The organism is Streptosporangium sp. NPDC020072 (genome assembly GCF_040631445.1).
Lineage (GTDB): Bacteria > Actinomycetota > Actinomycetes > Streptosporangiales > Streptosporangiaceae > Streptosporangium.
On sequence record NZ_JBEYAB010000028.1, the window covers coordinates 1 to 44,690 of the forward strand.

Annotated in this window: 45 protein-coding genes, 2 tRNA genes and 1 pseudogene; 24 read left to right on the top strand and 24 right to left on the bottom strand. The window is 68.7% G+C overall.

The annotated features are described in order from the left end of the window. The 4 genes from ABZ470_RS40835 to ABZ470_RS40850 form a co-directional block, all read right to left on the bottom strand. Positions 1–2,086: ABC transporter ATP-binding protein (locus ABZ470_RS40835; protein WP_362918517.1), on the bottom strand; the 2,086-nt coding region annotated here is incomplete at its 3' end. Next, positions 2,083–3,816, bottom strand: coding sequence for an ABC transporter ATP-binding protein (locus ABZ470_RS40840; RefSeq protein ID WP_352014213.1), 1,734 nt, complete (start codon positions 3,814–3,816; stop codon positions 2,083–2,085). The genes ABZ470_RS40840 and ABZ470_RS40835, both read right to left, overlap by 4 nt. After that, a complete protein-coding gene (locus ABZ470_RS40845) occupies positions 3,810–4,490 on the bottom strand; it encodes a helix-turn-helix domain-containing protein (RefSeq protein ID WP_352014212.1) in 681 nt (226 codons plus the stop codon). The genes ABZ470_RS40840 and ABZ470_RS40845 overlap by 7 nt, the downstream gene beginning before the upstream one ends. 70 nt (positions 4,491–4,560) lie before the next feature. Further along, on the bottom strand, positions 4,561–5,544 hold the full coding sequence (locus ABZ470_RS40850; RefSeq protein ID WP_362918520.1) for an NAD-dependent epimerase/dehydratase family protein: 984 nt from the start codon (positions 5,542–5,544) through the stop codon (positions 4,561–4,563). A 293-nt stretch (positions 5,545–5,837) separates the two neighbouring features. Here ABZ470_RS40850 and ABZ470_RS40855 point away from each other — a divergent pair, with 293 nt between their 5' ends. Both ABZ470_RS40855 and ABZ470_RS40860 read left to right on the top strand, forming a co-directional pair. Then, on the top strand, positions 5,838–6,770 hold the full coding sequence (locus ABZ470_RS40855) for a sensor histidine kinase (protein ID WP_362918522.1): 933 nt from the start codon (positions 5,838–5,840) through the stop codon (positions 6,768–6,770). A gap of 257 nt (positions 6,771–7,027) precedes the next feature. After that, complete coding sequence (locus tag ABZ470_RS40860) at positions 7,028–8,113, top strand: hypothetical protein (protein ID WP_362918524.1); 1,086 nt, start codon at positions 7,028–7,030, stop codon at positions 8,111–8,113. A 44-nt stretch (positions 8,114–8,157) separates the two neighbouring features. Here the strand turns inward: ABZ470_RS40860 and ABZ470_RS40865 are convergent, their stop codons facing one another. After that, positions 8,158–8,577, bottom strand: coding sequence for a MarR family winged helix-turn-helix transcriptional regulator (locus ABZ470_RS40865; protein ID WP_362918526.1), 420 nt, complete (start codon positions 8,575–8,577; stop codon positions 8,158–8,160). 114 nt (positions 8,578–8,691) lie between these two features. On the opposite strand from ABZ470_RS40865, the gene ABZ470_RS40870 reads away from it, so the two are divergent. Together ABZ470_RS40870 and ABZ470_RS40875 are read left to right on the top strand one after the other, a co-directional pair. Further along, positions 8,692–10,296 (top strand): MFS transporter, encoded by a 1,605-nt coding sequence (locus ABZ470_RS40870; RefSeq protein ID WP_362918528.1) that lies wholly within the window; start codon positions 8,692–8,694, stop codon positions 10,294–10,296. Between the two features lie 394 nt (positions 10,297–10,690). Continuing rightward, positions 10,691–10,995, top strand: a pseudogene (locus ABZ470_RS40875) (MerR family DNA-binding transcriptional regulator). 19 nt (positions 10,996–11,014) lie between these two features. Here the strand turns inward: ABZ470_RS40875 and ABZ470_RS40880 are convergent. The 4 genes from ABZ470_RS40880 to ABZ470_RS40895 all read right to left on the bottom strand — a co-directional run bounded on the left by ABZ470_RS40880 (position 11,015) and on the right by ABZ470_RS40895 (position 13,930). Then, entirely contained in the window at positions 11,015–11,590 is a 576-nt protein-coding gene (locus ABZ470_RS40880; RefSeq protein WP_362779422.1) for a cupin, read from the bottom strand. 77 nt (positions 11,591–11,667) lie between these two features. Continuing rightward, positions 11,668–12,750 carry a TIGR04500 family putative peptide maturation system protein gene (locus ABZ470_RS40885; RefSeq protein WP_362918530.1) on the bottom strand — a complete coding sequence of 361 codons (1,083 nt, stop codon included), beginning with the start codon at positions 12,748–12,750 and terminating at the stop codon, positions 11,668–11,670. Next, positions 12,750–13,733 (bottom strand): MvdC/MvdD family ATP grasp protein, encoded by a 984-nt coding sequence (locus tag ABZ470_RS40890; RefSeq protein WP_362918532.1) that lies wholly within the window; start codon positions 13,731–13,733, stop codon positions 12,750–12,752. Before ABZ470_RS40890 ends, ABZ470_RS40885 begins: the two co-directional genes overlap by 1 nt. Positions 13,734–13,783: 50 nt before the next feature. Beyond that, positions 13,784–13,930, bottom strand: coding sequence for a hypothetical protein (locus tag ABZ470_RS40895; protein WP_184718277.1), 147 nt, complete (start codon positions 13,928–13,930; stop codon positions 13,784–13,786). 260 nt (positions 13,931–14,190) lie between these two features. On the opposite strand from ABZ470_RS40895, the gene ABZ470_RS40900 reads away from it, so the two are divergent. Continuing rightward, entirely contained in the window at positions 14,191–15,123 is a 933-nt protein-coding gene (locus ABZ470_RS40900) for a hypothetical protein (RefSeq protein ID WP_362918534.1), read from the top strand. A gap of 161 nt (positions 15,124–15,284) precedes the next feature. On the opposite strand, the gene soxR is transcribed toward ABZ470_RS40900, so the two are convergent. Next, positions 15,285–15,728 (bottom strand): redox-sensitive transcriptional activator SoxR, encoded by a 444-nt coding sequence (gene soxR / locus ABZ470_RS40905; protein WP_362918536.1) that lies wholly within the window; start codon positions 15,726–15,728, stop codon positions 15,285–15,287. Between the two features lie 105 nt (positions 15,729–15,833). Between soxR and ABZ470_RS40910 the strand changes: the two genes are divergently transcribed. The 3 genes from ABZ470_RS40910 to ABZ470_RS40920 are packed head-to-tail and all read left to right on the top strand — an operon-like array spanning position 15,834 to position 17,508. Then, positions 15,834–16,433 carry an NAD(P)H-dependent oxidoreductase gene (locus ABZ470_RS40910; protein WP_362779431.1) on the top strand — a complete coding sequence of 200 codons (600 nt, stop codon included), beginning with the start codon at positions 15,834–15,836 and terminating at the stop codon, positions 16,431–16,433. Continuing rightward, on the top strand, positions 16,430–17,080 hold the full coding sequence (locus ABZ470_RS40915; protein ID WP_362918538.1) for an antibiotic biosynthesis monooxygenase: 651 nt from the start codon (positions 16,430–16,432) through the stop codon (positions 17,078–17,080). The genes ABZ470_RS40910 and ABZ470_RS40915 overlap by 4 nt, the downstream gene beginning before the upstream one ends. Beyond that, on the top strand, positions 17,077–17,508 hold the full coding sequence (locus ABZ470_RS40920; protein WP_362918540.1) for a nitroreductase family deazaflavin-dependent oxidoreductase: 432 nt from the start codon (positions 17,077–17,079) through the stop codon (positions 17,506–17,508). Before ABZ470_RS40915 ends, ABZ470_RS40920 begins: the two co-directional genes overlap by 4 nt. Before the next feature lie 48 nt (positions 17,509–17,556). Here the strand turns inward: ABZ470_RS40920 and ABZ470_RS40925 are convergent, their stop codons facing one another. Further along, the gene (locus tag ABZ470_RS40925) at positions 17,557–17,910 is read right to left on the bottom strand and encodes a nucleoside triphosphate pyrophosphohydrolase (protein ID WP_362918542.1); all 354 of its coding nucleotides are present in this window, start codon (positions 17,908–17,910) and stop codon (positions 17,557–17,559) included. A gap of 30 nt (positions 17,911–17,940) precedes the next feature. Between ABZ470_RS40925 and ABZ470_RS40930 the strand changes: the two genes are divergently transcribed. Next, positions 17,941–18,948, top strand: a complete 1,008-nt coding sequence (locus ABZ470_RS40930) for an HNH endonuclease signature motif containing protein (protein WP_362918544.1) — start codon at positions 17,941–17,943, stop codon at positions 18,946–18,948. A 40-nt stretch (positions 18,949–18,988) separates the two neighbouring features. Here ABZ470_RS40930 and ABZ470_RS40935 read toward each other — a convergent pair whose 3' ends face one another. From ABZ470_RS40935 to ABZ470_RS40945, 3 genes are all read right to left on the bottom strand, one after another. Further along, on the bottom strand, positions 18,989–19,396 hold the full coding sequence (locus tag ABZ470_RS40935) for an SgcJ/EcaC family oxidoreductase (RefSeq protein ID WP_362918546.1): 408 nt from the start codon (positions 19,394–19,396) through the stop codon (positions 18,989–18,991). Between the two features lie 135 nt (positions 19,397–19,531). Beyond that, positions 19,532–20,518, bottom strand: a complete 987-nt coding sequence (locus ABZ470_RS40940) for a sigma-70 family RNA polymerase sigma factor (protein WP_362918548.1) — start codon at positions 20,516–20,518, stop codon at positions 19,532–19,534. 89 nt (positions 20,519–20,607) lie between these two features. After that, positions 20,608–22,542, bottom strand: a complete 1,935-nt coding sequence (locus ABZ470_RS40945; RefSeq protein ID WP_362918550.1) for a primary-amine oxidase — start codon at positions 22,540–22,542, stop codon at positions 20,608–20,610. Positions 22,543–23,327: 785 nt separating this feature from the next. Between ABZ470_RS40945 and ABZ470_RS40950 the strand changes: the two genes are divergently transcribed. Further along, entirely contained in the window at positions 23,328–23,717 is a 390-nt protein-coding gene (locus ABZ470_RS40950) for a hypothetical protein (protein WP_352014192.1), read from the top strand. A gap of 301 nt (positions 23,718–24,018) precedes the next feature. Here the strand turns inward: ABZ470_RS40950 and ABZ470_RS40955 are convergent, their stop codons facing one another. Continuing rightward, complete coding sequence (locus tag ABZ470_RS40955) at positions 24,019–24,624, bottom strand: thioredoxin domain-containing protein (protein ID WP_362918552.1); 606 nt, start codon at positions 24,622–24,624, stop codon at positions 24,019–24,021. Positions 24,625–25,471: 847 nt separating this feature from the next. Continuing rightward, a tRNA-Arg gene (locus ABZ470_RS40960) sits at positions 25,472–25,544 on the bottom strand. A 1,114-nt stretch (positions 25,545–26,658) separates the two neighbouring features. On the opposite strand from ABZ470_RS40960, the gene ABZ470_RS40965 reads away from it, so the two are divergent. Next, positions 26,659–27,792, top strand: a complete 1,134-nt coding sequence (locus ABZ470_RS40965; RefSeq protein ID WP_362918554.1) for a D-alanyl-D-alanine carboxypeptidase family protein — start codon at positions 26,659–26,661, stop codon at positions 27,790–27,792. Positions 27,793–27,865: 73 nt separating this feature from the next. Here the strand turns inward: ABZ470_RS40965 and mscL are convergent, their stop codons facing one another. The 3 genes from mscL to ABZ470_RS40980 form a co-directional block, all read right to left on the bottom strand. Continuing rightward, the gene (mscL, locus tag ABZ470_RS40970) at positions 27,866–28,270 is read right to left on the bottom strand and encodes a large conductance mechanosensitive channel protein MscL (protein WP_352014189.1); all 405 of its coding nucleotides are present in this window, start codon (positions 28,268–28,270) and stop codon (positions 27,866–27,868) included. Positions 28,271–28,331: 61 nt separating this feature from the next. Continuing rightward, entirely contained in the window at positions 28,332–29,027 is a 696-nt protein-coding gene (locus ABZ470_RS40975) for an SAF domain-containing protein (RefSeq protein WP_362918556.1), read from the bottom strand. Positions 29,028–29,411: 384 nt separating this feature from the next. Then, positions 29,412–30,221 carry an S-methyl-5'-thioadenosine phosphorylase gene (locus ABZ470_RS40980; protein ID WP_362779462.1) on the bottom strand — a complete coding sequence of 270 codons (810 nt, stop codon included), beginning with the start codon at positions 30,219–30,221 and terminating at the stop codon, positions 29,412–29,414. Between the two features lie 375 nt (positions 30,222–30,596). Between ABZ470_RS40980 and ABZ470_RS40985 the strand changes: the two genes are divergently transcribed. Then, positions 30,597–32,594, top strand: a complete 1,998-nt coding sequence (locus tag ABZ470_RS40985) for an MDR family MFS transporter (protein WP_362918558.1) — start codon at positions 30,597–30,599, stop codon at positions 32,592–32,594. 11 nt (positions 32,595–32,605) lie between these two features. Here ABZ470_RS40985 and ABZ470_RS40990 read toward each other — a convergent pair whose 3' ends face one another. The 3 genes from ABZ470_RS40990 to ABZ470_RS41000 all read right to left on the bottom strand — a co-directional run bounded on the left by ABZ470_RS40990 (position 32,606) and on the right by ABZ470_RS41000 (position 35,175). Then, positions 32,606–32,917 carry an FmdB family zinc ribbon protein gene (locus ABZ470_RS40990; RefSeq protein WP_362779466.1) on the bottom strand — a complete coding sequence of 104 codons (312 nt, stop codon included), beginning with the start codon at positions 32,915–32,917 and terminating at the stop codon, positions 32,606–32,608. Positions 32,918–33,036: 119 nt separating this feature from the next. Then, complete coding sequence (locus ABZ470_RS40995) at positions 33,037–34,542, bottom strand: potassium/proton antiporter (RefSeq protein ID WP_362918560.1); 1,506 nt, start codon at positions 34,540–34,542, stop codon at positions 33,037–33,039. A 60-nt stretch (positions 34,543–34,602) separates the two neighbouring features. Beyond that, the gene (locus ABZ470_RS41000) at positions 34,603–35,175 is read right to left on the bottom strand and encodes a 5-formyltetrahydrofolate cyclo-ligase (RefSeq protein WP_352014183.1); all 573 of its coding nucleotides are present in this window, start codon (positions 35,173–35,175) and stop codon (positions 34,603–34,605) included. A gap of 23 nt (positions 35,176–35,198) precedes the next feature. Here ABZ470_RS41000 and galU point away from each other — a divergent pair, with 23 nt between their 5' ends. From galU to ABZ470_RS41035, 7 genes are all read left to right on the top strand, one after another. Beyond that, entirely contained in the window at positions 35,199–36,098 is a 900-nt protein-coding gene (galU, locus tag ABZ470_RS41005; protein ID WP_352014182.1) for a UTP--glucose-1-phosphate uridylyltransferase GalU, read from the top strand. Positions 36,099–36,103: 5 nt separating this feature from the next. Further along, positions 36,104–37,288: a gephyrin-like molybdotransferase Glp gene (gene glp / locus ABZ470_RS41010; RefSeq protein WP_362918578.1), complete on the top strand. Its 1,185-nt coding sequence runs from the start codon at positions 36,104–36,106 to the stop codon at positions 37,286–37,288. Next, complete coding sequence (gene moaC / locus ABZ470_RS41015) at positions 37,285–37,755, top strand: cyclic pyranopterin monophosphate synthase MoaC (RefSeq protein ID WP_352014181.1); 471 nt, start codon at positions 37,285–37,287, stop codon at positions 37,753–37,755. The genes glp and moaC overlap by 4 nt, the downstream gene beginning before the upstream one ends. Continuing rightward, entirely contained in the window at positions 37,752–38,225 is a 474-nt protein-coding gene (locus ABZ470_RS41020) for a MogA/MoaB family molybdenum cofactor biosynthesis protein (protein WP_352014180.1), read from the top strand. Before moaC ends, ABZ470_RS41020 begins: the two co-directional genes overlap by 4 nt. Before the next feature lie 68 nt (positions 38,226–38,293). After that, positions 38,294–38,947: a GNAT family protein gene (locus tag ABZ470_RS41025; protein WP_352014343.1), complete on the top strand. Its 654-nt coding sequence runs from the start codon at positions 38,294–38,296 to the stop codon at positions 38,945–38,947. A 124-nt stretch (positions 38,948–39,071) separates the two neighbouring features. Then, the gene (locus ABZ470_RS41030) at positions 39,072–39,833 is read left to right on the top strand and encodes a hypothetical protein (RefSeq protein WP_362918562.1); all 762 of its coding nucleotides are present in this window, start codon (positions 39,072–39,074) and stop codon (positions 39,831–39,833) included. A gap of 70 nt (positions 39,834–39,903) precedes the next feature. Further along, positions 39,904–39,977, top strand: a tRNA-Ala gene (locus ABZ470_RS41035). 247 nt (positions 39,978–40,224) lie between these two features. On the opposite strand, the gene ABZ470_RS41040 is transcribed toward ABZ470_RS41035, so the two are convergent. Then, positions 40,225–40,782 carry a hypothetical protein gene (locus ABZ470_RS41040; RefSeq protein ID WP_362918564.1) on the bottom strand — a complete coding sequence of 186 codons (558 nt, stop codon included), beginning with the start codon at positions 40,780–40,782 and terminating at the stop codon, positions 40,225–40,227. A 114-nt stretch (positions 40,783–40,896) separates the two neighbouring features. On the opposite strand from ABZ470_RS41040, the gene ABZ470_RS41045 reads away from it, so the two are divergent. The 3 genes from ABZ470_RS41045 to ABZ470_RS41055 all read left to right on the top strand — a co-directional run bounded on the left by ABZ470_RS41045 (position 40,897) and on the right by ABZ470_RS41055 (position 43,046). After that, entirely contained in the window at positions 40,897–41,358 is a 462-nt protein-coding gene (locus ABZ470_RS41045; RefSeq protein ID WP_362918566.1) for a DUF6461 domain-containing protein, read from the top strand. A gap of 141 nt (positions 41,359–41,499) precedes the next feature. Next, positions 41,500–42,108, top strand: coding sequence for a TetR family transcriptional regulator (locus ABZ470_RS41050; RefSeq protein ID WP_362918568.1), 609 nt, complete (start codon positions 41,500–41,502; stop codon positions 42,106–42,108). Continuing rightward, positions 42,105–43,046, top strand: a complete 942-nt coding sequence (locus ABZ470_RS41055; protein ID WP_362918570.1) for an NmrA family NAD(P)-binding protein — start codon at positions 42,105–42,107, stop codon at positions 43,044–43,046. The genes ABZ470_RS41050 and ABZ470_RS41055 overlap by 4 nt, the downstream gene beginning before the upstream one ends. A 314-nt stretch (positions 43,047–43,360) precedes the next feature. Here ABZ470_RS41055 and ABZ470_RS41060 read toward each other — a convergent pair whose 3' ends face one another. After that, entirely contained in the window at positions 43,361–43,933 is a 573-nt protein-coding gene (locus tag ABZ470_RS41060) for a hypothetical protein (RefSeq protein ID WP_362918572.1), read from the bottom strand. Positions 43,934–44,043: 110 nt separating this feature from the next. On the opposite strand from ABZ470_RS41060, the gene ABZ470_RS41065 reads away from it, so the two are divergent. After that, a complete protein-coding gene (locus ABZ470_RS41065; protein WP_362918574.1) occupies positions 44,044–44,328 on the top strand; it encodes an SDR family NAD(P)-dependent oxidoreductase in 285 nt (94 codons plus the stop codon). Beyond that, entirely contained in the window at positions 44,325–44,615 is a 291-nt protein-coding gene (locus ABZ470_RS41070) for a hypothetical protein (protein WP_362918576.1), read from the top strand. The genes ABZ470_RS41065 and ABZ470_RS41070 overlap by 4 nt, the downstream gene beginning before the upstream one ends. Positions 44,616–44,690: the final 75 nt, after the last annotated feature.

Genomic DNA, 44,690 nt, shown 5'->3' on the forward strand with positions numbered 1-44,690 from the left:
GACGACGCCAGGAACGTGCACATCGTCCCGGCCTCCCAGCCGCGCGGGGAGACCCTTGAGGACCACCCGGGCAAGCCCGCGGAACTCGACGGCCAGCCGGGGCCTCGCTTTCCGCGGCGGTCAGGGCGCCGGCGAACTGGGCCGAGTAGAGGCGGTGGTAGGCGCCTGCGGTGGTGAGGAGTTCCTCGTGGGTGCCCTGTTCGACGATGCTGCCCGCCTCCATCACCAGGATCAGGTCCGCGTCACGGATGGTGGACAGGCGGTGGGCGATGACGAAGCTGGTGCGGTCGGAGCGCAGCGCGGCCATGGCGTGCTGGACCAGGACCTCGGTGCGGGTGTCCACCGCGCTGGTCGCCTCGTCGAGGATCAGCAGGGACGGATCGGCCAGGAAGGCGCGGGCGATGGTCAGCAGCTGCCGTTCACCGGCGCTGATGTTGCCCCCCTCCTCGTCGATCACGGTGTCGTAGCCGTCGGGCAGGGAGCGGACGAACCGGTCGACGTAGGTGGCCCGCGCGGCGGCCTGGATCTGCTCCTCGGTCGCCCCGGGGTTGCCGTAGGCGATGTTCTCCCTGATGGTCCCGCCGAACAGCCAGGTGTCCTGGAGCACCATGCCGACGTGGGAGCGCAGGTCGTCCCGGCGCATCGCGGTGATGTCCACCCCGTCGAGGGTGATGCGGCCCGCCTCCAGCTCGTAGAAGCGCATGACCAGGTTGACGAGGGTGGTCTTGCCCGCGCCGGTCGGGCCGACGATCGCGACCGTGTGCCCGGGTTCGGCCACCAGCGACAGGTCCTCGATGAGGGGCCGCTCCGCCTCGTAGCGGAAGGACACGTGCTCGAACTCGACGCGGCCACGCCGTACGGTCGGCGGCACCGGGTCGGCCGGGTCGGGGGTCTGCTCCTCGGCGTCGAGCAGCTCGAAGACCCGCTCGGCCGAGGCGACCCCGGACTGCAGCAGGTTGGTCATGGAGGCGACCTGGGTGAGTGGCTGGGTGAACTGCCGGGAGTACTGGATGAAGGCCTGCACGTCGCCCAGGCTCATCGCCCCGGTGGCGACCCGCAGGCCGCCGACGACCGCGATGGCGACGTAGTTGAGGTTCCCGACGAACATCATCGTCGGCATGATGATGCCGGAGATGAACTGGGCGCCGAAGCTGGCCTTGAACAGCTCCTCGTTCCTGGTGCGGAACACCTCCTCGACCTCGGGGCCCCGGCCGAACACCTTCACCAGCTCGTGGCCGGTGAAGGCCTCCTCGATGTGGGCGTTCAGGGTGCCGGTGTGCGTCCACTGCGCGACGAACAGCTTCTGCGAGCGCTTCATGATCTGCCCGGTGAGGATCGTCGAGACCGGGATGGTCACCAGGGCGATCAGCGCGAGCAGCGGCGAGATCACGAACATCATCACCAGCACGCCGACCACGGTCAGCAGCGCGGTCAGCAACTGGCTCAACGTCTGCTGCAGGGTTTGGGAGACGTTGTCGATGTCGTTGGTGACCCGGCTGAGCAGTTCGCCGCGTGGCTGGCCGTCGAAGAAGCGCAGGGGGAGCCGGTTCAGCTTGTCCTCGACGTCGGAGCGCAGCCGGAACACGGTCCGCTGCACCACGTCGTTGAGCAGGTAGCCCTGCAGCCAGCCGAAGACCGACGCCGCGACGTAGAGCGCCAGCGCCCAGGACAGGGCCGTGGCCAGCGCGCCGAAGTCGATGCCCTGACCGGGGACGACGTCCATCCCGGAGAGCAGGGCGGCGAAGTTCTCGTTGCCCGAGGCACGGGCGCTCTGGACGGCCTGTTCCGTGGTCGTCCCGGCGGGCAGGTTCCTGCCGATCACACCGCTGAAGATCAGGTCCGTGGCCTGGCCGAGGATCTTGGGGCCGATGACGCCGAAGACCACGCTGATCACGGCCAGGCCGATCACCGCGACGATCCGCGCGCGTTCCGGGGCCAGGCGCCGTATCAGCCGGCGCATGGAGGGCCCGAAGTTCATCGACTTCTCCACCGGCATCCCCCCGCCGCCGAAGGGGCCGCGGCCGAAGGGACCGCCTCCCGCCGGGGGGCGCGGACGCGCGGTCGTCATGGGCCGGTTGCCGCTCATGCCGCCCTCTCTTCGGTGAGCTGGGATTCGACGATCTCGACGTAGGTCGGGCAGGAGGCGAGCAGTTCGTCGTGGGTGCCCCTGCCGACGACCACGCCGTCGTCGAGGACGACGATCTGGTCGGCGTCGGCGATGGTGGAGACCCGCTGGCCGACGATGACGACGGCGGCGTCGGCGGTGCGCGGGCGCAGGGCGGCGCGCAGCCGGGCGTCGGTCGTCAGGTCGAGAGCGGAGAAGGAGTCGTCGAACAGGTAGATCTCGGGCTTGCTGACCAGCGCCCTGGCGATCGAGAGGCGCTGGCGCTGACCTCCGGAGACGTTCGTGCCGCCCTGGGTGATGGGCGCGTCGAGCCCCTCGGGCATCGCCTCGACGAAGTCACGGGCCTGGGCGACCTCAAGCGCCTCCCACAGCTCCTCCTCGGTCGCCTCGGGGTTGCCGTAGCGCAGGTTGTCGGCGACGGTGCCGGTGAACAGGTACGGCTTCTGCGGCACCAGGCCGATGCGCGCCCAGAGCATCGCGGGGTCGAGGTCGCGCACGTCGACGCCGTCGACCAGTACGGTGCCCGCGGTGGCGTCGAAGAGGCGGGGGACGAGGGAGATCAGCGTCGTCTTGCCCGACCCGGTGCTGCCGATGACGGCGGTCGTCTGCCCGGCGGTGACGCGGAAGGAGACGCCGGACAGGACCGGGGCCGCGGCGCCCGGGTAGCGGAACTCGACGTCACGCAGTTCGAGCTCGGCGCGGGTGCGCACCTGCCGTACGGGGTCGGCGGGCGGGGGCACCGAGGAGTCGGTCCGCAGCACCTCGCCGATGCGCTCGGCGCAGACCGCGGCGCGCGGGATCATGATCGAGATGAAGGTGGCCATCATCATGGAGCCGAGGATCTGGATCAGGTACATGAGGAAGGCGGTGAGCGCGCCGACCTGCATCTCCCCGCTGTCCACGCGGAAGGCGCCGAACCAGAGCACGGCGACGCTGGAGGCGTTGAGGATCAACATGACGACGGGGAAGATGAGCGCGGTCAGCCGTCCGACGCTCAGCGCGGTCGAGGTCAGCGCGTCGTTCGCCTCGGCGAAGCGCCGGGTCTCCTCACGCTCCCTGACGAAGGCGCGCACGACGCGGATGCCGGACAGCTGCTCGCGCAGCACTCGGTTGACCTCGTCGATCCTGGTCTGCATGGCGCGGAACTGGGGGACCATCCGGGAGACGAGCAGGCCGATCGAGACCAGCAGCACCGGGACGCAGACCAGCATCAGCCAGGACAGGCCGACGTCCTGCCGCAGCGCCATGATGACGCCGCCGACGCACATGATCGGCGCGGCGACCAGCATGGTGCAGGTCATCATCACCAGCATCTGGACCTGCTGGACGTCGTTGGTGGTGCGGGTGATCAGCGAGGGGGCGCCGAAGTGGGCGAGCTCCCTGCTGGAGAAGCCGTTCACCCGGTGGAAGACGGCCGCCCTGACGTCCCGGCCGAAGCCCATGGCCGCGCGGGCTCCGAAGTAGACCGCCGCGATCGAGCAGACGATCTGCACCAGGGACACGGCCAGCATCCAGCCGCCCGCGGTGAGGATGTAACCGGTGTCGCCGGTGGCGACGCCCCGGTCGATGATGTCGGCGTTCAGGCTGGGCAGGTACAGCGAGGTGATGGTGCTGACCAGTTGCAGTACGACGACGGCGATGAGGGTCGAGGTGTAGGGCCGCAGGTGGGTGCGCAGCAGGCGGCTCAGCATTGGGGGTCTCCACGTGGGGTCTCGTGGTCCGGGGTCTCCGGAGGGAGGAGATGGTCGTCGTCGTGCCGTCGGCGGATGCCGTCCAGCAGCATGGAGACGATCTCCGCGGGAGGTAGGGGGTCGTCCTCGACGAGCTTGGGGTGGCTGCCGGCGACGGTCAGCAGTTGCAGGCGGCGCGCCGCCTCAGGGGCGGTGCAGCGCAGCAGGTCGCGGTCGGGGACGATCAGGTTGACGATCGCCTGCCTGATGGCGGCGTGCGGGTCGCAGTCCTCCTCGCCGCGCTCGGCTCTGCCCTCACGGGCGATCCGGGTCACCCCTTCGGCGCCGAGCGCGTCCACCAGCCGGAAGACGTGCGTCGTGTGGTGCTGCAGGATCTCGACGGCGGCGACGAGCCGCGCCCGCAGCGGGGCCGTACGGTCGACGGCCGTCAGGTCGCGGATCAGCGGCGTGGAGTCGATGGCGCTGATGATGGCCGCCTTGACCAGCTCGTCCTTGGTGGCGAAGACACGGAAGATCGTGCCTTCCGCCACCCCGGCGGCCTGGGCGATCTGCCGGGTGCTGACGTCGGGACCCTCGGCGAGGATGAGCGCGAGAGTGGAGGCGATGAGCGCGGCACGCCGCTCGTCCGGCGGGAGCGGCGAGGCGCGGGAGGAGGATGGAGAGGTAGAGATCACGCGAATCACCCTATATGAGTGAGTGACTCACTCACTCATATTTATTGGGCGTTGACCGGACGGGAAGGCGTCAGTGGGAGCGCCACTTGGCCAGGAGTTCGGCCTCCCGCTCCCGGGTGATCGTGATCTCGGTGGAGAAGGCGGCCTCGGCGGCGCGGATCTCCCGCACCGAACGGCCGAGCGGACGCGGATCGAGTCCCGCGGCGCGGGCCGCCGCCGGGTCGGCGGTGTTGGCCGCCATCCACTCGTCGCCCTCCGACCACAGCGGCAGGGAGGCGCCGTTCTCCCCCTCGGAGAACAGGAAGTCTGCGCCGACCCAGGTCAGGGTCGTTCCGGGCGGCCCGACCTCGGCCAGGATCGCCTCCAGCATGTCGCCGAAGGAGTACGGCGGCGCCGGGCTGACCGCGTGGAAGACCGTGGGAGCGGTGGGGCCGAGCGGCCGGTCGAGCAGGGTGACGATCCAGGAGGCCAGGTCGCGCGCGTCGATCACCTGGATCGGGTCCGCGGGGTCGCCGGGCGCCAGGATCTCACCGCCTTCGGCGATCCGGTTCACCCAGTAGGTGAAGCGTCCGGTGTGGTCGTGGGGGCCGATCACATAGGTCGGCCGTACGACCAGCGTGTTCCGGCCGAACCTGGCGGTGGCGGTCCGCTCGCACAGCGCCTTCAGCGCGCCGTACGTCTCGTTGGTCACCTCGGTGGGGACCGGGCCGTCGATCTCGGCCAGCGGTGAGTCCTCGGCGAAGCCGGGGGCGGGGGGCGGGGTGTAGACGGAGGTGCTGGAGACGAGCAGGTAGCGCCCGGTGGACAGCGTGTCGGCGAGGAGGTCGACCTGCGTGGGCAGGTAGGCGCTGACGTCGATCGTCGCGTCCCACGTCCTGTCGCGCAGGATCGACAGGTCGGTGTTGCGGTCGGCCGTCAGGTGCTCGGCCTCGGGGAACAGGTCGGCTCCGGTCCTTCCCCGGTGCAGCAGGGAGATCTCGTGCCCGGCCGCGAGGGCCGCCTCGGTGATGTGCCGTCCGACGAACCTGGTTCCACCGATGATCAAAATTCGCATGGCCATAATTTTGTCGTATATGTCGGCTGTGTGGTGGGGAAAATTCCCGAGTGTTCCCGCAGGGATGGTCGATAACATGAAATGTCGGAAAAAGGCAGGTAGGGAGCTTTTGTGATGTCTTTTGGCGGTCGTCGGCTTCGCTGAGAAAGGCGGCAGGGGGTACGTTGGACGGTACCCCTTCCCTACTTCAGGATCATCGCCATGGCAATTCGGCCAGAGCTGGGATCACCGGACAGCTGCCGCCTTCCGGGGCCCGTGCTCGCTCGTCACTCATCGGTTGGCGCGGAGGCGTGATGGACACCGCGACAGCCGAACTCGATCCTTTTGTCCATCCTGCCCTTTTCTATCGCGGTGACCACGAGTATCTCCAGGCGACCCTGCCGTTCATTCGCGGCGGCCTGGCGGCGGGAGAACCCGTGGCGGTCGCCGTCCCCGAACGTAATCTCCGGTTACTGCGGAGCTGGCTCGGCCCGCTGGCCTCGTCGGTGTGCTTCCTCGACATGACCAGGGAGGGCCGGAACCCGGGCCGCATCATCCCCGCCGTCCTGCGCGCCTTCGCCGATCCGCACGAGGGCCGCAGGGTGCGGATCGTCGGGGAGCCGGTCTGGCCGGGTCGCTCGACGACCGAGTATCCCGCCTGTCTCCAGCACGAGGCGCTGGTCAACCTGGCCTTTCCCGGGCGGGCCGTCACGATCATGTGCCCGTACGACGTCGAGGCCCTGGAGCCCACGGTCGTCAGGGACGCCGAGACCACCCACCCCGTCCTGCTCGACGGTTCCGGGCTGCGGGTCAGCGACGCCTACGCGCCGGAACGCGCGATCCGCGACGCCAACAGGGTGTTGCCCGACCCGAGAAGGGCCGAGGTCCTGAGCTTCGGGGGCGGCGAGCTCGCGCGGGCCCGTGAGTTCGCCGTCGGGCACGCCGCCCGGGCCGGGCTCCGCGGTGAGCGCCTCGACGACCTGCGGCTGATCGCGGGTGAGCTGGTGGCCAACAGCCTCGACCACGGCGGCGGCAGGGGAGTGCTGCGCGTGTGGACCGAGGGCGGCCAGGTCGTGCTGGACGTCAGGGACGCCGGGCACATCACCGATCCCCTCGCCGGGCGCGGGCCGGTCGATCCCGGGCGGCGGCGCGCGTGCGGGCTGCTCGTCACCAACCTGCTCAGTGATCTCGTCCGCGTCCACACGGGCGAGGGCGGAACCACCGTCCGGGTGTACTTCACGGTCTGACCATTCGACGAGGGGATTCAGCCGGGTTATATACGAAGTTGACAGGCGGACGCCGCTTTTTTGCCGCTGACGGATTACCAGTTGGAATTAAGGGCGTCATATGCCGTTTTGGGTCTTTTCTCCGGACCGTGACTGGGTTATCAATGGCGCAGAGGCCAAAAGGCCGGCTTCATCCATCCCCGTATCAGCACCGGCTTCCACCGGTGTCGCTCCCATATGCGCCATCACACCCCCCAGAAATAAGGATGGAGAAACGCATGCACCGGTTGAGAAAAACGTTTCTCGGAGTTCTGTGCGGCATCGCAGCGCTCCTCGCCGGACTCATCCCGACCACGAACGCCCAGGCGGCGGTCCCCGACCGCTGGGGATTCGCCTTCGTCGACGTCTTCTCCGGCGTCCCCTCCCTGGCCCACCAGGCGGGAAGCTGGGCGTCGGGGCCGACCGTAACCGTCTCGCCCGGTGCGACGGGCCAGGTGAAGGTGGTCTTCCCGGGCATCGCGAGCTCCGGTGGCGTCGCACACGTGACGGCCGTCTCGCCGAACGCCGAATGGTGCCAGCTGCAGACCTGGCTGCCCTCCGGCGCTGACCAGGTCGCGGTCGTCCAGTGCTACAAGTACGGCGGCACCCCGGTGTTCACCCCCTTCACCATCGTCTACGAGACGAGCACCGGCCTGCTGCCCGCGCCGCAGGCGCTCGGCTACATCCACTACAACGGCGGTGGGATCGCCTCGCAGTTCAACTCGTCGGGCGCGGCCAACACGGTCGCCTCGGGCGGGACCGGCGTCTGGGGCGTCACCCTTCCCGGGCTCGGGTCGCCGGGCCCCGAGGGCGGCTTCCAGGTGACCGCCGTCGACCCGCAGCGGCCCGCCCGCTGCAAGATCGGCTCGTGGGGATCGGCCGTCAGCGCGCAGAACGTGAAGGTGATCTGCCATGACGCGACGAGCCGGCCGATCAACACCGGCTGGACGCTGACCTACCAGCGTCAGCGGGCGATCACCGGGGCCGCGGTTCCGCCCAGGTTCTTCGGCTACGTCCTCGACACCAACCCGACGGCGGCCGGGCCGTACGCGCCGACTCCCGCCGGGATCAACTTCAACACCCTGGTGCCCGGTGGGAACACCGTCCAGAACTTCGCGCCCGGACGGAAGGTGACCTTCCCCAAGATCGGTTATCTCCGTGACCACGTCCAGGTGACCGCGTTCGGCCCCGGTCCCGAGTACTGCAACATCTACAAGCTCTGGGTCACCCCGCCGAACGACGCCGTCGTCAACGGCGTCAAGTGCTACAACGCCGTCACGTTGAAGCCGGAACGTTCCTTCACCAGCTACACCTCGGAGAAGTGACCGACGGCCGGTGGTCCCGTGCGTCCTCCGGGGCCACCGGCCGTTCAACGACTCCGGATTCCGGTGATCAGCCGGATCAACTCGGCGCGCAGCGCGCCGGGGTCCTCGACCCGGTCGGCGATGATTCGCTCGGCCGGGTCTCCTTTCATGATCTCGGCGTAGGTCCGCCCGCCCAGGTCGGTACGGCTCACCATCACCCGGCGCCGGTCGGTCGTGTCCCGCTCGCGGACGATGTGACCGTCGCGTTCGAGCCGGTCGAGCACCGGCCGGATCGTCTGCTCCTCGACGTAGGTGTGGGCCGCGAGTTCCCGCTGGGTCCGGGGACCGTCCTGCAGGACGTGCAGGGTCAGGAAGCCCGCGTGGGTCAGGCCGCGTTCGGCGAGCACGGAGTTCCACTCGCGTTCCACCAGCCGCGCGGCCACCAGGAGCAGGCGGCCGGTCGCCCATGAGGCGTGATCATCCATGAATCCCATTTTTCCGGCCTTCGGCTGAAACCCTCCGTCCACGCTATCCGAATGATGCTAAGGGTACTTAGTATTTTCGGCCCAAAGAGGGTCAAGGTTCGAAAAGGAGAGCGTATGGGCGTGACGGCGCCGCCGGAGACGGCGGAGACGAAACGGACGCGGTGGGCCGGGCTGGCCTTCATCGCGCTGGCCGTGGCGATGGTCATCTCCAGCACGACGATCACCAACGTGGCCGTCCCGCAGATCATCGGTGACCTCGGGCTCAGTTCGACCGACGCGCAGTGGATCCAGGAGTCCTACGCGCTGGTGTTCGCCGCGCTGCTGCTCACCTTCGGCAGGCTCGCCGACCGGCTCGGCAGGCGCAGACTCCTGCTGACCGGGGTCGCGCTGTTCGCGCTGACGTCCCTGCTGGCCTCCTTCTCCGTCAGCGGGCCGATGCTCATCGGGGCCAGGATCCTGCAGGGCATCGGCGGGGCCATGATCTTCCCCACGACGCTGTCCCTGCTGAACGCGGGCTTCCGGGGCAGGGACAGGGCGACCGCGTTCGCCGTCTGGGGCGCCACGATCGGGGGGATGGCCGCGCTCGGGCCACTGGTCGGCGGCTGGCTCACCACGGACCTGTCCTGGCGCTGGGCGTTCGGCGTCAACATCCCGGTCGCGGTGGCCGTACTGGCCGGGGTGCTGGTCTTCGTGGCCGAGTCGCGGGAGTCGGACGGCAGGCGGGGCGCCGACCTGGGTGGTGCGGTGCTGTCGACGCTCGGGTTCGGCCTGCTGGTGTTCGGGCTGGTCGAGGGGAGGGTCTACGGCTGGTGGCGGTCCGTCGAGCCCTTCACCGTCGGCGGATGGCGATGGCCGTTCGCGCTGTCCCCGGTACCCGTCGCCTTCGCCGCCTCCGCGCTGGCCCTGACCGCCTTCGTGCTGGTCGAGCGGGGTCGTGGCCGGCGTGGCCAGGTCGCCCTGCTGGACCTGTCGTTGCTGTCCATCACCTCCTTCCGCAACGGCAACATCGCCGCGCTGATCGTCAGCCTCGGCGAGTTCGGCGTGCTGTTCGCGCTGCCGCTGTGGATGCAGTTCGTCCTGGGCTACTCGCCGCTGGAGACGGGGGTCGCCCTGCTGCCGCTCGCGGTCGGCTCCTTCGCCGCAAGTGCCTTCGCCTCCCCGTTGTCGCGGGCCAGGGGAGCGGCCTTCGTGGTCCGGCTCGGCCTGGTTCTGGAGATCGCCGGGATCGCCGGACTCGGCCTGGTGATCTCCGCCGGCACCCCGTGGGCGCTGCCGGTGCCGTTCCTGTTCTGCTACGGCATGGGCATCGGGCTGGCGACCGCCCAGCTCACCGGGGTGGTCCTGGCCGAGGTCCCGGTTGAGCGCAGCGGTCAGGGCTCGGGCACGCAGAGCACGGTCAGGCAGATCGGCTCCGCGCTGGGCATCGCCGTACTCGGCACGCTGCTCTTCGGCGGGCTCAGCGCCGACCTCGGCCACCGGCTGAGCCAGGCGGACGGTGTCGACCCGGTACGGCGTGAGCAGATCGTCTCGGCCGTGCAGCGCAGCGCGGGAGGAGCCATCGCCGGGCTGTCCCGGCTGCCCGGGGTCGCCGAGGCGGCCAAGGAGTCCTTCGCGGTCGGCACGCGCTACGCGGCGTTCGGGGCGGCGGGCTTCCTCGCGGTCGGCCTGCTGGCCAGCCTGTCCCTCGGCTCCCCCGGCGGGGGCCGTACCGAGGAGTGATCTGGGTAAATCTCCAGTCATGGATGTAGACATTCGGATATAGGCGACATAGCATTTTTTGTGTCACGGAAAGGGAAAACCATCTGTGACAGGTGACGAAAAAGCCGTGCGACGCGGGGAGGCCGCCGGTCGCGCGGGACCTCTCGCGACACGGTCCCGCCCGGTGCCCGCCGCGTCGCGGAACATGGGAAAGGGGAGACGGACACCACACCGCAGACCCACGGCTCTGGAGGTGGTTCCTCGTCAACTCACACGCGATTCCCGCCCGCCCCGCCTTCGACGGGGGCGTGTGCGGTCAAGGAAGACCGGCAAGATAGCCGGTAGATGGTGTTGAACTCCTCGGGCCCCGGTGCTTCGCGCGCACCGGGGCCCGACACACGTCATGGAAGGTGCGATGGGAGAGGCCCGGCCGGCGCTGTTCGACAGGTTCGACGATGACGACCACCCCGCCTACAGCATGGGGCGGGCCGCGGAGGTCCTCGACGTCGCCCCGGCGTTCCCGCGCAGCCTGGGCGTCGCCCGGCTGATCGAACCCCTCCGGTCCGCCGGCTCCACCTGGCCGCCCGCGCCCGCAGGCTGCTCGACCAGGGCACCCCACTCGACGCGGCCTGTCGCATCATCGCCCTGGAGGACCAGCTTGAGGAGGCCCTGCGCCTGAACGCCGAGCTGAGACGGCGGGTGGAGTCTCCCACCGAGTGACCCCGGGTGGACCCGCCGGTCAGCGGGTGGCGATGAGCGTGTCGAAGTCCGCGAAGTCGTCGGCCAGGCGACTGCCGGTGAAGTCCCCGACCCACCCGTCCTCGTCGTGGAAGAACCGGATCGCCACGAAGTCGGGCCGGGTGCCCATGTCGAACCAGTGGGTGGTGTCCGCGGGCACGCTGAGCAGGTCGCCCGCCTCACACAGCACCGCGTACACCCTGTCGTCGAGGTGCAGGTAGAACACCCCGGCGCCCCGCGCGAAGAAACGGTCCTCGTCGTCGGCGTGCGTGTGCTCCGAGAGGAACCTCTCCCGTGCCCTGGCGGCCTGCTCGGCCCACTCCGGATCGTCGGAGGGCGTCATGCGCACGGCGTCGACCAGCACGTATCCCTCCTGGCCGATCACCCGGTCGACCTCGTCGCGGTAGGCGTCGAGCACCTGCTCCGGGGTCGGCTCCGCGGGCAGGTCCCTGACCGGCTCCCACCGCTCGAACCGGATCCCGAACGGCTTGAGCGCGTCGGCGACCTCCTCGGGGTCCTCGGTCCTGGTGAGCACGGTGTCCGGGTCGTCGTCGGCCCAGACGGTCAGCAACGTCATCGGATTCTCCTCGTCACGGGTTCCTGCGGTTTCCAGGGCTTCCCGTGATTTTCTCCCCCGAGCCCGGCGGACTTCTCTTACCTTTCGGGCTGATTTTCCCGTGTGCCGCCGGTGCGCTCCGCCGTACCCCAGAACCACTCGATCTTCGCGGCCCTCCTGCGCCGCTCGATCCACTCGGCGAAGATCCGCCGCTCGACCAGGTCACGGACCGCGTCGTCGAGTACGGCGGGCTCGACAGCCAGCACCTTGACCGTCAGGTCGCCCAGAGCCGTGGGGAAGGGGCCGGCGAGCGTTCCCGGCGCGGCGGACAGGACCACCTCGGCCGCCTCCTCACCGATCTCCCCGGCCAGCTCCGGTCTGCGCGCGGTGACGAACACCTCACCCGGTACGGCCAGGCCCGCGGCGAACGCCCGCTCGACGTCGGCGAGGAAGTCGTCCGGGTTCCCAAGGCCGGGACTCCCAAGGCCGGAGCTTCCAAGGCCGGGACTCCTGGGGCTTTCGGGGCTCCTGGGGTTTGCGGGGGCGAGGACGACCCTGGCCAGCCGTACGGCGTCGAGGTCGCGGCCGTGGGCGGCGAACCAGTCCTCGACCCGCCCGGCGGCGACCCGCGAACGCAGCCTGGCGACCGAGGCCTCGACCGCGACCAGTTCCTCAAGCTCGGCGTGGGAGATGTGGTTGCGCTCCATCCAGGCCCGGGTCCCGGCGCCGGTCAGCAGCCCGCGCGCCCGGCGGAAGGCGTCCATCGCCCGCTGCAGCTCCGCGTCGGAGATCGGCTCCGGCTCCTCCTCAAGCGCCTCCCGCACCAGGCAGTCCGTCACCAGGCGGTCGGCGACCCCGCGCTCGTCCCAGACGAAGTCCAGGCAGGCGACGGCCCTGGCGACCGGGGTCTCGACGCCGTTGACCCGCAGCAGCAGGTGTTCGGCCGCCCGGTGCACGCCGCGCAGCGGCCAGGGCAGCCCCAGGTCGGGGGACCACGACAGGGAGACGGTCGAGCCGTCGGGCTCCTTGAGGAGCAGGGCGTGCTGGAGGGAGCCGTCGAACTCCTCCCGCTGGGCGACCAGCCGTACCCGGAGACCGGGATTGGCGCGCCGGAAGGCGCCCAGGTCGGCGCCGTCGGTGAGCACGCGCAACGCCTCAGCCAGCGTCCGGCCGTCCGCCATCACGTCGCTCCGATCATGAGCAGGTCGCGGATCGCCGCGCCGATGGGAAGTCCCGTCGCGGCCTCGATCCAGAGGAACTGGCCGTTCGGGTTGATCTCAAGGAAGACATGGCGGCCGTCGGGCGTGAGGATCAGGTCGATCGCGCCGTAGACGAGGCCGAGCCGTTCGACCAGCCGCACACACAGCGTGGCGATCTCGGCGGGCAGCTCGTGCGTCCTGATGGGGGTGGCGCCCGGGTCGTAGTGCCGCCAGTCGTAGCGCGTGTGGTTGCTCACCTGGGAGTGGATCTCCGCGGCGAAGACCTGCCGCCCGACCACGGTCACCCGCACCTCGACCCGCTTGGGCACGTAGGCCTGGACGATGACCGGGCACAGCCGCAGCGCGTCGGCGTGCGCCACGTCCGCGGGGGTGACCGGTGCCGCGAACCGGCCGAACCGCTCCCCGTCCGCCTCGAACCGGTTGCCGTGCACGGGCTTGGTGATCACCCGTCCCTCGTGCCGGTCGTAGAAGTCGAGGAAGCCGTCCGGATCGGTGGTGATCAACGTCTCGGGCAGCTCGAAGCCGAGCAGCCGCGCCTGTTCGAGCTGGTACGGCTTGCGCCCGGCCCGGTCGACGACCGGCCTCGGGGCGGGAACCGTCAGGCAGCCGAGACCGTCCCACAGCCCCTCGGTCACGGCCAGGCACTCCTGCTCGACGTAGGCCTTCACGGAGGCCTTCACGTGCTCCCGGCGGATGGCGGGGCTCACGGCAGGGGGCAGCGGCCTGCGGTACCAGAGCGAGGTCAGCTCGTCCAGCACGACCCTGCGCTCACCGGTGTCGAGCACCCTGCGGGTCGAACCGTCACCCGACAGGCCGATCTCCACGCTCGCGCGGGCCGGGTAGGAGGCGGGGTCGAAGACGACGACGTCCGCGCCCGCGGACGTGAGGAGGCCGGTCACGTGGTCGGCGTGGTCGTCTCCTGCGGAGGTCAGTACGAGGATCATCAGGGATCCCGCACGGGGACGCGGTCCCACACGTCCCCGTGGCGGACCGATCAGCTGTCGCCGGAGGTGTGGGAGTGGTTACCGTGGATCACGATGACCTGGCTCTTCGCGCCGCCGCTGACCTGGAGGAGCTGGTTCTCGTCGAGCTCGGGGCCGAGGGCCGCGATGTCGTCGAGCGTGGTACGCGACTTGCTCACGTCGTTCCTGCCTTTCCTGTTTCCGCGGGCCGTCCGGTGCGGTCCGATGCCGGAAGGCTAGGCGGGGGCGGCCGGACGGGTCGTCCGTCACGCGGATGATCGGCGGTCCCCCTCCCAGGGGACTCCTTCGGTGATCATCGCGACCGGCGAAAGCGGCATAATGCCCGGGTTAGGTAATACCGGCGACCGATGCCTGGCCCGTGACGCTGTGCCAACGGGGGCGACACAGCCGTCATCGGTCCTCTCTGATCGGAGAACCCATGACCCACGATGTCGTCGGCGAAGGCCTGGTCAAGGCCCTCGCCGAAGAGGGTGTCACGGGCAACCTCATCGGCCCGACGACCGTCGGCGTCAGTTACCCGGGTGTCAGCGACTTCACCATCGACATCGGTGAGTGGCGTGCCCGCGCCGCCGAGATCCCCCCGGCCCAACTGCCGTCGTTCATCGCGCACGTCGCCCAGGGGTTCGCCAGGTCGATCCGCGCGCAGGCACAGCCGTCACCGCCGTGGTCCGACATCGAGCGGCTGCTGGCCGAGGAGTCGCTGCGGATGCGCCTGTACACCGAGGAGGCGTTGTCCGAGCCGCCCGGCCTGCGGGACGCTCTGCTGACCCGCACACTCGCTCCGGGACTCGTCGAGACGGTGGTCGTCGACACGCCCGACTCGATCGTGCCGCTCAACCGCTCCCAGATCGGCGACAGGCCCGAGGAACAGGTCTTCGGCGCCGCGCTGCACGCCTCCCTGACCAAGGAACCCCACTACGCCAAGACCGACGCGATCTGGGGCGTCCCGATCACCCACGTCGGGGAGACCCACCGCTACGTCGGCTCCCACATCCACGTGCTCAGGCGCCACGTCGGAGCCGCCAGGTACGGCGCGCTGGTCTCCTTCCCCGTCCCCGAGTACCTGATCGTCCACGAGATCGGCGACACCCACATCGTCGCCGCCCTGGAGGCCATGCAGGAGCTCACCAGGACCCACGTCGAGAAGGGGGACAAGGCCCTCACCGCGCAGGTCTACTGGTGGTTCCCCGGGGCCTACGAGCAACTGCCCGAGCCGGCCGCGCTCGCCAGCGGACAGGTCCCCGACCTGCGGCCGGTCGAGGTCGAGGTGAACCACCGGGAGAAGAGCGTCACCCCGCTCACCGCCGACACAGGACGGCTCATCGAACTCTGGATGAGCGACCGTGCCTGACCCGATGTGAAGCCCTGCCGAGAGGCGTTCCGGGGGTGTTACCGCGGCGCTCGACGCCCCCCCGGCCGCCGTGACCGGCCCGCGTCTCACCCTGCCCTTCGGCCGCCTCGCCGACGAGGCAGGCGGCTCACACCCGGTCACCGTACGGCTCGCCCCGCGGGTCAGGGGGCGAACAGCCGCCGTGGCCCGGACCCCTCCTCACCCATGGCGTCGCCGGGATTGACCAGCGCGCACTCCTCGAACGACAGGCAGCCACAGCCGATGCACTCGGTGAACCGGTCACGCATCCGCTCCAGCCGTTCGATGCGCTCGTTGAGCCGATCTCTCCAGCAATCCGAGGCCCGGACCCAGAACTCCTTGCTCGGGGTGTGGTCGGCGGGCAGCAGGGCCAGGACCTCACCGATCGCGGAGAGCGGGAGACCGACGCTCTGCGAGGCGCGGATGAAGGCCACCCTGCGCAGCGTGCCCCTGGTGTAGCGGCGCTGGTTTCCCGTGGTGCGTCTGCTGTGGATCAGCCCCTGGCGTTCGTAGAAGCGCAGGGCGGAGGTGGGGGCGCCGCTGCGAGCCGACAGCTCGCCGACGGTGAGTTCCCCGTCGCGTGTCATGCGGCCCACCCTAGCTTGACTTGAACCTTTGTTTAAGTTCCAGGCTTGTTCTCACCCCACCGTCTCGGGGTTCCCCGCTTCGGGGCCCTCAAAGGAGGACATGTCATGGAACCGTTGCGGCTCGCGGTGATCGTGGGCAGCGTCAGGCAGGGCCGGTTCGGGCCGACCGTGGCGAACTGGTTCGCCGACCGGGCCAGGTCACGCGACGACGTCCTGGTGGACCTCGTCGACCTGGCCGACACACCGTTGCCCGAGGTGCTTCCGGCCTTCGGGCAGGCTCCGTCACCCGAGGCCGTACAGGCCCTGAAGACACTGACCCCGCGGCTTGAGGCGGCGGACGCCTTCGTGGTCGTCACCCCCGAGTACAACCACAGCTTCCCCGCGTCCCTGAAGAACGCGATCGACTGGCACTTCACCCAGTGGCAGGCCAAACCGGTCGGCTTCGTCTCCTACGGCGGTATGTCCGGAGGCCTGCGGGCGGTCGAGCACCTTCGCGCGGTCTTCGCCGAACTGCACACGGTCACCGTCCGCGAGACGGTCAGCTTCCACGACGCCTGGAACCGCTTCGGTCCCGACGGCCTGCCGAAGGACCCGGGCTGCGGTCCGGCGGCCGAAACCCTGCTCGACCAGCTCCTGTGGTGGGCGGACGCGCTCAGGGACGCAAGGAACAAGAACCCGTACAACGACAGGAAGCAGGCGGCATGACGAACCTCGTCCGAGACCTCAACCCCACCCTGGCCCGCGCCGACGCCGGTGCCGTACTGGTCGGCCGGTGGCCCCTGCGGCACACGCCACCGATGGCCGTCACCACGGCGTGGGAGAACAGACCGTGGCCCGAAGGACTTGTCTCGGTCAACGTCTACGTCAGCACCGACGGGCAGGACGTGCTGGTCTACGAGCAGTGGGCGGACGAGCCGGACGGCCCCTACTCCCCGATGGGGGCCGAGCCGGTCGCCTACCGGCTCTACCGCAGCGGGCTCAGGGAGAACGCGCCGGTGCCGGGATGCGTCGTCATCGTCTCCGTCGAGTTCGACGGCCCCGACCGGGAACGGCAGGAACGGTGGGTGGACACGGTCTTCGCGGCGCTGGCCGCCGAGACCGACCTGCATCCCGGAGGGATCTCCGGCCACTTCCACACCAGCCTGGACGGCACCCGGGTGCTCAACTACGCGGAATGGACGGACGAGGCGTCCCACCAGGAGGCCCTGGACAACAGTGGGCGGGGAACCGTCGGCTCCGCACCCGAATGGCTACGGGTCCTGGAGTTCCCCGGCGTGCGGAGGAACGAGTTCAGGCGCTACCACCTCCACGCGAGCCTCGCCAGAACCGGTCCCACCGGGATGACCGGATGACGGATCCAGAGGTTCACGACAGCAGGACGGGCTGGGTGGCCGAACACATCCGCCGGTACGTCGAGACCGACGGCGCGGACGGCCACATGTACCAGGGATGGCCGACCCTGCTGCTCACCACCCGGGGCAGGAGGAGCGGCATGCTGCGCCGTACCGCGTTGATCTACGGCCAGGCCGACGGCCGCCATCTGCTGGTGGCCTCGAACGCCGGCTCGGCGGAACACCCCGCCTGGTATCTCAACCTGAGCGAGGACCCGGCCGTCGCGGTGCAGGTCGGCCCGGACAGGTTCACCGCCAGGGCCCGCACCGCGACCGAGGAGGAGAAGCCCCCACTGTGGAGGCTGATGACCTCGATCTTCCCCCTCTACGACAAGTACCGGGCCGAGGCTCCCAGGGACATCCCCCTGGTGATCCTGGAACGCGACTGACCGAGGCCGTTCGGCGCCCTGCCCCGGACACACCGGGACAGGGCGCCATCAGTCCCCGAGCTCGTCGGGTCGCGTCACCTTGTCGAGCCACAGGCGGCGGTCGAAGCCGCCTCGCTCGGCTCGCTTACGGCGGGCCGCCTCCCGAATCTGCTCATCGGAGAACCCGAGTGTCTCGGTGAGGGTCGTCAACACCTCGTGAATGTCGGCCAGCTCCCCCAGACGGTCGTCGGGGCTCGCCTGACGTAGCTCCTCGGCCTCCTCGACGAGCTTGGCGGTCAACGCCGGGACCAGTTCCGACTCGTCGAGCACCCTGACCTCGGCCGTCAACCCGTCGGCCTCGATGACCTCCGGAATCCGGTCGCGGACCAACTTGCCATAGGCGATTGTCCGGCTTTGGCGCAAAATGTCGCCCCCTTGATCGATACTGCACGGGTGGATTACCGACGCGGCGTGGTCACCGGTGAGAGCGTATGGCGTGCCATCGTCCTGTACGGTGCCAACTCGGCCACCTACAAGTTCGCCTTCGGCACGACCCTCCTGAAGGTCGCCGCCACCGGCCGCACCCACGTGACGCTCGAAGAGCTGGCGGTGCCGTACGCGGAACTGCTCTGTCAGGCCCTGCGCCGTCAGGACCGGCAGGGCACCGCCGCCCGCAGCAGGTTCCTGGACGCCTGCCGCGCGTTCAACGCGGGCGAACTCGACCGGGACACGCTGCACCGGCGCACCGTCCAGTTCGGCTTCGCCAACGTCGTCGACGCCTTCCCTCAGCTTGGCGGCGGCCCGGCGCCGGTGCGCTACTACGAGGACCGGCGCCGGGACTCCACTGCTCCGGGGCTGGTGTTGCGCGACGAGCTCCGCGAACTCGCCCTGTCAGCGCACGCCCCGGGCCTCGGCGCCGAGATCACCGCCCGCTGGCGGCTGGTGGAGACGGCGTGGGCGACCGGTGTGTCCGACGCCGTGCTCGGGTTGGTCTACGACTCAGGAACCCAGGAGCTGGTTCTGCGGACCAGACAGCGTCGCAAGTCCGTGACCGGGGTCGTCGCCGCCCTCAACGGATACCAGGACGGCCGTTGCGCCTACTGCGACCAGGTCATGGCGGGGCCCGTCGTCGAACACGTCCTGCCGTGGAAACTGCTCACCCGGCACTGGAACGGCCCCGACGTCGACGCCATCTGGAACCTGGTCCTGGCATGCAAGCCCTGCAACGACGCCAAGCGGGACCGGGCGCCGCACCAGGAGTGGATGCCCTGGCTCGAACAGCGCAACAACGACCTCATCGAGTCACGTCATCCGCTACGCGAGGTCCTCATGACCCAGACCGGCGAGACCGAGGCGATCCGGCACGCCACCCTCAAACTCGCCTACCGGAGGGCCACCGAACTCCTGCCCGCCGTCTGGACACCCCCCACGGGCCGTACGGCCACCACCTTTCTCCGATGAGGGGGAAGGTGGTGGCCGCCCCCGTTGTGTGGTCAGTTCGTCAGTGCGCCACCACCGGGCTGTTGTGGTAGGCGGCGATCAGCCATCGGCCGTCCCGCTTCTCGAAGACCCAGGTCGCGTTCACCTTGCGCCGGTCGTCCGGGACCTCGGTCTCGCCGGGGAACAGGATGGCGGACTCGCTGATGACGATCGCGCCGTCCCTGCCGACGAAACGGATGCCGAGCTGCTTGTTGTGGGTCCAGCTGCCCCTGAGCGGGCCCTCGAAGCCCAGGGCCATGTTCTGACGGATCACCTCACGGCTGCCGCGGAGTGAGCCGGTCATGATGGCGGTCGCGTCCTCGGTGTAGTCGGCGACCATGCCGTCGGCGTCGCCCGCCGCCCACGCCCTGTAGGAGGCGACCAGTACGGCCTGGATCGCGGCCTCGTCTTCCACACGACTGTCCGACATCGGATTCTCCCCTGTGAACGGCTCGCCGGGGTGTTCCGGCGAGCTCGTCAGTACATACCGGCGGTGAGGTCGGAACTCATCGCGCCGGCGCGCAGAAGACGCCGGGACGTTTTCGGCGCACGGGCCGGGGCCCGATCAGACCCCGGCGACGGCGCGTCCCTCGTCGTCGAGCCTGGCCGCCAGGCCGAAGGTCGCGTAGACGGCGGGGTCCTGGAACACCGAGTTCCGGGTGATGCCCCCGCCGACGACGGTGAAGATCTGGAGCGTGTGCAGGCCGTACCCGTCGCCGACACGCCGGTAGGCGGCGAAGCCGGGCTGGCCGCCGTTGGCCGTGACCTCCTTGAGGAGCCAGTCCTTCCCGGCCTTCTCGAAGACCCACTCCATGAACAGGCCGTAGTTGCCGCGGCCGGAGAACCAGTTGAGCATCGGCGGCATCTCCATGATGACGTCCTCGGTGAGCAGCCGTTTGAGGCCTTCGACGTCGGCGAGCTCGAAGGCCTTCATGTAACGCTCGATCCAGGCGCGCTGCTCGGTCGCGGACGGCTCGCCGACCCGTTCCCGCAGGTCGCCGATCTCCTTCATGCGGGTACGCGCCCGCTGCAGGGAGCTGTTCACCGACACGACGGTGGTGCCGAGGATCTCCGCCGCCTCGGCGGCGGAGAAGCCGAGCACCTCACGCAGGATCAGCGCGCCGCGCTGCCGGGCCGACAGGTGTTGCAGGGCGGAGGCGAACGCCAGACGCAGGCTGCTGCGGTCGATCACGGTCCCGGCCGGGTCACCCGCCTCCAGTGACGAGTCCGGCAGGGGCTGGAGCCAGGTGGCGTGCTCTCCCTGGACGAACGGCGCGAGCGGGTCGGAGGCGGCGACCAGCCCCGAGGGCAGCGGCCGACGACCGCGAACCTCCAGGGCGGTCAGGCAGACGTTCGTCGCGATCCGGTAGAGCCAGGTGCGCAGCGAGCTGCGAGTGTCGTCGTACTGCTCCCGCGCCCGCCACGCCCTCAGGTACGTGTCCTGGACCAGGTCCTCCGCGTCGTGGGCCGAGCCGAGCATCCGGTAGCAGTAGGCCAGCAGTTCCGCCCGGAACGGTTCGACCCGCCGGTCGAAGCCCTCTTCCCCCACCACGCCACGCCCCGTCCCACTGCCGCCGCGATCGCCGTACCTGGCGACTGCGGCGACAATACGCCATGGGCGGATATGTCACCATTTGGTGATCACTCTTCGGAGTGATGGTGTCCGTCGCAGTGCTTGGCCGTGTTGGCGGGCACGTTCAGCGTGGGGTTGCGATCGAAGAACCCGTACGGCGTCAGCGAGAATCCGGTGTGGTCGACCGGCATCACCGGCCAGTCCTCGGGCCGCGGGAAGTGGGTCACGCCGAAGGTGTGCCACAGCACGACGTCCTCGCCGTCCAGGGGCCGGTCACCCGCCACGTACGCCGGCAGGCCGTCCCCGCCGGGGTTCTGGTTGACGAACTCGCCGGCCGGGTACCGCTCCTCGGGCGCGTACCGGGTGATCCACAGATCCCGGGTGGTGAACGCCGCCCGCGCGGCGATCGACGAGGACGGGTCCGCCAGCAGGGTCGGGTGCTGCTCGGAGCGCAGCACGTAGCCGGTCGGCTGTCCGAGCCGGTTGGTGCGCTCGGTGCTCACCACGTGCCATGACCGCCCGACGGAGGCGTCCGCGCTGCGCACCCCCTCGGCCTCGCTCACGATCCGGGTGCGGGCGTGGCCGAAGGCGTTGCCGTACGGATTCTCCGGAGAGACCGGCACCCGGACCGCGTCGACCTCGTCGACCGCGTTCCGGACACCGTCCACCATCATGTCGAGGCGGGCACTGAACAGGTGCTGGTGGAACGGTGCGCCCAGACCCGGGGCGACCTCTCCGGCGTAGGGCCACTCCTGCAGCCCGCGGTAGGCCGAGGTGAAGAGGATGCCGGTGAGCTTGGCCTCACACTCGATCCTGCCGTCGAGGTAGAGGTACCAGTAGAAGCCGTAGTCGTAGTTGCCGATCGTGGTGAAGAACGAGATCACCAGGCGGCGCTGGCGGCGGACCTCGGCGGAGTTCGGGGTGTAGATGTCGGTGTGCTTCCACAGCGTGCCGTGGTCCTCCTCGTGCAGGCAGATCGCGTTGGGGATGCGCCGCACGTCGCCGGTCTCGTCGGCCAGGTCGACGTCGACATAGTGGATCTCGCCGAGACAGTCGCAGCCCAGGGTGAGCGAGTTCGCGAACCGGCCGAAAAGGTACTCACCGGTGTCGAAGTAGTTCTGCCAGAACCGGACCGGCGCCGGATCGCCGTACGGCACCACCATCTCGGCGATGGAGGCGCGGTAGACGATCGGCCGGACCTCGCCGTCGTGGTCGGGGTCGGCGTAGGACAACTGGTGGAGCACCAGACCCTCACGGGCGTCGAACCCGAAGGTGAAGGACCAGTTCGCCCAGGTGATCCGGTCACCCTCGACCTGGAACGACGGCCCCTCCGGCTGGGTGATCTCGATGGGCCTCAGGGTCTCCAACGGCGCCGGGCGCCCCTGCGGGAGGTGGAACCTGCTCCGTTCCTCCGGCAGCGGGAAGACGCCGATGTCGATGATCTCGGTCGCCTTCCTCGCGATCAGGTCGACGTAGGCGCTCAACCCGTCCACCGGGTGCGCCCAGACGTGAGCGTCGGGGTCGAGCAGGGCGAAGCAGAGCACCCGGATGATCCGTTTGCCCTCCTCACCGGGCAGGCCGAAGGCACCGGCCGAGAGCGGTGCGCATCTCACCTGCTCGGGGGTCAGGTCGCGCTTGGCCAGCGCGTCGACCCAGGCCGGGTCCTGGGCGAGGATCCCGTCGACCGCCATGAACTCCTCGGCCAGGATCGGCATCCCGCCGTGGGAACCGTCGACGTCGACGATCGCGGCCACCACGTCGGCGGTGAGGTCGACGGTCACGTCCCGGGCGTCACCGGTCGCGGTGTCGAGCAGCAGCACCCGTGACCGGCGGTCGGGCCTGGGCCCGGTGCCCGCCTGGAAGGCGAGCACCTCCTGCTTGTGCGGTTCGAGCAGGCCGACGTAGACGAAGCGGACGCTCTCGCCGGCCAGACCGGCTTCGCGTACCAGGGTGGTGGTCCGCTCGATCTCGGTCGCGGTGAGGCTGGAAACCGGGGTGGTCATGGTGGCTACGGAATCCTCTCTGGGTGGTTCGCGCCGAGCCGCTCGGCTCGACGCCCTCGACGTCTCGTGTTCCGTCGCAGGGAGCGCACGCGTGCATTCCTGGGCTGCCGCGTTCAGTGGGAAGAACCCGCCTCCGGGCCTGTCTCCGGGCTTCTGGAACGGTTTCCAGGGGGGCGATCCACATGGCAGGCCCTGGAAAGAGCGGCCTGGTGAGCAACATTTATCAATGGGGCGTGATGGGCGCCAGTGCCAAAAATGTGGCCGAACTGACAGGATTGTTGTGGGCGGATTGAGCGCACCGAAAAGGAAAATGCCCATTGATATCAGCCGTTTTTATGTGAAAAGTCCCATTCGTGATGGTTGGCTGATCGAGGTTCCGGCAGGAATTCTCCCCTCTTTCGTCGGGCTGTCCTCATGGCCGTATGCGGACAAAGGAGGCCGGGCGTCGGCCGCCCCGGCGGATCCCGCCGCGCTGAGGCCGAGGTGACTCGGCCGGACACGAAGGCGCCGGAGTGCTCGCCGCCGGGTCGGCGCGCCTCCGTGCGTGTACCGAGCGCGACGCGGACCTGTGCTCCCCGTCGGTCGGCGGATTTCCGGCGAACTCGGTGATCGCCCTTCTGGTCTTCGTGCCGTTATCTGGTTCTGCGCATGACGCGACAGAGAGAACGGGTGCCATGGTCGCGGTTGAGGTCAATGCCGCATGCGGAGAGCGGAGGATCCCAAGTCAGCCGCGGCCCCGTCTGCCGGTCAACGGATTTGTCGTACCTCTCTGCGACACTCCCAGGATGCTGAACGCGGAACTGCTGCGGCCGTTGCTGAGAGCCGCATGGGGACCCGACACCTGTGATCCGGTGGGCCGCGAACAGTGGCGGCCGGACAACCCGGCGAGGAGTCAGTGCGGCACGACGGCACTGGTGGTTCAGGACCTGCTCGGCGGAGACCTGATCCTTGGCGAGGTCCATGTCGACGGGGCCAAGGCCTGGAACCACTACTGGAACCGGCTGCCTGACGGCACCGAGGTTGACTTCACCTCCGACCAGTTCGGCTCCGGCGAGGTCGTTGTCGGCGGCCACGTACAGCATCGGCCACCGGGCCCGCCCCGCCGGTGCCGTGAACAGTACGAACTGCTGCGCCAACGGGTGTTCACCGCCCTGGCCCCGTCGCGACCCGCCTGAGGAATACGCCGACAGGCGTGGGTCTCCGCGATCGGCCACCGGCGCGCACCGGGGCTTCCCGTTCGCCCGCAAGGACGTCGGCGACGGTGTGGTTCTCCTCGTGATCCTGGTCCGGCCAGGTGCCGCCCGCGGGCCCGAGGGCCGTTCGCCGACGACGTCCGCGGTAAGGATGATCCGAACGTGATGCCGGTGCCGGGCCGGGGGATCCATGCGGATGGAACGCTTGGAAAACAGCGGCGAAGCGGGCGAGCACCTTCAGGATCACTCCGTGTGCCGCCCGTGACGGAACCAGGCAGGCTCGCTATGACGCCGGTTCGGCCATGCTGAGGAGCGAGGCGAAGCCTTCTTCGTCGAAGATGGCCTCGAAGTCCTCGTCGGGAACCCGTCTGCCGTTGATGTCTACGGTGGGAGTTCCCGGGCCCGGCCGGCCTTCATATGTGCCCGCCTGCTGGTACTGCTGTTGCGATCTTGTAATGAAGTCCTGGTGCCTCATCCCTTTCACGGCTGTGTCGAAGGACGGGCTTCGGAGCCCGTCGACCAGAGAGGCCAGTTCGAGTAGCCGTGCCTCGGTAAAGCCGTCGTTCAGCTCATCGGGCTGGTGCGCGTAGAGGACCTCGTGGTACTCGGCGAACTTCCCGACCTCAAGGGCGGCTCGGAGGGCGTTGACGGCTCTTTTCGAGCCATTGCCGCCCAGTCGATCATCCAGGAAAGAGGCCAGCGTGTATTCGGCTTTCGCTTTCCGCTGCAGGACCCAGTTCCGCAGGACCGGTCCACCGCCCGTCAGCTCGAATTCCTCGCAGACCGGGCAGCGCGGATCTTCATACAGATGGACGGTGACGGCCGCGTTGGGATCACCGATCGAGACCGTCGTGCCGTCCTTTTCCAGCTTCTGCGGTACTTCGCTCAAGGACGCGTAGGATGCCCTGGCCCGCTCACTGCCGGATTCCCCGGATTGGGCCCATGCCACTGCCAGTACCGCCACGAGAAGCGCAGGGACCAGTCCTCTTTTCCAGCGCTTCACCGATATAACCCCCTAGGCCACGATTTTAGGGAGGGTAACATAACATATTATGATGATTAGATGTGGCAGGTCGCTCGAAAGGCGATATGAGATGGTTCCTCTGTCCTCCCGCACAAACCGTGCTTGATATGGAGGAGGCCGGTGGTCGTCTCCACGGAGGCGGTGTGTGAGTTTTCCGGCTGGATGGCGCGGTGCCCTGAGTGAGGACGGCCGTCACGTGATCCTTCGAGTGGCGAAGACCAAGTTCGAAACTTGAACCAGGCGATGGCCGGCGCGGCAGATCGAGACCGGCGATCCGGATCTGTTGCGATCCATGGCGAAGACCATGGCCGAGACGCCGATGTCGGCCGATGCCAATGTCCTGTGGCGCCGGACGCGGTGAGCGGACCGATGAACGCGCCGACCGCCGCGAGCGGCGACTCTGGCGTGCGCTGTCTTCGACCGGCCCGCCGTCGAGCGGATGTGCGTCCAGTAGGCCTGGGCCATCGAGGCCTTGGAGGCCGGGCAGCCATCGCGTGTGGGCACCTGGACCACGCGCGGCCGATGGGCGGGGGGCCCGCCACCACCTGGGGTTCGATGGGCTCGCCAGGTGCCGGATGCGCCTCGTCGCGGACGTCGTACCGGTCCACAACCCGCTTAATTTGTAGAAACAGGATCACGCGCCATCGGCGTGGACGTGACCCGCCCGGGCGGGCCCAGCCACAGGTCGAGCGTGTACCCGCTGGAAGAAGAGTGCCCCCGGCATGATTCGAACATGCGACACCCGCTTTAGGAGAGCGGTGCTCTATCCCCTGAGCTACGGAGGCAGGGACTCTCCATAAGAGTAGCGAAAGTGTGGAGTGGATGCGCGCCCGGAGGGGGAGTTGGCGGCGATCGCCGGGTTATCGGTTCGCTGAGCTGCGGTAAAAGGGCGGCAAGTGGACGAGTGCCGCCGGAGTGGCGACGCCTAGTGTCACACTCCGTGACGGACGGGCAACGGAAGCGAATCCACGGGCACCGAGCGTTGCAGCTGCTCGTGCTGTGCGGGGCGATGCTGGCGCCCGTGCTTCTGGCGATAGGCCTGCTGGTGGCGGAACTCACCGGATACCGGACAGGTTCTCGCGGGGTCGCCGGAGGTCAGTTCCGTGATGGCTTACCTCGTGGTCCTCGTATTCCCCACGAGTCTCATGCTCATGGGTTTCATGGCATCCGTAAGGGTTTCGAGGGCTCCGACACACAACCCGCCTTTCGAGGGCTCGGTGACATCGGCAGAGCCTTGAGGCACGAGAAGGACTGGGCGCTCGCTCGGGCGCATGATCGTGACCGCCGTGATTCCTACGTGGAAAGGGTGAAAGCGGCGAGGCAGGCACTTGGGGTTTGGGGAGTGACGGAGGAGGAGGGAAACGGTGGTTCGTCGCGCGCCATCGCCCTGGTGCCCGTCACGATCGCACCAGTGCGGGATGTGGTGCGCAGGGCCGAGGTCGTTCCCTCGGGCGCACTCCAGCGGCCGGATGCCGGCTCGCCGAGTACGGTCCTGGGACCGAGAGGTATCCCGCATCGGCATGGGCTCGTCCGCGTCTACGGGAGGCGGGTGCCGCCGGTGGCCGTCCCGAAGGCGCGCTCCGCGGGGGTCGCCAAGCCGCCTTCCCCGACTCGTGTGATCAGAAAGGAGCGTCCGGCTCCGCCGGTGCGACGGCCTGTCCAGAAGCCTCCGCGCCCCGAACCGTCGAACGACAGATTCGAGTGCCCCAAGGAGTGGCGGAACACCTGGTTGTGGGAGGTCTGCGTAGAAGAGATGCGCAACAAGACCTGAGCCACCAGATGGCCAAATGGGGTGTTTGACGCATATCAGCTGTACTGAGTCCGACCCAGGCACTTGGTTGACTGTAGTAACGTGCGTGCCTGACCCAGGTCACGAGTTCGCAAACGGAGGGGTCGAACGTGCCACCTCGTCGATCGGCGGGCCTGATCGTCGTCGTCGCGGCGATGTCTTCCCTCGTCCCGGGGGTGGCTACCGCGAATCCGACGCAGACGAAGGCCCAGTCGGTCGCCGCCGGTAAGTCGACCACCCTCGCAGAGAAAACGCGGGTCACCCCGACTGGAACCCTTCGCGCACCCGTCAACCTCACCGAGCTGCGGCGTGAGGCGGAGAAAGCAGCCAAGGAGCTGGAGAGCGCGACAAAGGCGCTGGAGCAGAGGCGTGCCAAGATCCAGGCTTCGGAGAAGGAACTGGCCGCCAAGCTCCGTGAGTTGCAGGTCGCGGAGCGGGCCTTCGCGCAGCTACGACAGCCGTTGTCGGACCTGATCGGTCAGCTCTACCAGCGTCCCCTCGGGGGCGACGCCCTTTTCTTCCTGGCCGGTGACGCCGACGCCTCCACCCTCAGAGCCATGGCCGACATCAACCAGATCGCGGCCGAACGCAACCAGGTCCTTGGGGACGGCGCCCGTCTGCAGGCGGAGAAGGAGCGCCTGGCGGGGGAGGCCCAGGAACTCCGGGCGAGCACCCTTCTGGCGGAAGCGCAGATGAACACCGAGATCCAGACCCTCAGGGACCGCTCCTCCAAGATCGTGAAATCGCTGACGCAGGCACTGGTGAAACTGGGGGTCAAGGTCAACAGGTCGGGCAACCCCGTGGGGGGGTGTGATCCGACGAGGGCGACCTCTCTGGAGGACTTCCCCAACGGCCTGATCCCCAAGGCCTATCTCTGTCCGCTCCAGCAACAGGGCAACCAGCTGCGGGCCGACGCGGCGTTGGCGTTCATCAGCCTGAACGAGGCCTACCGGCAGAGGTTCGGCAAGCACATGTGCGTGACGGACAGCTATCGGAGCCTGGCCGAACAGCAGTCCGTCTACTACCGCAGGCCCGGATTCGCCGCCGTGCCCGGACGCAGCAACCACGGTCTCGGGCTCGCCGTGGACCTGTGCGGGGGCGTGGAGCGGTTCCGGTCGGCCGAGTTCAACTGGCTGGAGGCCAACAGCAAGAAGTACGGCTGGATGCATCCGAAATGGGCGTATGTCAGTCCTTTTGAGCCTTGGCACTGGGAGTACGACCCAAAGCTTGGCTCCCTGCTGTAGGGCTGCGACGTGGTCGCGAAGCCATGGCGCGCCTTTCGCGACCAGCGCCCTTTATGGCCGGTGCCTTTCGTGATCAGCGGACAGGGGTGACCTGGGCGGTGCACTGGGAGCAGCGGACGGCGGCCCGGGGGATCTCGGAGAGGCATTCGGGGCAGTCGCGCAGGCTGCTCTCCTCCCGCCTGGCGAACCTGGAGGAGAGCTTCTCGTAGGGGCTGACGATGAGGAAGTAGATGACGGCCGCCACGATCAGGAACGAGATCAGGGCGTTGAGGAAGAGGCCGTACTTGATCTCGCCCCCGCCGATGCGCAGGGTGAGCGCGGAGAAGTCGGGACGCCCGCCGATGGCGGCTATCAACGGCGTGAGGATGTCGCTGACGAAGGAGTTCACGATCGCCGTGAAGGCGGCGCCGATGATCACCGCGACGGCGAGGTCGATCACGTTGCCCCGTAGCAGGAAGTTCTTGAATCCGTTGATCATGGTTCCCCCTCGTCCATGTGCTCAGCCGGCATCCATGTCATCACCTTGGGTATCTGTCACATTACTTTATGTGAGGGTTGATAGTGATCGAGAGGTGACCACCCACCTGGGCGGACGCCAGCTCGGCGGCCTGTGCCGATGAGGTGGCCAGCACCACGAGCGCGCCCTGGTCCGCCTCGCCTCCAGGCGTGGCCAGTACGGTGACCCCCTCGGCCACGGTCCGGGCGGGGGCGGCGCCGTCCCAGGAGGAGGGGGTGGCGAGCACGTTCACGACGTCGCCGGCGGACAGCAGGCGCGCCGTCTGAGGGTCCGCGACCCGGACAGGGGTGGCGACCGTCCCCGGCCCCCGGGCGGACAACAGGCCGGGACCCAGCAGACGGACGTTCGTCAGCGGCTCCCCTCGTCGCACGGGACCGGTCAGGACCCTGCCGACGATCGGCGCGCCGGGTTTCAGCGCGCCGTCGGGGACGGTCTCGGGCCGCATGGCGACCGCTCTCAGGTCGGAGGCGCCCAGCGCCCCTCCGGGAAGATCCCTGGCTGCGGTGAGCACGGTCACCGACGCACTGCCGGGCCTTAGCCCGACCAGGGCACAGGCCATCGCCGACGCGGCGACGAGGGCCGCGACGATCCGATGACGACGCCCTCCGAAACGGAGCAGGGCGTCCACGCCACGGACCGGGGAGCCGGGAGCGGAGGGGGCGCGAGGGCGGGCGGGAGACCGAGCCGGGGGACCGGCCGGATCGCGGAGGACGCGCATGTCTGACTCCGGGGGTGGTCGAAGATCCGGTCGTCGGAACGACCGGACATCAGTGGGTGAGACGGCGGGAGAGAACGCCGGAAGAGCCGAAGGCGGGAGGCGTCGACGTGCTGGGAGCCGGTGAGAGGCCGCGGGAGGAAAGACCTTCTGAGGTACCGGAGGCGGGGAACGCGGCCTCGGGAGTGGTGCGGGGCGCCTCTCGCGGAGCGAGGCGATGCTTGGACGGGACCGAGGAGTACGCGGGTCGGCTGAGCGGCCGGGTCTCGCCGTACGAAGATGTGTCGTCTCGGGCAGTGGTGTCTGGGACGGCCGAACAGAGCGGACGGGCGGTGCCGTACGGCAGGCCCGGCGCGGAAGCCGGGCGCCTGCCGTAGGAGATCTTGGTCAGCCGGGGAGCTCGAAGGGGAGGGACAGGCCGTTCAGAGTGTTGGGACAGGGGCAGGCGCGCTCTTCGGGCAGGGCGGTGACGACGTCGGCGACCAGGGAGCGCATCCGGTTGATGTTGGTGGAGAAGAAGGCCAGGACCTCCTCGTGGGTCACCCCTTCACCCACCTCGACGCCGGCGTCGTGATCGGTGACCAGGGACAGCGTGGTGTAGCACATGGCCAGCTCACGGGCGAGGACCGCCTCGGGGGAGCCGGTCATGCCGACGATCGTCCAGCCGTTGGAGGTGAACCAGCGGGACTCGGCGCGGGTGGAGAACCGAGGGCCCTCGATGACCACCAGCGTGCCGTCCTTGGCCAGCTCCCACCCGGAGGACTGGGCGGTCTCGATGGCCGCCGTGCGCCCCAGGGGGCAGTAGGGATCGGCGAAGGAGACGTGAACGACGCCGCCGGTGTCGTAGTAGGTCTGGGTGCGTCCCAGGGTGCGGTCGACGAGTTGGTCGGGAACGACCAGGGTGCCGGGGCCGAGCTCGGGACGCAGGGAACCGACCGCGCTGGGGGCCAGAACCTGGCGGACACCCAGGGAGCGCAGGGCCCACAGGTTGGCGCGGTAGGGGATGAGGTGAGGGGCGAAACGGTGGTCGCGGCCGTGCCTGGGCAGGAAGGCGACCGACCGCGATCCGATCCGGCCGACGGTGATGACGTCGCTGGGCGGGCCGTAGGGGGTGCTTACCTCGACCTCTGCCGCGTCGTCGAGCAGAGAGTAGAAGCCTGAGCCGCCGATGACTCCGATGTCCGCTTTGGTGACCATGGCGCCGAGATTAGCGTTATCGACGAGCCGTTGAGGAGGCCCATGCGCGTCCTGTGGATAACTGGAGAAGAGCACATTCTCCCTGTGGAGAACCGGGCCGTGATCCTGGACAACAGCGTCATGGATCGTGAAACCCGCTATGAAAACGGTCAAGGGCGGTGGGTCGCATAAAAGCCCATGATCCAGGTGAAAGCGTCGCGGAAACGGTTCAACAGGGCCCTGTCGTAAAGCCGATCCCTCCGGGGCGATCCGACAACCGTGAGGGGCCGGACACGACGGGCGTCCCCGGGACAGACATGGCCCGGATGAACAAACCTGGCTGATCCCTGCCAGGGCATGCCGTACGGAAACAAGAGCCGTGGGTAGGGGAACGGCATGGATGTCGCGCGCCGTACGGGGGCCGGGGTGGGGCTCGTCATCGGGGCGCTCATGCTGGGCATGTTGCTCGCCGCCCTCGACCAGACCATCGTCGCCACCGCGCTTCCGACGATCGTGGCCGACCTCGGCGGCCTCGGGGAGCTTTCCTGGGTGGTCACGGCCTACATGCTGGCCTCGACGGTCTCGACGCCGTTGTGGGGCAAACTCGGCGACCAGTACGGCAGGAAGGGACTCTTCCAGGCGGCCGTCGTCATCTTCCTCATCGGCTCCGCGCTGTGCGGCCTGTCGCGGAACATGGGACAGCTGATCGGCTTCCGCGCCCTGCAGGGGCTCGGCGGGGGCGGGCTCATGGTGCTGGCCCAGGCGATCGTCGGGGACGTCGTGCCGGCCAGGGAGCGTGGGAGGTACCAGGGGTTCTTCGGCGCGGTCTTCGCCGTCTCCAGCGTCGCGGGGCCGCTGCTCGGCGGCCTGTTCGTCGACCGTCTGTCCTGGCACTGGGTCTTCTACGTCAACCTGCCGGTCGGGGTTGTGGCGTTCGCCGTCATCTCCTCCGCGCTGCCCCAGGACACGGAACGGACCCACCACGTCATCGACCATCTCGGCATCGTCCTGCTCGGTTCGGCCGCCGCCTGTCTGGTGCTGGTGACGACCTGGGGCGGCACCGTCTACCCCTGGACCCACCCGGTCGTCGTCGGCCTGGTGCTGGTGGCGGCGCTCCTGCTGGCCCTCTGGTGGCGGGTGGAGAACCGGGCCAGGGAGCCCGTGCTGCCGCCCCATCTGTTCCGGTCGAGGGCCTTCGGCGTGGCGTCGCTGATCGGCTTCGCCGTGGGCTTCGCGATGTTCGGCTCGCTCACCTACATGCCGCTGTTCCTCCAGGTCGTGCAGGGGGTCTCGCCCACGTGGTCCGGCATCCACCTGCTGCCGATGATGGCGGGCATGCTGGTGACCTCGATCGTCAGCGGTCAGATCATCACCCGGACCGGGAGGTACAAGGTCTTCCCGATCGCGGGTGGCGCGGTCACCACGCTCGGGCTCTGCCTGCTCTCCCGGGTCCGGGTGGACATCCCGGTCCTCGAACTGAGCGTCTACCTGCTCGTACTGGGCGTCGGCATCGGCCTGGTGATGCAGGTGCTGGTGATCGTGGTGCAGAACGCCGTCGGTTTCGAGGACCTGGGGGTGGCCACCTCGGGGGTCACCTTCTTCCGCTCCATCGGCGGTTCCTTCGGCGTCGCCGTCGCGGGCACGGTCTTCGCCTCACGGCTGACCGACGACCTCGTACGGCTGTCGCGGACCGTACGGCTCCCGCCGGGGGTCGCCACGGCGGTCCAGTCGGATCCGACGGCCGTCAGGAGGTTGGAGCCCGGGGCCATGGCGGCGTTCCTGGCGGCCTACTCGGACGCGATCGCCGGGGTGTTCCTGTACACCGCGCCCGTCGCGCTGGTGGCCTTCGCAGCGGCCTGGCTGCTGCCCGAGGTGCCGTTGCGCGAGACCACCAGGCCCGCGGACCTGGGGGAGTGCTATGGCGCGGTGTCCGCGCAGCGTTCCTCGTTGCGCGAGGTGGAACGCGGGCTGTGGCGACTGGCCGACGCGGACATGCGCCGGGACTACTACCGCCGTCTCGGGGAGACGGCCGGTCTCGACCTGCCGCCGGGTTCGGTGTGGCTGATCGCCAGATTGGGCACCGGGGGCGGTCAGAAAAGCGTGGAACTCGCCGAACGGGCGGGGGTCACGGTCGAGAGGGGCAGGCCGTACGCGGATCTGCTCGTCACGCGAGGGCTGGCCCGCCGTACCGACGGCGGCGGGCGCCTTGAACTGACCCCGGCCGGTGAACGGGTGGCCGGGGCACTTGTCGCCGAGGCCCGCGAGGGGCTGCGGCGGATGATCGACGACTGGGACCCCGCGCGGCATCCAGGGCTTCGTGAGCTGCTGGACAGGCTGCCCCACGAGATGCTCGGCTCGGCCTCCGACCGCCCCCGAGGAGCCGCCGGAGCGTGACGGGTGCCGCGCTAGGAGGCCGCGGGAGCCGGGGTGCCGGCGGCGGCGGGCTTGGACTCGCTCGGCTTGGACTCGCTTGACTTCGACTCTCCGGACGAGCCGGAGGAGGCGGACGTCGAGGACGAGCTCACCGTGCTGGTAGAGGAGGACCTGCTGTCGGTCCGGTAGAAGCCGGAGCCCTTGAACACGATGCCGACCGCGGAGAACACCTTGCGCAGCTCACCGGCACAGGACGGGCACTCGGTGAGCGCGTCGTCTGAGAACTTCTGGACGATGTCGAACTCGTTGCCGCATGCGCTGCAGGCGTACTGGTAGGTGGGCACCGTTCCTCCTCCTTCGATCCGCGCCGTCTGGCACTCTACTGACGCGACTGCTAATGATAGGCAGCCGACAAGCATAAACGCGAGTCGGATCTGTCGCATTCCGGGTGGGAATGAATGGATCAGCTGCCCCGCTCGCCGAACCAGCCCGCCAGCTTGCCCCGGCGGCTGATCGCCTTCATCCTGCGCTCGACCGTTTCCCTGCAGGCCGCGGTCGTCACGATCAGGAGTTGGTCGTCGATCCTGATCCTCGTCGAGTCCGAGGGAACGAACGTCCTGCCGTCCCTGACGATCAGGGTGACCTGGGCGTCGGTCGGCAACCGTAGCTCGAAGACCTCGACGCCGTGGAGCTTGGAGGTCGGCGGCACCTTGACCTGCAGCAGGTCGGCGTTGAGTTCCTCAAGGGGAGCGGACTCGACCTCAAGGTCACGTGCCTCGTCCGGTGTCGACAGGCCGAGGGCCTTGGCGACGAAGGGCAGCGTCGGCCCCTGCAGCAGCGTGTAGACGACGACGATCACGAAGACCTCGTTGAACACGAGTTTCGCGACGCCGTTGTGCACCGAGTTGGCCGCCCAGGGGATGGTCGCCAGCACGATGGGCACCGCGCCGCGCAGTCCCGCCCAGGACAGGAAGGCCTGCTCCCGCCAGTTGAGCCGGTCGATCCGCGCGCTCCTGACGATCAGGGCGGAGACAACGATCGAGAGCGGCCTGGCAACGGCGACCAGGATCAGTCCGGCGACCAGGCCCGGAATGATCGCCGACGGCATCTCGGAAGGGCTGGCCAGCATGCCGAGCATGACGAACAGGCCGATCTGGGCCAGCCAGGCGACGCCCTCGGCGAAGCCCCTCGACGAGGCGCGGTGGGGCATCCGGGAGTTGCCCATGACCAGGGTGGCCAGGTAGACCGCGAGGAAACCGCTGCCGTGCAGGAGTACGGCGCCCGCGTAGGCGACGAACGCCAGCGCGAGCACCGCGATCGGGTACAGGCCGGAGATCGGCAGCGCGATACGGCGCAGCGCGTAGACGCCGAGCGGCCCGACCGCCAGGCCGACGACCGCTCCGACGGCCAGTTCGACGACGACCATCAGCAGTGCCTCTCCCAGGCTGGGGGAGGCGGCGGCGCTCAGCAGCATGACCGCGATGACGGTCGGCGCGTCGTTGAACCCGGACTCGGCTTCGAGGATGCCCGCCAGCCGGGAGGGCAGGGGCAGGCGGCGCAGTACGGAGAACACCGCCGCGGCGTCGGTCGAGGCGAGGACCGCGCCGAGCAGCAGAGAGGTCCGCCAGTCCATGTCGAGCAGGGTGTGCACCGCGGCGGCGACGGTGGCGATGCTCACCCCGACCCCGACGGTCGCGAGCACGAGCGCGGTGGGAATGGAGCGCCGTACGTGGTTCCAGTTGGTGGTCAGGCCACCTTCGGCGAGGATCACCGCCAGGGCGATCAGGCCCATCTGCTGGGCGAGCACCGGGTTCTCGAACTGGAGCCCGAGGCCGGACTCACCGATGAGCAGACCGAAGGCCAGGAAGATCAGGAGACTGGGAAGTCCGCTGCGGTGGGCGACCCGTACCGCGACGATCGCCGCGATGACGACACCCGCACCGAGAAGCAGCCAGACATCCAACCCCATCCGGTCCCCTCTCTGATTCCAGGGACCATTGTGTCGTATTGGACAGAGTCGTTAGGCACATCAAGGGACAATTCGGGTGATTCCATTTGGTTGCGCGACGTAACGAACCGGTATGTCGTGCGGTTCTCCGGGGACGTCTTCCCGCAGCTCATTCGCGTAGAGCAGGGCGACCGTGGGCACATTCGGGCCGACCCTGGCCAGGGCCCTGTCATAGGAGCCACCACCGCGGCCGAGCCGCACCCCGGTGGAGCGGTCTACCGCCAGGGCGGGCACGATCACCAGGGCCGCGGTCCTGACGGCGTCCACGCCACGCCGGGTGTCGACCGGCTCCATGATCCCGAAACGCCCGGGGGCGAGGGTGTCGGGACCGTCGTAGACAGCCCAGTCGAGATCGTCGTCCTCACGCAGCACCGGAAGCATCACGGTGGCGCCGTGCTTCCACAGCGCGAAGACGAGCCCGTGGGTCGAGGGCTCGGTGCCGATCGACCAGTAACACGCCACCAGCCCCGCCATCTGGACCCACGGCTGTTCGAGCAGCGACTCCCTCGTCATGACGGAGGCGGTGTGCCTGTCTTCCTCGGAAACCGCGGCGCGCGCGACCCCGATCGCCGACCGCAGCCTCGGCTTGTCCACAACCCCTCCACTATCGTTTTCGTATGGCCGACTTCGATCTCGTGACCAAAGCCGTCGTCCCTGCCGCGGGCCTGGGCACCCGCTTCCTACCGGCGACCAAGGCGACTCCCAAGGAGATGTTGCCGATCGTCGACAAGCCCGCAATCCAGTATGTCGTCGAGGAGGCGGTCTCCGCCGGTCTGCTCGACGTCCTCATGGTCACCGGCAAGAACAAGCGCTCCATCGAGGACCACTTCGATCGAGCCATCGAGCTGGAGGAAGTCCTGGAAGCGAAGGGTGACGACGAACGGCTCTCGCAGGTGCGCGAGCCCGCCGATCTGGCCACCCTCCACTACGTACGGCAGGGCGAGCCGAGGGGTCTCGGCCACGCGGTGCTGTGCGCCAAGCAGCACGTCGGCGACAACCCCTTCGCCTGCCTGCTCGGCGACGACCTGATCGACTACCGCGACGAACTGCTCAAACGCATGATCGAGGTCCGCCAGGCCCACGGCGGCAGCGTCATCGCCCTGATGGAGGTCCCCAAGGAGCAGGTGTCCCTGTACGGCTGCGCGGCCATCGAGCCGACCGATGAGGACGACGTGGTCCGGGTCACCGACCTGGTCGAGAAGCCCCCGGCGGAGGAGGCGCCGTCCAACTGGGCGATCATCGGCCGTTACGTGATCGACCCGGCCGTGTTCGAGGTCCTTGAGAACACCCCGCCCGGCCGCGGGAACGAGATCCAGCTCACCGACGCCCTGCGCACCCTGGCCGCCCGTGGTGGCGACGAGGGCGGTCCGGTGCACGGCGTGCTGTTCCGCGGCCGTCGCTACGACACCGGCAACAAGCTCGACTACCTGCGCACGGTGGTCCAGTTCGCCGCCGACCGCCCCGACCTGGCGCCCGAGTTCCTGCCCTGGCTGAAGGAGTTCCTGGCCAACCGATGACCTCCATGAGATCGGTCGACGAGCACCTCGCCGACATCCTGCTCGCCGTACGGCCGACGGCCCCGAGGGAGACGGGGCTTCAGGAGGCGCTGGGCACGGTCCTGGCCGAGGATGTCGCCTCTCCCGTCGCGCTGCCACCCTTCGCGAACTCGGCCATGGACGGCTACGCCGTACGGGCGTGTGACGTCGCGGAGGTTCCGGTGACGTTGCCGGTCACCGGTGACGTCGCGGCCGGTGAGGGCGGACGGCCGGTCGCCGCGCCGGGGACGGCCATGCGCATCATGACCGGCGCCCCCATGCCTGAGGGCGCGGACACGGTCATACCGGTCGAGTGGACGGACGGCGGTAGGGAACAGGCCAGGTTCGAACGGTCCGCGCCCGCCGGGAACGCGATCCGCCTGGCGGGCGAGGACGTCCTGGCGGGCGACGTCGTGCTCCCCGAGGGGACACTGATCGGACCCGCCCAGCTCGGCATCCTGGCCGGGGTCGGCCGCGCCCACGCGCTGGTACGGCCCCGCCCACGGGTGGTGGTCATCTCGACCGGCTCCGAACTGGCCGAGCCGGGCACGCCGCTGGGGCCGGGGCAGATCTGGGAGTCCAACAGCTACGCCCTGGCCGCGGCGGTGCGGGAGGCGGGCGGTGAGGCCTACCGGGCCGGGATCACCGCCGACGACGCCACGGGCTTCCTCGACCAGCTCAACGCCCACCTGTCCGAGGTCGACGCCGTGATCACCAGCGGCGGGGTCTCGATGGGGGCCTACGAGCCGGTCAAGGAGGCGCTCGGCGATCTCGACACCTTCCGCTTCGAGAAGGTCGCGATGCAGCCGGGCATGCCCCAGGGCTTCGGAGTCGCGGGGGAGGGCCGGATCCCGGTCTTCGCCCTGCCGGGCAACCCGGTGTCGTCGTTCGTGTCGTTCGTACTGTTCGTCGGGCCCGCGCTGCGGAAGATGCGAGGGCTGGAGCCGGGGCCCGTGCCGGCCGTACGGGCCGTGACCCTCGCCCCGCTGCGCTCGCCCCAGGGCAAGCGGTCCTACCTGCGCGCCGTGCTCGCCGGGGGATCCGTCACCCCGGTGACCAGACAGGGCTCCCACCAGCTCGCCGCGCTCGCCACGGCGAACGCGTTGATCGTGATCGACGAGGACGTAACCGCGGTGCCCGAGGGAACGGAAGTCGAGGTCATCCCGCTATGAGTGGCTTCACGCACATCGACGAGACCGGCGCGGCGCGCATGGTGGACGTCTCGGCCAAGGACGTCACGGTCCGTACGGCCCGCGCGACCGGCAGGGTGCTGCTGTCCGAGCAGGCCGTCGCCCTGCTGCGGTCGGGTGAGGTGCCCAAGGGCGACGCGCTCGGCACCGCGCGGATCGCAGGCATCATGGGGGCCAAACGCACCCCTGACCTGGTCCCGCTCTGCCATCCGATCGCGCTGCACGGGGTGAAGGTCGAGCTGACCGTGGCCGACGACGGGGTGGACGTCGTCGCCCTGGTCAGGACCGCCGACCGGACCGGCGTCGAGATGGAGGCGCTGACCGCCGTCTCGGTCGCGGCCCTCACACTGATCGACATGGTCAAGGCGGTCGATCCGGCGGCCGTGATCACCGACGTCCGGGTCGAGGAGAAGACCGGCGGCAAGACCGGGACGTGGACCAGGACATGAGAGCCTTGGTGATCACCGCCTCCAACCGGGCCTCTGCCGGGATATACGAGGACAAATCAGGAAAGCTCCTGGCGGAGCTGCTCGCCGAGGCCGGATGCCAGGTGGACGGCCCACGGGTGGTTCCCGACGGAGAACCGGTCGAACAGGCCCTGCGCGCCGGGATCGCCGAAGACTACGACGTGATCGTCACCACCGGTGGCACCGGGCTGACCCCCTCCGACCTGACCCCGGAGATGACCGCGCGGGTGCTCGACCGCGAGATCCCCGGCATCGCCGAGGCCGTACGGCAGGCCAACCGCGACCGGGTGCCCACCTCGATCCTGTCCAGAGGGCTCGCGGGACAGGCCGCCGACACCCTGGTCGTCAACCTCCCGGGCTCCTCCGGCGGGGTCCGCGACGGCATGGCGGTGCTCGCGCCGATCCTCGGCCACGCGGTCGACCAGATCAGGGGAGGCGACCACCCCCGATGACGCCCTCCTGTCGCACACGCTGACAGGCCGGGGGACTCCATGGCACGTCGGCGCGTCTTGGGAGGATGATGGGGAACGTGGATCGACTTCGTGGCTGGCCGGTGACCCTGACGGAGGGCCCGGTGGGACTCCGGCCGCTGCGCCTGCGAGACGTTCGTGTCTGGCGCGAGACGCGGCTGCGCAACGCCGGCTGGCTTCGCCCCTGGGAGCCGAGCAATCCGGAGACCCCGCTCTTCCGGACCGGTCTCGGCCCCTACATCTCGATGGCGGGCACCCTGCGCAGGGAGGCCAGACAGGGGCTCGCCCTGCCCTGGGTGATGACCTACCGTGGCGCCTTCGCCGGGCAGCTCACCATCGGCGCCATCGTCTGGGGCTCGGCCAGGTCGGCTCAGATCGGCTACTGGATCGACGGCGCCCTGGCGGGCCGGGGCATCACCCCGACCGCCGTGGCGATGGCGGTCGACTACTGCTTCTTCACCACCGGTCTGCACCGGGTTGAGGCGAATATCCGTCCGGAAAATCACGCGAGCCGACGGGTGGTTGAAAAACTGGGGTTTAGGGAGGAAGGCATAAGACGGCGCCAGCTGCACATAGATGGCGCTTGGCGCGACCACATTTGTTACGCGCTCACGGTTGAAGACGCACCAAGAGGTTTGCTGGTGCGTTGGCGCAGGGCCCGGGAGGCGGCGGCCCATGGTGGCCCTCCCCATGAAGAGGCTTGAAGATCTCGCGACACACCGCACTGAATACTCGTCAAATAGTGACACGCGGTCTTACTGTGCGTGACGTGAGCACATTGGAGACGCCAAAGGACCCCAGGCGTTTCCATGCTGCCCGGAGGTGGCCGTGAGCAGCGTTCTTCTGTACCTGGCCATTGTCGTCATGTGGTTGTGCGTGCTCGTGCCCATGTGGTTGCGTCGCGACCGGGCCGCCTTCACCGAACTCACCGAGGACGCCGAGCCGTACGTTCAGGACGAGGAGGAACTGCCCTCAGAGGACTCGGTCGAAACGCAGCGTGACATCGTTCTCCCCTCGGCGCCGTCGGCCCCGGTCGTCCGGGAAAACCTGGACAGGCCGTCCGACCCCCGTCCGGCTGAGTCGTCCGGCTCCCGTCAGACCGGAGCGTCCGATCGTCCGGCGGAGGCGTCGTCCGGCTTCCGGGAGACCTCGTCGGAGGCGCCCGCGCCTCGTGTGACCCCCGCCCCGCCCACCCGGCCCCTACGGCGCTCCGCCACGGAACGCAGGCGTGCGGAACTGCGCGGCCGGGCCAGACGGGTGGCCAAACGCAGACGGTTGACCCTGTGGTGCTTTCTCCTGGTCGTCGCCTCAACGGTGACGGCCTCTGTTCAGGTCATCCCCTGGTGGGGCGTGGCGCCCTCTGTGACCCTTCTCGGCCTCTATCTGGTGGTTCTCAGGAGCGCCGTACGGCTCGACGCCCAGCGTCGTCAGGCCGCGGCTCAGGCGCGTGCGGAACGCGCCAGGCGGGCCCGCAGGCGGGCCGAGCTTGAGACACGGCGCCCGGCCGCCGAGATCATCGACCTGTCGGCCCACCGCGACGAGATCTTCGACCAGTACGCCGAACCGAACCGCCGCGCGGTCGGCGACTGATCTCCTCCACACCCCGGTGCACGGATGGCGCGAGCGCCTCCGGATGTTTGCTAATCTAGGGGACGTCTTCGGGGATGTAGCGCAGTCCGGTAGCGCACTTCGTTCGCATCGAAGGGGTCAGGGGTTCGAATCCCCTCATCTCCACCGAGGGCCGTTCTTGAAACGGCTGGACTGAAGTTGACGGGATCCCGTCTGATCATCGCGATCAGGCGGGATCTTGTTGTTTCAGGGGTTTCCGAATCGGGTTCGTCCTGGTTTGGGAGCTGCGGAGCAGGCGTCCGGGAAGGCCCAGATGGTGTCGGGCCGCTGGTGGAGGACCGAGATCCGGCCGTTGGGCATGGCGAAGCCGACGGCGAGTGGGGCGCTGCGAGGAGATGGTGGGATTCGCGGCTTATGGGGCTGGTGGTGGCCTGCTCCGGCTTGGAGGTGGCGTGCCGTCGAAAGGATCGAGTGGAGTCTGCGGAGTGTCGGCGGGTGTGACGGGCTCGTCTTGGGGTTGGCGGGTGTGGCGCCACTGGTCGAGGAAGTGGTCGTTGGCGACGGTGACGAGCAATGCGACCAGGATGGTCTGGGCGACGCGTCCGTGGGCGAGCCGGTTCTTGGGATCGCCGAGGTCGAGGTCGTGTCCCTTGAGTCTGCCGTTGATGCCTTCGGTGTTGGCGCGGACGGACTTGTAGGTCCCGATCCAGGCGGAACTCAGGTAGGCGAGGTCCTGGCGGAACTTGTCGAGGTGGCCGAGATCGTCCTTGCGGACGGTGATGGTGTGCTGGCTGCAGATCTTCGGCAGTTGGTCGGCCTTCAGATCAGGTTGTGGCGGCAGGACGCGGGATGGGCGGCTCGCTGCCGGGCGTCGGTCAGGTCGACAGCGGTGGGTCGGCTGGGTCCGCGCTGGTGGAGGCGGTCGAAGCGGGGGCAGGTGACCGATGGGGAGGTGCTTGCTGCCGGGCACTGGTAGCGGACGGCGCCGTCCGCGTTCGCGCTCTGTTTGAGGCGCAGCAAGTACGGTTCTCGCGCGGCGATCAGCGCGGCGAGCTCTTCCGACGTGTTGCGCCGCCTGCGGGCCGTGGACGACCCCGACTACATCGGCCCGGGCGGCATCGAGGTGGGCACTGCATCGGGGGGATCCGTCATGATCGAATGGGGTGCCTACGCGGGCATCATGCGAGACGTGGTTCGCGATCTGCCGGCCGGTGCGTTGATCGCCGGCGTCAACTGGCACGCCACCTTCCTCTACGCCGTTGACGGCCAAGTGCGCGCCAGGTTCGATCCCATGTATCGCGGCTACAGCCCCATACGCCACCTGGACGACCAACTTCTCGACGGCGAGTACCTCGACATGATTCCCGGCTACCAGGATCCCGGTGACGGGTTCATCGACCGCCATCTCCAGGCTGCACTCGCCCTTGCCGAGCACCGTACCGGTGCCCGTCTGGAACCTCAGCACCTGCAGCCGATGCCCTTGTATGCGACTACTACTCGCCTGAGCATGGTGGCGCGCCAGAACCTGCCTGACATCACCCCATGACCCTACCGCGTCCGGGCCGTGCAAAAGTGCCTCGGCGGAGGCGGGGAAAGATCACTCTCTTGGCGGGAAGTGAAGCCGGGAAATGATCAACGTCCTGGCCCAGGTCTTGTAATCATGTAATTGATTGATAATACTGGGCACATGCCAGGAGATCGGGTCCCGGAAACGGACAAGGCGGCACGTACGAGGAAGCGCATCCTGGATGCGGCCCTGGACGAGTTCTCCGCCAAGGGGTACAGCGGCGCTCGCACCGCGGCCATCGCCAAGCGCGCCGGTGTCAATGTGCAGTTGATCTCCTACTACTTCGGCGGCAAGGAAGGTCTGCTGGAAGAGCTTCTGTCGAGCTGGCAGGAGCGGCGCACGAAGCTGGTCCCGGCCAGCAAGGCCGAGCCGTTCCTGGAGAGCTTCCGCATGGTGTTGAACGCCACCTTGCGTGATCCCCGGCGGGCCCGTCTGGTGGTATGGCAGGCGCTCGGTGATTACCCCGGCGACACCGACGCGCTGGCGCGGGAATGGCGCACGGTGGCTGCCGCCGCCGTCGAGCAGACACGCGCCCGGCAGGCTTCGGGAGAGATCGGCGACGGCCACTCGCCCGAGTTCGTCGCGCTGCTTTCCTTTCTGCTCGCCTTCGCTCCGGTTGCGCTTCCGCAGGTGATCGAGGGGATCTACGAGGTGGATCCGTTGTCGCAGGAGTACCGGCAACGCGTGAGCGAGGATCTCTCGGCCTTTCTCGATGTACGGCAGGTGTGAGGCTCGTCCTCATCGATAAAATCATTCAACTGATTGAATATGGAGATCTCATGACCAGTGTCCTCGTCACAGGAGCCACCGGCCAGCAGGGCGGCGCCGTCGTCGCACGCCTCCTCAAGCACGGCCACGAACCCGTCGCTTACGTCCGCGACCCCGCGACCCCGGCGGCGGACGCGCTCGCCGCGCAGGGCATCCGCCTCGCGGTCGGAGATCTCGCTGATCGCGAAGCCCTCACCAGGGCGGCGAAGGGCATGGACGCGATCTTCGGGCTGACGGTTCCCTTCGGCGAGAACGGCGCCGCCGAGGAGATCGCCCAGGGCCGCGCCCTCGCCGACGCGGCGGGGGCGGCGGGCGCACACCTGGTGTACTCCTCGGTCAAGGGGGCGGCGAGCGGCGTCGACTTCACCGTCGAGCATGCCTCCGCCAAGCAGGTCGTGCACCGCTACCTCATCGAGCAAGGCACCACTTTCACGAGTGTTCAGCCGGCCTACTTCATGGAGAACGCGCTCAACGTGGGCTTGACCCGGCTGAACCAGGGCGTCTACGCCTTCCCGCTCTCTCCTGACCGCAAGCTCGACCAGGTCTCCGTGCTGGACATCGCCGGCATGGCCGTCCATGCGATCGAGAACCCCACCAAGCTGTACGGGAGAGCGATCGATGTCGTCTCCGACAGCGTGACCACCCTGGAAGCCGCGCGGTTCCTGTCGGAGGCCATCGGCTCGCCCGTGCCGTACGAGAACATTCCCATTCCGATGATCCGCCAGTGGGCCGGGGACGATATCGCCGACATGTTCCAGAGTTTCGAGGACAACCGGGCGCACACCGATATAGCCGCGCTGCATGCGGAGTTCCCGGAAGTGGGCTGGCACTCCTACCTGGCCTGGGCGCAGACCGTTGACTGGGACCAGGTGCTCGCTCAGCAGCCCAGCTGGGGCTGAACAACCTTCGATGAGGGCGGCGGCGCTGAAAGCGGTCCTCAAGTTTCGCGCTACCGCAAGCCTCGCCTGGGAAGCCATCTTCCAACGAGCCTCGCCGCCCAGGCCACACCCACTCGTGAACGCCCCACCCAGAGCCGTTCTTGAAACGGCTGGACTGAGGTTGACGGGTCCCGTCTGATCATCGCGATCAGACGAGATCTTGTCGTTTCAGAGGTCTCCGAATTGGGTTCGTCCTGGTTTGGGGCTGCGGAGCAGGTGTCCGGGAAGGCTCGGGTGGGCGGGTGACCGACGGGTCCGGAGCCACCACCCGGCAGTCACCCCAGCTCGGACTCACTCAAGGACAGCTCTTGGAGCAGGGTTCGAGGTGCAGTCTGCTGTTTCGTGAGTTGGCGTTCCTGTCTTACTTCGCGGTCGATTGCCCAGGCATCCGCCACTGGGCCCACGTGCCCGAGCTTGTCGGGGTTGATCACCGCGTGGATCGTCTGGATCTGCCCGTCGAGTACGTCGAGCGCCAGGATGTGGAGTACCTTGCCGTCTCGGCCGCGAAAGACCGCGCCCGGCTGGCCGTTGATCTCATGCGGCTCGAACGTCACGCCGATCAGAGCCATCCGGGGGAAGACAGAGGCAAGCAGCCGGGCCACGTTCTGGGCGCCGAAGACGGCCTTGGCCAGCTGCGGGGCTCTGCCGCCGCCGTCGCCGACCATCGATACGTCGGCGGACAGGAGTTTCTGCAGGCCGGCGACGTCGCCTTCGTGAAGGGCGTTGAAGAACCGCGACGCCAGTTCTTCCCGCGATTTGCGGGCCGCCTCGAAGCGGGGCCGGCCTGCGGCCATATGGCGCCGCGCCCGCACGACCAGCTGGCGGCACGCCGCCTCCGAGCGCCCCACGGCCGACGCGACCTCGGAAAGCCGAAGTCGAACACCTCACGCAGCACGAAGACCGCCCGCTCAAGCGGGGACAGGCGGCCGCGGCCAAGCTGACCACCGGCGGCGCGAACGTGATCATGGTCCCGCTGGACGTGACCTCGGAGGAGTCGGTGAGAGACGCGGTACGGCTCGTTCGGGAGCACACCGACCGATTGGACGTGTTGATCAACAACGCCGGCGCGCCGGGAAGGGCCGTCGCACCCGCGGACGCGACGGTTGACGAGATTCACTCCGTCTACGACACCAACGTGTACGGACCGGTCAGAGTCACGCACGCATTTCTTCCCCTGCTGCGGGCGGCGGACAATCCGCGGGTGGTGATGGTGTCCAGCGCCGTCGGTACCTCGCGGTCGTGACCGATTCGGGGCAGCCCGCCTCGAAGATGCACGAGCTCGCCCACAGCTCGTCGAAGGCGGCGCTGAACATGATCACCGTCCGGTACGCCCAGGCGCTCCCGGAGATCAAGTTCAACATGGTCACTCCTGGAGAAGTCGCCAACCGCAAGTTCGCCGCCACCGACATGAACGGTCACACCGGCCAGCTGACGGTCACCGAAGGCACCGACCCGATCGTCGAACTCGCGATGATCGACGCCGACGGGCCGACCGGGATCTTCATTGATCGCCTAGTAGTGCTTTGTTAGGTCAGCCTGTTGTGACTGGTCAATGCCACCGTGTGATGGTTCGCTCCGGATGTGACCCCCGAACAGCTCACACGT

Bases quoted from the DNA above. Each gene is read 5' to 3' on its own strand.
- ABZ470_RS40840 (WP_352014213.1), bottom strand. From the start codon at position 3,816: ATGCTGAGCCGCCTGCTGCGCACCCACCTGCGGCCCTACACCTCGACC.
- ABZ470_RS40850 (WP_362918520.1), bottom strand. From the start codon at position 5,544: ATGCGAATTTTGATCATCGGTGGAACCAGGTTCGTCGGACGGCACATC.
- ABZ470_RS40855 (WP_362918522.1), top strand. From the start codon at position 5,838: ATGGACACCGCGACAGCCGAACTCGATCCTTTTGTCCATCCTGCCCTT.
- ABZ470_RS40860 (WP_362918524.1), top strand. From the start codon at position 7,028: ATGCACCGGTTGAGAAAAACGTTTCTCGGAGTTCTGTGCGGCATCGCA.
- ABZ470_RS40865 (WP_362918526.1), bottom strand. From the start codon at position 8,577: ATGGATGATCACGCCTCATGGGCGACCGGCCGCCTGCTCCTGGTGGCC.
- ABZ470_RS40870 (WP_362918528.1), top strand. From the start codon at position 8,692: ATGGGCGTGACGGCGCCGCCGGAGACGGCGGAGACGAAACGGACGCGG.
- ABZ470_RS40880 (WP_362779422.1), bottom strand. From the start codon at position 11,590: ATGACGTTGCTGACCGTCTGGGCCGACGACGACCCGGACACCGTGCTC.
- ABZ470_RS40885 (WP_362918530.1), bottom strand. From the start codon at position 12,750: ATGGCGGACGGCCGGACGCTGGCTGAGGCGTTGCGCGTGCTCACCGAC.
- ABZ470_RS40890 (WP_362918532.1), bottom strand. From the start codon at position 13,733: ATGATCCTCGTACTGACCTCCGCAGGAGACGACCACGCCGACCACGTG.
- ABZ470_RS40900 (WP_362918534.1), top strand. From the start codon at position 14,191: ATGACCCACGATGTCGTCGGCGAAGGCCTGGTCAAGGCCCTCGCCGAA.
- soxR (WP_362918536.1), bottom strand. From the start codon at position 15,728: ATGACACGCGACGGGGAACTCACCGTCGGCGAGCTGTCGGCTCGCAGC.
- ABZ470_RS40910 (WP_362779431.1), top strand. From the start codon at position 15,834: ATGGAACCGTTGCGGCTCGCGGTGATCGTGGGCAGCGTCAGGCAGGGC.
- ABZ470_RS40915 (WP_362918538.1), top strand. From the start codon at position 16,430: ATGACGAACCTCGTCCGAGACCTCAACCCCACCCTGGCCCGCGCCGAC.
- ABZ470_RS40920 (WP_362918540.1), top strand. From the start codon at position 17,077: ATGACGGATCCAGAGGTTCACGACAGCAGGACGGGCTGGGTGGCCGAA.
- ABZ470_RS40935 (WP_362918546.1), bottom strand. From the start codon at position 19,396: ATGTCGGACAGTCGTGTGGAAGACGAGGCCGCGATCCAGGCCGTACTG.
- ABZ470_RS40945 (WP_362918550.1), bottom strand. From the start codon at position 22,542: ATGACCACCCCGGTTTCCAGCCTCACCGCGACCGAGATCGAGCGGACC.
- ABZ470_RS40950 (WP_352014192.1), top strand. From the start codon at position 23,328: ATGCTGAACGCGGAACTGCTGCGGCCGTTGCTGAGAGCCGCATGGGGA.
- mscL (WP_352014189.1), bottom strand. From the start codon at position 28,270: ATGATCAACGGATTCAAGAACTTCCTGCTACGGGGCAACGTGATCGAC.
- ABZ470_RS40975 (WP_362918556.1), bottom strand. From the start codon at position 29,027: ATGCGCGTCCTCCGCGATCCGGCCGGTCCCCCGGCTCGGTCTCCCGCC.
- ABZ470_RS40980 (WP_362779462.1), bottom strand. From the start codon at position 30,221: ATGGTCACCAAAGCGGACATCGGAGTCATCGGCGGCTCAGGCTTCTAC.
- ABZ470_RS40985 (WP_362918558.1), top strand. From the start codon at position 30,597: ATGGATGTCGCGCGCCGTACGGGGGCCGGGGTGGGGCTCGTCATCGGG.
- ABZ470_RS40995 (WP_362918560.1), bottom strand. From the start codon at position 34,542: ATGGGGTTGGATGTCTGGCTGCTTCTCGGTGCGGGTGTCGTCATCGCG.
- galU (WP_352014182.1), top strand. From the start codon at position 35,199: ATGGCCGACTTCGATCTCGTGACCAAAGCCGTCGTCCCTGCCGCGGGC.
- glp (WP_362918578.1), top strand. From the start codon at position 36,104: ATGAGATCGGTCGACGAGCACCTCGCCGACATCCTGCTCGCCGTACGG.
- moaC (WP_352014181.1), top strand. From the start codon at position 37,285: ATGAGTGGCTTCACGCACATCGACGAGACCGGCGCGGCGCGCATGGTG.
- ABZ470_RS41020 (WP_352014180.1), top strand. From the start codon at position 37,752: ATGAGAGCCTTGGTGATCACCGCCTCCAACCGGGCCTCTGCCGGGATA.
- ABZ470_RS41025 (WP_352014343.1), top strand. From the start codon at position 38,294: ATGGGGAACGTGGATCGACTTCGTGGCTGGCCGGTGACCCTGACGGAG.
- ABZ470_RS41050 (WP_362918568.1), top strand. From the start codon at position 41,500: ATGCCAGGAGATCGGGTCCCGGAAACGGACAAGGCGGCACGTACGAGG.